40 protein-coding genes and 1 pseudogene are annotated in these 53,482 nt (G+C 34.9%); 18 read left to right on the top strand and 23 right to left on the bottom strand.

What is annotated here, in order from left to right:
* Positions 1-65 precede the first annotated feature (65 nt).
* Positions 66-1,262: an aspartate aminotransferase family protein gene (locus tag VK161_RS01670; protein WP_324213013.1), complete on the bottom strand. Its 1,197-nt coding sequence runs from the start codon at positions 1,260-1,262 to the stop codon at positions 66-68.
* Between the two features lie 26 nt (positions 1,263-1,288).
* Positions 1,289-2,926 carry an OstA-like protein gene (locus VK161_RS01665; RefSeq protein WP_324213012.1) on the bottom strand — a complete coding sequence of 546 codons (1,638 nt, stop codon included), beginning with the start codon at positions 2,924-2,926 and terminating at the stop codon, positions 1,289-1,291.
* Positions 2,927-3,087: 161 nt separating this feature from the next.
* Here VK161_RS01665 and VK161_RS01660 point away from each other — a divergent pair, with 161 nt between their 5' ends.
* Positions 3,088-4,959, top strand: a complete 1,872-nt coding sequence (locus tag VK161_RS01660; RefSeq protein ID WP_324213011.1) for an alpha-amylase family glycosyl hydrolase — start codon at positions 3,088-3,090, stop codon at positions 4,957-4,959.
* A gap of 55 nt (positions 4,960-5,014) precedes the next feature.
* On the opposite strand, the gene VK161_RS01655 is transcribed toward VK161_RS01660, so the two are convergent.
* From VK161_RS01655 to VK161_RS01605, 11 genes are all read right to left on the bottom strand, one after another.
* Positions 5,015-6,286: an adenylosuccinate synthase gene (locus tag VK161_RS01655; protein WP_324213010.1), complete on the bottom strand. Its 1,272-nt coding sequence runs from the start codon at positions 6,284-6,286 to the stop codon at positions 5,015-5,017.
* Positions 6,287-6,481: 195 nt separating this feature from the next.
* Positions 6,482-6,946, bottom strand: a complete 465-nt coding sequence (locus VK161_RS01650) for a transcriptional repressor (protein ID WP_324213009.1) — start codon at positions 6,944-6,946, stop codon at positions 6,482-6,484.
* A gap of 122 nt (positions 6,947-7,068) precedes the next feature.
* On the bottom strand, positions 7,069-9,288 hold the full coding sequence (locus VK161_RS01645; protein ID WP_324213008.1) for a RelA/SpoT family protein: 2,220 nt from the start codon (positions 9,286-9,288) through the stop codon (positions 7,069-7,071).
* A gap of 143 nt (positions 9,289-9,431) precedes the next feature.
* Positions 9,432-10,982, bottom strand: a complete 1,551-nt coding sequence (locus VK161_RS01640) for a serine hydrolase (RefSeq protein ID WP_324213007.1) — start codon at positions 10,980-10,982, stop codon at positions 9,432-9,434.
* Positions 10,983-10,992: 10 nt separating this feature from the next.
* Positions 10,993-11,793 carry an RNA methyltransferase gene (locus VK161_RS01635; protein WP_324213006.1) on the bottom strand — a complete coding sequence of 267 codons (801 nt, stop codon included), beginning with the start codon at positions 11,791-11,793 and terminating at the stop codon, positions 10,993-10,995.
* Positions 11,794-11,894: 101 nt separating this feature from the next.
* Positions 11,895-12,821: a DUF2167 domain-containing protein gene (locus VK161_RS01630; protein ID WP_324213005.1), complete on the bottom strand. Its 927-nt coding sequence runs from the start codon at positions 12,819-12,821 to the stop codon at positions 11,895-11,897.
* Positions 12,822-12,836: 15 nt separating this feature from the next.
* Positions 12,837-14,168, bottom strand: a complete 1,332-nt coding sequence (locus VK161_RS01625; protein WP_324213004.1) for a DUF58 domain-containing protein — start codon at positions 14,166-14,168, stop codon at positions 12,837-12,839.
* Between the two features lie 6 nt (positions 14,169-14,174).
* Positions 14,175-15,194: a MoxR family ATPase gene (locus VK161_RS01620; protein WP_324213003.1), complete on the bottom strand. Its 1,020-nt coding sequence runs from the start codon at positions 15,192-15,194 to the stop codon at positions 14,175-14,177.
* 17 nt (positions 15,195-15,211) lie between these two features.
* Positions 15,212-16,414, bottom strand: coding sequence for a DUF4350 domain-containing protein (locus VK161_RS01615; RefSeq protein ID WP_324213002.1), 1,203 nt, complete (start codon positions 16,412-16,414; stop codon positions 15,212-15,214).
* A 2-nt stretch (positions 16,415-16,416) separates the two neighbouring features.
* The gene (locus tag VK161_RS01610; RefSeq protein WP_324213001.1) at positions 16,417-17,103 is read right to left on the bottom strand and encodes a DUF4129 domain-containing protein; all 687 of its coding nucleotides are present in this window, start codon (positions 17,101-17,103) and stop codon (positions 16,417-16,419) included.
* Positions 17,104-17,190: 87 nt separating this feature from the next.
* A complete protein-coding gene (locus VK161_RS01605) occupies positions 17,191-18,168 on the bottom strand; it encodes a stage II sporulation protein M (RefSeq protein WP_324213000.1) in 978 nt (325 codons plus the stop codon).
* Between the two features lie 21 nt (positions 18,169-18,189).
* On the opposite strand from VK161_RS01605, the gene VK161_RS01600 reads away from it, so the two are divergent.
* Positions 18,190-18,933 carry an RDD family protein gene (locus tag VK161_RS01600; protein ID WP_324212999.1) on the top strand — a complete coding sequence of 248 codons (744 nt, stop codon included), beginning with the start codon at positions 18,190-18,192 and terminating at the stop codon, positions 18,931-18,933.
* Positions 18,934-18,946: 13 nt separating this feature from the next.
* Here VK161_RS01600 and VK161_RS01595 read toward each other — a convergent pair whose 3' ends face one another.
* Complete coding sequence (locus VK161_RS01595; protein WP_324212998.1) at positions 18,947-21,301, bottom strand: gliding motility-associated C-terminal domain-containing protein; 2,355 nt, start codon at positions 21,299-21,301, stop codon at positions 18,947-18,949.
* Between the two features lie 220 nt (positions 21,302-21,521).
* On the opposite strand from VK161_RS01595, the gene VK161_RS01590 reads away from it, so the two are divergent.
* Genes VK161_RS01590 through VK161_RS01575 form a run of 4 tightly spaced genes read left to right on the top strand, consistent with a single transcriptional unit; the run spans position 21,522 to position 25,976 of the window.
* Positions 21,522-22,385: a GNAT family N-acetyltransferase gene (locus VK161_RS01590; RefSeq protein ID WP_324212997.1), complete on the top strand. Its 864-nt coding sequence runs from the start codon at positions 21,522-21,524 to the stop codon at positions 22,383-22,385.
* A 2-nt stretch (positions 22,386-22,387) separates the two neighbouring features.
* Positions 22,388-23,470: a DegT/DnrJ/EryC1/StrS family aminotransferase gene (locus VK161_RS01585; RefSeq protein ID WP_324212996.1), complete on the top strand. Its 1,083-nt coding sequence runs from the start codon at positions 22,388-22,390 to the stop codon at positions 23,468-23,470.
* On the top strand, positions 23,461-24,474 hold the full coding sequence (locus VK161_RS01580) for a glycosyltransferase (protein ID WP_324212995.1): 1,014 nt from the start codon (positions 23,461-23,463) through the stop codon (positions 24,472-24,474). The genes VK161_RS01585 and VK161_RS01580 overlap by 10 nt, the downstream gene beginning before the upstream one ends.
* Before the next feature lie 2 nt (positions 24,475-24,476).
* Entirely contained in the window at positions 24,477-25,976 is a 1,500-nt protein-coding gene (locus VK161_RS01575; protein WP_324212994.1) for an oligosaccharide flippase family protein, read from the top strand.
* Here VK161_RS01575 and VK161_RS01570 read toward each other — a convergent pair.
* Positions 25,966-27,114, bottom strand: a complete 1,149-nt coding sequence (locus tag VK161_RS01570) for a glycosyltransferase family protein (protein ID WP_324212993.1) — start codon at positions 27,112-27,114, stop codon at positions 25,966-25,968. The genes VK161_RS01575 and VK161_RS01570 overlap by 11 nt on opposite strands.
* Before the next feature lie 37 nt (positions 27,115-27,151).
* Here VK161_RS01570 and VK161_RS01565 point away from each other — a divergent pair, with 37 nt between their 5' ends.
* Both VK161_RS01565 and VK161_RS01560 read left to right on the top strand, forming a co-directional pair.
* Positions 27,152-28,246, top strand: a complete 1,095-nt coding sequence (locus VK161_RS01565; protein WP_324212992.1) for a glycosyltransferase — start codon at positions 27,152-27,154, stop codon at positions 28,244-28,246.
* Positions 28,247-28,249: 3 nt separating this feature from the next.
* Positions 28,250-28,651, top strand: a complete 402-nt coding sequence (locus VK161_RS01560) for an FdtA/QdtA family cupin domain-containing protein (RefSeq protein WP_324212991.1) — start codon at positions 28,250-28,252, stop codon at positions 28,649-28,651.
* Here VK161_RS01560 and VK161_RS01555 read toward each other — a convergent pair.
* From VK161_RS01555 to VK161_RS01545, 3 genes are read right to left on the bottom strand one after another with little or no spacing between them, the layout of a single operon-like run.
* Positions 28,635-29,591, bottom strand: a complete 957-nt coding sequence (locus tag VK161_RS01555) for a glycosyltransferase family A protein (RefSeq protein ID WP_324212990.1) — start codon at positions 29,589-29,591, stop codon at positions 28,635-28,637. The genes VK161_RS01560 and VK161_RS01555 overlap by 17 nt on opposite strands.
* A complete protein-coding gene (locus VK161_RS01550; protein WP_324212989.1) occupies positions 29,584-30,675 on the bottom strand; it encodes a glycosyltransferase in 1,092 nt (363 codons plus the stop codon). Before VK161_RS01550 ends, VK161_RS01555 begins: the two co-directional genes overlap by 8 nt.
* A 45-nt stretch (positions 30,676-30,720) precedes the next feature.
* Complete coding sequence (locus VK161_RS01545) at positions 30,721-31,437, bottom strand: glycosyltransferase family 2 protein (RefSeq protein ID WP_324212988.1); 717 nt, start codon at positions 31,435-31,437, stop codon at positions 30,721-30,723.
* Positions 31,438-31,708: 271 nt separating this feature from the next.
* Between VK161_RS01545 and VK161_RS01540 the strand changes: the two genes are divergently transcribed.
* Positions 31,709-32,767, top strand: a complete 1,059-nt coding sequence (locus tag VK161_RS01540) for a hypothetical protein (protein WP_324212987.1) — start codon at positions 31,709-31,711, stop codon at positions 32,765-32,767.
* Here VK161_RS01540 and VK161_RS01535 read toward each other — a convergent pair.
* Positions 32,736-33,419, bottom strand: coding sequence for a cell division ATP-binding protein FtsE (locus VK161_RS01535; RefSeq protein ID WP_324212986.1), 684 nt, complete (start codon positions 33,417-33,419; stop codon positions 32,736-32,738). The two genes, VK161_RS01540 and VK161_RS01535, sit on opposite strands and share 32 nt — an antisense overlap.
* Before the next feature lie 194 nt (positions 33,420-33,613).
* On the opposite strand from VK161_RS01535, the gene VK161_RS01530 reads away from it, so the two are divergent.
* From VK161_RS01530 to VK161_RS01495, 8 genes are all read left to right on the top strand, one after another.
* Positions 33,614-36,628, top strand: coding sequence for a tetratricopeptide repeat protein (locus VK161_RS01530; RefSeq protein ID WP_324212985.1), 3,015 nt, complete (start codon positions 33,614-33,616; stop codon positions 36,626-36,628).
* 35 nt (positions 36,629-36,663) lie between these two features.
* A complete protein-coding gene (locus tag VK161_RS01525; protein ID WP_324212984.1) occupies positions 36,664-38,427 on the top strand; it encodes a TonB-dependent receptor in 1,764 nt (587 codons plus the stop codon).
* Positions 38,428-38,538: 111 nt separating this feature from the next.
* Positions 38,539-38,988, top strand: a complete 450-nt coding sequence (locus VK161_RS01520; protein WP_324212983.1) for a hypothetical protein — start codon at positions 38,539-38,541, stop codon at positions 38,986-38,988.
* A 184-nt stretch (positions 38,989-39,172) separates the two neighbouring features.
* Positions 39,173-40,789 (top strand): asparagine synthase B, encoded by a 1,617-nt coding sequence (gene asnB / locus VK161_RS01515; protein WP_324212982.1) that lies wholly within the window; start codon positions 39,173-39,175, stop codon positions 40,787-40,789.
* A gap of 337 nt (positions 40,790-41,126) precedes the next feature.
* Entirely contained in the window at positions 41,127-43,067 is a 1,941-nt protein-coding gene (gene gyrB, locus VK161_RS01510) for a DNA topoisomerase (ATP-hydrolyzing) subunit B (protein WP_324212981.1), read from the top strand.
* Between the two features lie 110 nt (positions 43,068-43,177).
* A complete protein-coding gene (gene mdh / locus VK161_RS01505; protein ID WP_324212980.1) occupies positions 43,178-44,110 on the top strand; it encodes a malate dehydrogenase in 933 nt (310 codons plus the stop codon).
* Between the two features lie 217 nt (positions 44,111-44,327).
* Complete coding sequence (gene secDF, locus VK161_RS01500) at positions 44,328-47,324, top strand: protein translocase subunit SecDF (protein ID WP_324212979.1); 2,997 nt, start codon at positions 44,328-44,330, stop codon at positions 47,322-47,324.
* A 153-nt stretch (positions 47,325-47,477) separates the two neighbouring features.
* Positions 47,478-48,017, top strand: coding sequence for a hypothetical protein (locus tag VK161_RS01495; RefSeq protein WP_324212978.1), 540 nt, complete (start codon positions 47,478-47,480; stop codon positions 48,015-48,017).
* Positions 48,018-48,095: 78 nt separating this feature from the next.
* Here the strand turns inward: VK161_RS01495 and lgt are convergent, their stop codons facing one another.
* The 4 genes from lgt to folE form a co-directional block, all read right to left on the bottom strand.
* Positions 48,096-49,043: a prolipoprotein diacylglyceryl transferase gene (gene lgt / locus VK161_RS01490; RefSeq protein WP_324212977.1), complete on the bottom strand. Its 948-nt coding sequence runs from the start codon at positions 49,041-49,043 to the stop codon at positions 48,096-48,098.
* Positions 49,044-49,101: 58 nt separating this feature from the next.
* Positions 49,102-49,356, bottom strand: a complete 255-nt coding sequence (gene yidD, locus VK161_RS01485) for a membrane protein insertion efficiency factor YidD (RefSeq protein WP_324212976.1) — start codon at positions 49,354-49,356, stop codon at positions 49,102-49,104.
* A 22-nt stretch (positions 49,357-49,378) separates the two neighbouring features.
* The gene (gene cysS, locus VK161_RS01480) at positions 49,379-50,860 is read right to left on the bottom strand and encodes a cysteine--tRNA ligase (protein ID WP_324212975.1); all 1,482 of its coding nucleotides are present in this window, start codon (positions 50,858-50,860) and stop codon (positions 49,379-49,381) included.
* A gap of 174 nt (positions 50,861-51,034) precedes the next feature.
* Positions 51,035-51,706: a GTP cyclohydrolase I FolE gene (folE, locus tag VK161_RS01475; protein WP_324212974.1), complete on the bottom strand. Its 672-nt coding sequence runs from the start codon at positions 51,704-51,706 to the stop codon at positions 51,035-51,037.
* Positions 51,707-51,943: 237 nt separating this feature from the next.
* Here folE and VK161_RS01470 point away from each other — a divergent pair.
* Positions 51,944-53,482 (top strand): annotated as a pseudogene (locus VK161_RS01470) (hypothetical protein); the annotation flags it as partial.

Genomic DNA, 53,482 nt, shown 5'->3' with positions numbered 1-53,482 from the left:
CATTATCCATTATCCATTATCCATTATCCATTATCCATTATCCATTATCCATTATCCATTATCCATTATCCATTATCCATTATCCATTGGATTTCATCCATAACTTCCAAAATAATCCTACATCCTTCTTTTATTTCTTGTTCAGAAATTGTTAATGGTGGAGTTATTCGGATGGCTTTTCCTTCAAATAATAACCAAAACAATATCAATCCTTTGTCTTGACAACGCAAAATGACCTGATTTGTTATTTCTTCATCCGAAGTCATGGCCGCCAACATTAATCCTTTTCCTCTAACTTCTTGTATCAAAGGATGTACCAAAAGTGATCGGAAGAGTTTTTCTTTTTCCAAAGACTGATTAGCGTAGTCTTTTTCGAGTACTTCTTGCAAAGTGGCCAAACAAGCTGCCGCTATGACAGGATGTCCGCCAAAAGTAGTTATGTGTCCAAGTTTCGGATCGTGACTCAATAAATCCATGTGCTTTTCATTGGCAATGAATCCACCAACAGGCATTCCGCCTGCCATTCCTTTTCCTATTATCACGACATCAGGAACTACATTGTAATTTTCAAAACCGAACAATTTTCCAGTTCTACCAAAACCAGGTTGAATTTCATCTACTATCATCAAAGCGCCTACTTCTTCACAGCGTTTTTTAACTTTGGCTAAGAAATCATTTTGAGGCTGAATGAATCCCGCGCCACCTTGAATACTTTCTAAAATAATTCCGGCTGTTTTGGTAGTGATTTTTTCCAAATCAGCTTCATTGTTGAAAGTGATGAAATCGACATCGGGAATCAACGGGCGAAAAACTTGCTTGCGTTCTTCAAAACCCATCACACTCATCGAACCCATAGTATTTCCGTGATAGGCGTTATGGCAGGAAATAAGCTGACTTCTACCGGTCACTCTGCGAACCAATTTTAATGCGCCTTCGCAAGCTTCGGTTCCCGAATTGACTAAATAGACTTTATTCAATTGTGGAGGTAAATGTTCAACCAATAATTTGCAATACTGAACGGCTGGACTTTGAGAATATTCGCCGTACACCATTACATGTGAATATTTATCCAATTGGTCTTTTATCGCTTGATTGACTCTTGGGTGTTGATGACCTAATGAACAAGCCGAAACACCCGCAACAAAATCAAGGTATCTTTTGTTATTTGTATCGTAAATGTAAGAACCAATAGCGTGAGAAACTTCCATTCCTAATGGGTAAGGCGAAGTTTGAGCTTGGTATTTTAAAAAATCGTTATTCATTTTTTTAACCGCACGAATTAATCTTTTTACTGAATTTTCTTGGCTGGCGGATTTTTCTTATCGTAATCTAAAGTTTCTTTTCGTACTTCCATTGGAGCATCGGGTAACGCATCTTCTGCCGCTTTTTCCTTCTGTGCTTCATAGTCGTAAGCGTTTTCTTCGGGAGGAAAAATATCTTCTTTCGTTCGTATTCGTTCGTCGCCACGCCAATTGAATCCGCGGAGTTTCCTCGCGTTTTCGGGCAACTCTTTTTCAGGGTAAATATCACCATCTACATCTTTAAAAAAGGTTATAGTGTTGATTTTTGACTCTTCAAATTGGATGTTGATTTTACTACTCACATTTTTATTAATTCCGATGAGTTCGTTTTTGTCGTCACGCATGTAATACACCACTTCGGTATTTTTAATCACGTCAACTTCACTCAGTTTGTTATCTACAAATTTGCCGTACAAATTCTGACCTTTCACTTGATTGTAACCCGTTCCAATAGTGTCTTTAGAAGCAATAAACGCATTTTCTAACACCTTGAGCGAATCCAATTTTTCGGTTTCGTTGTTGCCAATAAGATGCATCAAATCGCCTGTTAATTGGTTTTCGTAATTCCACAAAATTGGTCTGCCAATGAGTTGTGTTAAGGCTTTTTTCTGACTTGAATGCAGCGAATCGCATTTACCGCTCATGTCAGTTTTAAAAAAGCGAACGTTGTTGTACCCGCGAACTACTCGTTCATTTGGTTTTCCGGTAACCACTAAGCGTTTGGCGTGAACAAACATCGAATCCTTTTCAATCAAATAACGAACAGAAGCTCTTTTGGTAATGTAAAGCGAATCTTTATTTCTGTAAACTTCGCCATAATGACCTTTGATGATGGCTTTGTTGATGGAATCGGTAATTTTTACATTGCGTGTTGCTGAAGCAAATTCCTTGTTTCGATCATAATACAAACTATCACCTTTGATGAGTCGATCGTTGTATTTAATGTAGGAGTTCTTTACAAAATGTGCCTTATTGGTTTTAGTGTTGTAAAATCCTTTTTCGGTGTAAATGTAATTTTCTTTACTCGTAATTGTCGATGGTCCGTAAAGATAGGAATGTCCAGAGTTGGTGTAATAATCCAAATGGTTGGACTTGATGACGTACTTCGGATTGGTTATGGTCACAGCCGATAAAAACTGGTATTTCTTTTGGGCAACAAAGTATTTTCCAGTATTACTTGTTAATGTATTTTCATTGCTAACTATAGTTCCTGGCGTGTCGTAATAAGCTACTTGACTATTTCTGTCGAAGTTGATTTTGTCTGTTACCAATGACATTTCTGGGGAACGTAACGAAACATTTCCAGTAGTGTAGGCCTGACGTAAATTGCCATTATACTCTGCATAATCACCGTGTAAATATAAAGTATCGCCTTGCACAATATTAACGTTTCCAAATGCTTTGAGGTAATTCTCTTTCATGTAATAATAAGCTTTATTACAACTTAGAATGGCTCCATCGTGATTGGCTCTAACGTTTCCAGTGAGTATCATTGCGTCGGGAAACTCAAATTGATTAATGTCTTGGAAATCGGCATTTTCAATCACAATTGGTGTACCTTTTTGTTCTTGAGCAGTAGCCAGAAAAGGAAGTGCGAAAAGTATAAAATAAAATAGCTTTTTCAATGAGTTGAATTTTGAGCAAATTTAAGTAAATTCTATAAAGAGCGGTTTGTATTAAGAAATATTTATCAAGAGTATAGAAAATTGATGATAGAAAATAGATGGGTATAGTTGAACTTCTGTTCCTTTTTTTATATTTGTTGACCGATGTAAAATTTCATGTCATGAGAAAGTTATTGTTATTAGTGTTGATTTTGGGAGCGATGAGTTCGCCTGCTCAGAATAAGAAGAAAAAAAGTTCAAAATCGAATAAAAAAGTTACTGTAGTGGAGAAGAAAAAAGTAGTGTATCAGGTTTTTACAAGACTATTTGGAAATACAAATACAACCAATAAACCGTGGGGAACGATTGAAGAAAATGGAGTAGGGAAGTTCAATGATTTTACGGATAAAGCCTTACAAGAAATAAAAAAATTAGGTGTCACTCACATTTGGTATACTGGTGTTCCGCATCATGCTTTGGTTCGCGATTACACAAACATCGGAATTTCCAATGACGATCCAGAAGTAGTAAAAGGCCGCGCAGGTTCGCCTTATGCTGTAAAAGATTATTATAATGTAAATCCGGATTTAGCTGTGAATCCAGCAAATCGCTTGCAAGAATTTGAAGAGTTGATTTCACGAACGCACAAAAACGGATTGCAGTTACTGATTGACATTGTTCCGAATCACATTGCACGTAAATACGAAGGAAAAAATAACCCGAAAGGTGTTCGCGATTTTGGAGCTGATGATAATACAAATGTCGAATACGACCGAAATAATAACTTCTATTACATTCCGGGACAAGCTTTTCAAGTGCCAACTTCCGACACATACAAACCATTGAACGGTGAATCCAATCCGTTAATTGACGGAAAATTTTCTGAAAATCCTGCAAAATGGACCGGAAATGGTTCGCGTTTGGCCAAACCCGATATTAATGATTGGTACGAAACGGTAAAAGTGAATTATGGTGTTCGCCCTGATGGAACTAAGGATTTTCCTGAATTACCCCAAGGTTTTGACAAAAAATCATACGAAGAGCATTATGAATTTTGGAAAGGAAAAGACGTTCCGAATTCGTGGAAAAAGTTCAAAGACATCGCGTTGTATTGGATTGAAAAAGGAGTTGATGGTTTCAGATATGATATGGCCGAAATGGTTCCGTATGAATTTTGGAGTTACATGAACTCGGCGATTAAGATGAAAAATCCGTATGCGTTTTTGTTGGCAGAAGTTTACAATCCGAACGAATACCGCAATTACATTCATTTAGGAAAAATGGATTATTTGTATGATAAAGTGGAAACCTACGATTATTTAAAGGATGTGGTGCGCGGACATAAAAATCCGGATGGTTTATCGGACATCAATAATCGTTTGAAAGACATTGAACGTCATATGTTGCACTTTTTGGACAATCACGATGAACAACGTTTGGCAAGTCCAGAGTTTGCTGGAAGTGGAGCCAGAGGAAAATCGCTGATGGTAGTTTCGGCTACGATGAGTACGTCGCCAACGATGATTTATTTTGGACAAGAAGTGGGTGAAGCTGGAAATGAAAATGGCGGATTTGGAACGCGTTCTCGAACATCTATTTTTGATTATGTGGGAGTTCCAAGTCACCAACGTTGGATGAATCGAAAACAGTTTGATGGCGGGCAATTGACGCAAAAAGAAAAAGATTTACGTGATTTTTACCAACGATTGTTGAATTTTACGATTAACAGTGATGCTTTGATGGGCGAATTTCAGGAAATACAAACCGTAAACCGTAATGAAACCGACACTTACGGACAAAATGTGTATTCGTATGTGCGTTGGTCGAAGAATGAAAAATTGATAATTGTAGCTAATTTATCACCAACTGATGAAAGTGCTTTCCGTTTGAAAGTGCCAGCCGATGTGATTTCGAAATGGGATTTAGCGAATGGAACTTATACCTTAATAGATCAATTGTATGGTTACGAAAGTTCAATGACTGTTGCTGATGGAGTAGGAAGCATCAAAATGAATGTTGGTGCGAGTGAGAGTTTTATTTTTAGTGTGAAATAGTATATCTAAATTCAATAAAAAACCCTTTCAAAACGAAAGGGTTTTTTATTTGTAATTATCTCATAATCGTTTGTTTTCTGTCGGGTCCAACTGAAACAATTTTGATTGGAACTTCCACTTCTTTTTCGATGAATTCGATGTAGTCTTTGAGTTCTTTAGGTAAACTGTCGTAGGTAGTTAAACCAGTTAAATCGGCTTTCCAACCTTTGTATTCAGTGTAAATTGGCGTTACGTTTTCTTCTTCGATATTGTAAGGTAAATGCTGAATGATTTCACCTTTATAATTGTATGCAGTACATACTTTTAAAGTTTCAAAACCCGAAAGTACGTCACCTTTCATCATCATTAGTTGCGTGACACCATTCACTTGAATTGCATATTTTAAAGCTACTAAATCCAGCCAACCACAACGGCGTTTTCTTCCGGTAACCGAACCAAATTCGTTACCTACTTTGGCCATAACATCGCCAGCTTCGCCAAAATCTTCGGTTGGAAATGGTCCTGAACCTACGCGAGTTGTGTACGCTTTGAAAATTCCGAATACTTCTTTGATTTTGTTAGGAGCAATTCCCAAGCCAGTACACGCTCCGGCTGCTGTTGTATTGGATGAAGTTACAAAAGGATACGTTCCGAAATCAACATCGAGTAACGAGCCTTGCGCGCCTTCGCATAAAATCGATTTTCCTGCTTTTTGAGCTTGCGCTAAATATTCTTCGCTGTCAATGAAAGTTAGTTTTTTCAAATCTTCGATGGCTTCAAAGAATTCGGCTTCCATTTCGGCCAAATTGTATTGAATATTCACGTCATAGAATTTGATCATCGCTTCGTGTTTGTCGGCAAGTGAACGGTAACGCTCTTTGAAATCTTCTAGTTCAATATCGCCTACGCGGATTCCGTTACGACCCGTTTTGTCCATATACGTTGGTCCGATTCCTTTTAAAGTCGAGCCTATTTTGGCTTTCCCTTTAGAAGCTTCAGAAGCTGCGTCGAGTAAACGATGTGTAGGTAAAATTAAATGTGCTTTGCGCGAAATGATTAATTTGGATTTAATGTCGAGGTTGAATTTGGCCAATCCGTCAATTTCGCTTTTGAAAACTACTGGATCAATTACGACTCCGTTTCCTATGATGTTGATGTTGTTGTCGTGGAAAATTCCAGATGGAATCGTACGAAGAACGTGTTTGATTCCGTCGAACTCCAAAGTATGTCCAGCGTTTGGTCCGCCTTGAAAACGAGCAATAATATCGTATTTGGAAGTAAGAACGTCGACGATTTTTCCTTTTCCTTCATCGCCCCATTGTAATCCTAGTAGTAAATCTACGGTCATTTTAATTGATAATTGATAATTGATAATTAACAATGAAAAAATCTTTGTAAAGCATCAATTGAGTTGTGTTTATATTTTAATTTAATTCTAATTATTCTGCCGCGTTAGGGATTGCTTCGCCAGTTCGCTTCGCTCGTGTGAGGCAAGCACCGTGTGCAGCCGAAAGCCCGGGCCGAAGGCAACGCCCCAATCAATTTAGTCATTATCAATTGATTTTTTGTTGGCATAGAAATACAACGAATGATTGTGAATTTCGATACCAAAAATTTCTTCTATTGTTTTTTTGATGGTTTGAATGCGTGGATCACAAAACTCAATTACTTCTCCGGAGTCGGTCATGATGATGTGATCGTGTTGTTTATCAAAATAGGATTTTTCGTAATGCGCCTGATTTTGTCCGAATTGATGCTTACGAACCAAACCACAATCCAATAATAATTCGATGGTGTTGTACAAAGTGGCACGCGAAACACGGTAATTTTTGTTCTTCATTTTAAGATACAAATTCTCGATGTCAAAATGCTCTTCGCTGTTGTAAATTTCCTGAAGAATAGCGTAGCGTTCGGGCGTTTTGCGATGTCCTTTGTTTTCAAGATAAGCGGTAAAAACGTTTTTTACAGTTTCTTGATTTTTAGCGTTATCGGTAGCAATTAGTGTCATATTCTGCAAAGATAAATTTTAGTTGAGAAGTATGAAAATTTTACAGGTTTAAATTATAAACTTGTTGTTAATAAGAAGCAATTGACGATTGACAATTGATAATGGATAATTGACAAAGAAAGCTAGTTTTTGTAAACACGCGTTATTTTATCAACTCCATCAATTTTCTTGATGTTTTCAATCAGTTTTTTTAAGATGTTATTGTTTTGAACGACAACCGTTACTTGACCTTTGAAAATTCCGGCTTCACCACTCAACGAAATGCTCTGAATGTTCACGTGCATTTGATTCGAAATTACTTTGGTCAATTCGTTGGTTAAACCCAAAGTGTCCATTCCGGTAATGTTGAGAATGGCTTTGAATTCTTGTTGTGTCGAATCGATCCACTTCGCTGGCATGATGCGGTATGCGTAATTCGATTGCATACTGATGGCGTTGGGACAATCGCGTTTGTGAACTTTTATTCCTTCATTGATGGTCACAAAACCAAATACTTCGTCGCCTGGAATTGGGTTGCAACACGACGAAAGTTTGTAATCCAAACGATCTTGTTCTTTACCAAAAACCAATAGATTATAGTTACTGCTTAATTCTTGTTTGTGAATGTCATCTGGGTTTGCTGTTGGCGAACGTTTGATTTTATTTTTAAAGAAATTAATCAGTGTATTGCTTTTTTGAGCAGCAAAATCTTTCAGCTGTTGGTTTTCGATAGAGCCAATTCCGACACGGTAAAACAAATCCAAACTGGTTTTGAGTTTGAAGAAATTCACCAATTCATTCACCACACCTTCGTTCAACGTGATTTTTAAATGTTTGAGTTTTCGAGTCAGCAATTCTTTGCCTTCTTCGGCTATTTTCTTGGTATTTTCGTTGAGAACATTACGGATTTTATTTTTCGCTCTCGATGTAGTTACATAATCAAACCAATTGATGGTTGGCTTTTGATTGGGCGATGTAATGACTTCAATTTGATCACCACTTTTGAGTTCGTAATTCAGAGGAACTAACTTTCCGTTGACTCTAGTTCCGCGCGTTTTTACTCCGATTTCTGAGTGAATGCTGAACGCAAAATCAAGTGAAGTGGCGCCTTTGGGTAGCGATTTGATTTCTCCTTTGGGCGTGAACACGAAGATTTCTTTGGCGTAGAGATTCATTTTAAAATCTTCCACAAAATCAACTGCATTGGTTTCAGAGTTTTCCAAAGCTTCTTTGAGTAAGTTCAACCACACATCCAAACCGCTTTCTTCAGTTGCACCTTGTTTGTATTTGTAATGTGCTGCATATCCTTTTTCGGCAATTTCATCCATACGTTCGCTACGAACCTGAATTTCTACCCAACGACCTTTTGGTCCCATGACGGTAATGTGTAAGGCTTCGTAACCGGTTGATTTAGGCGACGAAATCCAATCGCGCAAACGACTCGGGCTCGGGCGATAATGATCCGTTACAATCGAATAAATTTTCCAAGCCACAAACTTTTCATCGTGTAGATTGGATTTGTAAATGATTCGTAAGGCAAATTTGTCGAACACTTCGTCGAAAGTGACATTTTGAGCTGCCATTTTTCTGCGAATCGAATACACTGATTTGGGTCGGCCTTTGATGATGTAATCCACACCTTCTTCGTCGAGTGATTTTTTTAGTACATCGGAAACCAATTTGATATAGGCATCTTGTTCTTCTTTGGTCTCTTTTATTTTACTGATGATGTCGTTGTAAACTTCGGGTTCGGTGTATTTTAATCCTAAATCTTCAAGTTTGGTTTTGATGTTGTACAATCCCAATCGATGGGCCAGTGGAGCATAGATGTACAACGTTTCGGATGCAATTTTTACTTGTTTGTAATCGGGCATTGAATCCATGGTTTGCATGTTGTGCAAACGGTCGGCAATTTTAATGAGAATTACCCGAACATCATCGTTTAAGGTCAAAAGCATTTTTCTGAAATTTTCCGCTTGCATGGAAATATTCATGTCTTTTTTAACCTGAGCGATTTTGGTTAATCCTTCAACTAAATGGGCTATTTTTGGGTTGAATTGTTTTTCTAAATCTTCAACAGTTATCGGAGTGTCTTCCACTACATCGTGAAGTAAGGCTGCAGCAATTCCGGTGGCACCCAAACCGATTTCTGAAGCCACAATTTTGGCTACACCGATTGGATGGAAAATATAGGCTTCACCCGATTTTCTTCGTTGGTCTTTGTGAGCGTCAACAGCTACATCAAAAGCTTTCCGAATTAATTTCTTATCTTCGGGTGTAAGTGTCTGATAACTAATTCGGAGTAACTCTTTGTATTCTCTAGCTAATGCTTTTTTTTCTTCTTCTAAATCAATCTCTGTCATGTGATGTTCTTCAATACTCTAAAATTAGAAATAATTATTCAATTTCCAATAGAAACGTTGAAGAAATTCTAAATGAAAAAAAACAAATTTTAAATAAGCTTCAAATTCAAAATTATGAATTCAAAAAAAGTAGGTTGTGTCTTTTAGACTCTGCTTTTTTGAGCTGCTTTTTTAAAGTTTAAGTCGTGAAAATCGTAGCTAAAATCGGTGAGCGGAGAAATGGCTTTCATAGTAAAACCGGAAGCTTTTCCTTTAGCATCAATTTTAAAGAAAATATGTGCATCGGCGTGGAAACTTCGGATGTCCCATTTGACAACAAAATTTTCACCTTTATACAGAAAAATTTCGCCTTTAAGGCGTGGAGAACGCTTAGAGGCAAAATACAACTTGCCATTCTTTTCAGTAATGAAAACTTCCCCAAACCAATTATCGGTATAAGTTCCGATGTATTTTTTTAGATTAACCTTTGTAGTAGTGTTTTTGACTGTTTCCCAAACTTCTTCGGTAATTTTATCGGCTTCGTCTTCTTTTCCTTGTCGGTCTTTACTTAAGTATTGTAAATGGTCAAAATAAGGTAATCCCAAATAACTGTCTTTTATAGTATTTGAAATGGCAGTAAACGCAGCACCTGATTGTTGGTTGGTTAATACAATTATTCCCAATTGAATTTCTGGAAACATTATGGTTTGAGTTACAATTCCGTCCAAACCTCCAGTATGTGAAACCTGTAAAAACCCGTTTATGTCGGTAAGTTGCCAACCTAGACCATAACTTCTAAAATTGGTTTTATAAGGATATGGATTGCGTTCGGGTAAAATAGTTTGCGACGTCCACATTTCTTTGTGTTGTTTTTCGCTAAAAATTTGCTGACCGTATTCATTTTTACCTTGGTTCATTTGCGTAATCAACCATTTACTCAAGTCGTTTGTGCTGGAATACAATCCGGCTGCTGCATCAAAAATAGAGTTTTTGTAGCGTGGAATTACTTCTAATTTGCCATCGGTTGGAACGTGAGGAACAATAGTGTTGGTTGTGTCTTTCAAACGCGACCAAGATGCGGCGCTATTGTTCATTCCGATGGGTTTCATAATGCGTTCTTCTACAAAATCGCACCATGATTTGCCTGATACCTTTTCTACTACTTCGCCCGCAATCACATACAATAAATTATCGTAATCGTATTTGGTTCTAAAGGGCGAAACAGGTTTTAAATATTGAATGTTTTTTACAATATCATCGGGAGTAAAATTATGTCCGTCAGGCCAAATCATTAAGTCACCAGCGCCCAAACCAAGTCCGCTTTTGTGTGTCAGTAAATCGCGAATGGTAAATTCATCGGTAACGTACTTATTGTACATTTTAAATTGAGGCAAGTGTTTTTTTACTTTGTCGTCCCAATTGATTTTTCCTTCATCCACTAAAATAGCTAAGGCAGTAGCTGTGAATGCTTTGCTGTTAGAAGCAATTCCAAATAATGTGTTTCCGTCTACTTTTTGTTTGGTATTGATATTGGTAACTCCGTAACCCTTTGAGATGACTATTTTTCCATCTTTTATGATGGCTACTGCAATTCCAGGTACATTAAAAGTGGCTTGAGTTTTTTCAACTAATTGATCCAGTTGAGATTCAGTAATTTGAGAAAAAGAAAGTGAAGAACAAATCAGGCAAGTAATACAAAAAAAATAATGTCTCATTATGATTAAATTAGGTTGAAATTTTAAATCCTCTTTGTCTCTTTGCTTCGAATAATAAAATCGCTGAAGCTACTGAAACATTCATAGAATCGATTTCACCTTGCATTGGTATGATGATGTTTTGGATAGCATTTGTGCGCCAAGCTTCTGACAAACCTGTTGCTTCTGTGCCTACAACTAATGCAGTTGGAGTAGTATAGTCTTGTTGATGATAGAACTGGGAATTCTGTAACGTTGCACCAAAGATAGTAATATTTTTCTGATTCAAAAATTTAATTACCTCTTCTGAAGAACCTGTTGCGATTTGATTGGTAAACAAACAACCAACGCTGGATCGAACAATATTAGGATTGTATAAATCGGTTTTTGGATTAGCTATAATAACAGCATCTACTTTGGCTGCATCACAAGTGCGCAACATGGCTCCAATATTTCCAGGTTTTTCGATGGCTTCCATAACTAAAATTAATGGATTTTCAGGAAGATGTAAATCGGATAATTGTAACGATTTAGTTTTAGCTACAGCGAGTATTCCTTCTGTTGTATCGCGATAGGCTAGTTTTTGATAGACTTCTTTGGAGATTTCTATTATATTGTAGGAGTGTAAGATTGTAAGATTGTAAGATTTATCTATTAATTCAGGACAAATCAAAACAGTTTCCAGTTCGTATTTTCCTTTCAGAGCCAATTCAATTTCGCGCATTCCTTCAATTAAAAACGTTCCCGATTGTTTTCGGGCTTTGGCTTTTTCCTGAAGTAAAACCAACGATTTGATGAACGGATTTTGTGAGGAAGTGATTTGTTTATTCATTTTTCGATCAATAGAAATAAAAGTCAAAAATACCTAAATAAATATAAAGCCTACAAATTCTGTAGGCTTTATTTATTGATATTAAGTAATAGGTTTTGGTATTACGGCTCCTGATTTTCATTATTTTGTTCTTCGGCAATATCTTCTTTTGGTCTAGAAACTTCTTGATCTTTTTTATTGAAGATGAACTTTTTAACTGCTGCAAAAGCAGCTATAAGTCCGAAGAAAATTATTTTTCCAAACTTAGCAATAATAGCAAAGAATCCCACTTTTGCGAGCACTTTTCCTGCTACCAAACCACCAATAGTCCATGCTGCAACAGTATCTGTTGACGAGTCAAAGTCGATGTATTTATCTCCTTCTTTGAATTGAATGCTGTTGATGATACCCGGAATGCTTGATTTTACATCTTTTATTTCTGACATATTGGCTACAGCAGAAACATTGTACATTCCTCTTCTTCCTAAAACCCTTAAATCGTAATTTAAAGTATTGCCTACCGAACTGCCAAATTTTATTTCTTTTGCCCAATGAAGTACTTTGAGTTTATCATCGTAAAAAGGCTTAGACGCCCAACCAATAAGCTCTGCGGTATCATAACCCATTTTTTTTCTTTCCTCATTTGAAACTTTTGTGTCTTCTTTCATTTGCTCCAACAACTCGTCATAATCAATGTCGTTTGCATCATCATCTTTAACGTATCCATCTGCTTGATAGCTTATGACAAATAACCAACTGTTGGCATATGTTACGCCAATGTTTTCAGGTACCAAAGAACCCAACACAGTTGTATCCTCGGGATTTCCCCACAAATCATGTAAAACGTATTGAGTTTGCTTACCGTCAAGAAATTTGAATCCCTTTGGTACTGACAAAGTTCCGTTGCCTTCTGTCAATTCAATAGTGCCTGTTTGGTATTTTAACGACTGTTCTATTTTTTGATAATAGACTTCCAAAGTGTCCTCTTGAGCATTTACAACTAAATAGCTAGTAATGATCAAAAATAAGCTGAGTAATTTTTTTTTCATTTTCTTTGTTTTTGGTTATAGTATTCCGCGCGCTTTTATTTCTAAATATTTATTAATGGTGTCCAACGTCAAACTTTCAGGTTGTGTTAAAACCGAATGGATTCCGTATTTTTTGAGTTCGTTGACGATGAGTTTTTTCTCGAAAATGAATTTTTCAGCGATTACTTTATCATAAATTTCTTGAACATTTTCTGCTTTTTTCTCGGTAATGTGATTGAGTTCTGTGTTTTGGAAAAAGACCACAACGAGTAAATGGTTTTTTGCAATACCTTTCAAATAAGGTAATTGGCGGTACAATCCATCTAAAGTTTCGAAATTAGTATATAGAACAATTAAACTTCGTTGGTTGATATTTTTCTTTACGTCGGCATACAAACGAGAATAATCACTTTCAAAAAAATCAGTTTTGACATTGTATAAGCTTTCCAGAATTTTTTGCATTTGCGACGTTCGTTTCTCAGCCACCACGCGATTGTCTATTTTTTTCGAAAACGAAAACATTCCAGCTTTGTCGTGTTTTTTTAGAATTACATTCGATAGTACCAAAGTTGCGTTGATGGCATAATCGAGCAAACTCAATCCATTAAAAGGCATTTTCATGGTTCGTCCTTTGTCGATTACCATGTATACATGTTGCGATTTTTCGTCTTGAAACTGATTCACCATTAAGGCATTTTTCTTTGCTGTAGCTTTCCAGTTCAAGGTTCTGATATCGTCGCCTTGTATGTATTCTTTTATTTGTTCAAATTCCATTGTGTGTCCTATACGCCGTATTTTTTTGAGTCCGTATTGACGTAAATTATTCGAAAAAGCAATTAAATCATATTTACGTAATTGAATGTACGACGGATACGTTGGAACCTTATTATCCTTATCAAATGTGAATCGTTTTGAAATTAATCGAAGCGGAGAACTGACATAAATGTTGAGGTTTCCAAAATGGTATTCGCCCCGTTCGGTTGGTCGTAAATAGTATTGAAAATCATCAGATGAATTGTTCTTTATTGTGCGTTTGATTTCAAAATCTCTCACTTGAAATTGATACGGAATTTCATCAATTACTTTGGCAAAAATGGTAAAATAATAATGATTTCGTATGGATACTGCGATCGCATTTTCATCTCCATTGGATAATTTTTCAGGAGTAATTCGTTGACCTTCGATTTCTTTTTTTGAATTGAAAAGAAGTAAAACATCCATTGCAAAGAAACCAAACAAAACCAATAATAAATACTTAGTTGCATTAAAGATAAAAGGAAAAAAGAAAGCACAGCAAAACATCACTACAATACCACCTAGTAAGTAGAAAAATAAATTGTTGATGTAAAGTTGCTTAAAAAGTTTCATGTTGATTTACCGCGGAATTTCGATGTTTTCTATGATTTGTTTAATAATTTCAACGCTCGATAAACCTTCCATTTCTCGTTCAGGAGTAACAATCACTCTGTGTTGTAACACTGGGATTGATGCGTCTTTGATGTCTTCTGGAGTCACAAAATCACGTCCTCGAATTGCCGCAAAACCTTTAGCAGCATTTAAAATTGCAATCGATGCTCTTGGCGATGCTCCCAAATATAGAAAAGCATTTTCTCGCGTATTTACCACCAGTTTGGCGATGTATTCTAATAGATTGGGTTCAACAATAATTTGTTTTACCAAGTCTTGATATTGCTTAATTTCGTCACCAGAAAGTATCGATTGAATATGGTCTAATTTTCCGTGATTTTGTAACGAATGTTCCCTTTGAATAATATTGATTTCTTCTTCCAAAATAGGATAATCAACGTTAATTTTAAACAAGAAACGATCCAATTGAGCTTCGGGTAAACGATACGTTCCTTCTTGTTCAATTGGGTTTTGAGTTGCCAATACAATAAATGGTTTATCCAAAACATAAGTGGTTCCGTCAATGGTAATTTGGCGTTCTTCCATTACTTCAAACAAAGCAGCTTGTGTTTTGGCTGGAGCTCGATTGATTTCGTCGATTAAAACTAAATTGGAAAAAACAGGACCTTTTTTGAATTCAAATTCAGATTTCTTGAGGTCGAAAACCGAAGTTCCTAAAATATCCGAAGGCATCAAATCGGGCGTGAATTGAATTCGACTGAAATCAACAGAAATTGTTTTAGCCAAAATTTTAGCTGTAATGGTTTTAGCAACTCCAGGAACACCTTCAATTAAAATATGACCGTTGGATAGAATAGCAACCAACAATTGATCAATCATTTTGTGTTGACCTACAATTACGGTTTCAATTTCTTTTTTGATTTTTTCAACACCATTCAAGAGTGGCGCTAAATCCAAACGAGATTTAAAATTTATACCTGAATTTTCAGGAAGAGATGGTTCAAAATTAGTTTCGTTATTTTCCATGATATGTACTTTTCTTTTTAATTTAAAATCTTTTCAATAGCATTATTTAATTCAATCAAATCGTCTTCGATACTTTGATTATAGGTTGATCTTTGGTAATTAATTAATCGTACTACATTATTAATATCGTCGATATTTTTACCCGACTTTAGGTGGAATTTCTTAATAAAATTTTCATCTAAAATGCTAGTTTCAATTAAATAATCATGCCTTATTTTTTCTAAAAAATAAATAATTTTTTTATCAATTATGTTTTGATGATTGCCTTCTTGATAGTATAAGTTTCCGATCGTTTTAGCAAAATCAACAGTAGTATTTTGCAAAGGTTGAATAATTGGAACCACTCTTTGTTTGCGTTTGGCGTTGAAAATCATAAAAATCGCCAATCCAAATAACAGTAAAAACCATGAATATTTTAATGCGGGCTGACTCACCCAATAGTGTATTGGCGAACCCGCTTCTAATTTGCCTTTTTGTCCTTTTAATAACCAAATTACATTTCCTTTTGGAATGTAGGAAATGATTTTCTCAGTATAATGGCGTTGATTGTTTTTCAGTAAATTATAGTTTGTAAATACTACAGGTTGTGTGTGTAAATAAAAATAACCGGTTTTATAGGCTATTTTTATAAAGTTTACTTTTTCTTTTTTATTTGAATTTTGATGACCTAATAACGTAGTGTTTAGTGTATCAATTTTACTAAAATAACCGGCACTAACACCACGGTCAAAAGTGTATTTTGCACTACCTAAATTGGGATTAGCTAGTGAAAAAGCCATTTGGTTTTGGGAAGGATAATCAACTTCAATAGTGAATTTTAAGGTGTCGTGTAGTATTTTGGGAAAGCTTTTAGCGCTGATGAAAATCGAATTTCCGTGTTGTGCATAATACAATAGTTCTTGTGCTGATTCTTCGTCAATAGTACAGTATTCTGATAGGTATAAAACTGTTCCTTTGGTTTTGTATGAATTCACTAAGGTATCGTAATCAAAATCGTTTACCAAATATTCGTAGGCTGTTACTGTTGTTTTTTTGAGTTCGTTTTTCTTCAGAATTTTAGAATATTCTTTCTCAAAAACATACAACCCAAAAGGAGATTTTTGATTCACATCATAATTAGGCGACCAATCAATAGGCTTTTGTTTTGTAGCATCAATGTAAAGAATCAACACCAAAAGCATCACTAATAAACCAATGTATATTTTAATTTTAGTATTCATTGTTACAGTGATTGTAGTGTTTTTTCCATTGTATGTTTTGCACTTTCAAAAGAGGCTTGGTCCATTTCAAATTCTCCATACCAAATGTAATTGTACAAATAAGAGATGTACGAAAAATCAGTTTTTAGCGTATTGGATTTGATTTCGTATAAATAATCAGAATTGGTTTTTTCAGGATTCCAATCGATGATGCCTTTTTCGGCCATTTGTTTCAAAATCCACAGATAATAATAGCGAATGGCTAATCGGTTATCACCCGATTTTAAAGTGTTTTTAATTAATTCATCAAAATCGACGTCTTTCAAATTACGTTCAATATCGTCGTAATTGATGATTCTTTTTGATGATGATTTGGCAAAAATCCACTGTCCTTCTTTGTTGACCATTGATTTTACAATGTAATAAATAACCAATGCGACTACTATAATGGCTATTGCATAGAAAATCCAAACGACGATAATACCAGCAACTGGTCCAGTCACACCAAATGATTTTCGAATCAAATTCCGTAGCCATTCTTTAAAATGATCCCAAGCGCTTTTTTCAGGAATTTTTTCTACGTAGTTGAAATCTTCCGACGAATAATCTTCTTTGATGCTATTTTCAAAATGAGTTGGAGTGATTTTTTGTGAGTCAATTAATAAATCCTTTTCAGTAAAATGCTGAGGTTTCTTTTGTTCTGTAGCCAAAGAATCTATTGCTTTACAATGGAAGCTAAAAAAGAAGAGTAGTAAAAGAAATAGCTTATTCACGTGATTACTAGTGCTTATAAAGGATTACAAAGTGGGTTGGTTTTTATTCTGCTTCCGATGTACTAAAAAAGGATATACTAAATAGTAGAATGAAATTAACGATAAAGTTGATAGTATTATTGAGATTCCTAACCATTTTGGCATTTCAAGTGCATAACGAGTGACAAATCCTTCTAGAAAACCAGCGGCAATGGTAAAAGGTAATGTGCTTAAAAATATTTTGAAGCTATTTTTAAACCCAATTTTCAGCGAATTGATGCGAGAAAATGTTCTCGGAAAAAGAATAGAAGCACCTAATATTAGTCCGCAACCAGCTTCAATTATCATGGCGAAAATTTCCATCGAGCCGTGAATCCATATTCCTCTGACACTTTCCCAAAAAACATTTTGTTCATAGAAAAAATATTGAAAACTGCCCAACATGATGCAATTGTAAAACAAATAGAAGAAAGTGCCAAAACCCAAAAAAATGCCATAAATGTAACTTTTTACACCTACTTCGATGTTATGTAAAGTAATTCCGATAAAGCTTTGAAGACTTCCACTTGATTTATAAATCGCAACTGGATTACCGTCTTTTATGTTTTCTAGAGTTTCATTTACATAACCGTCACCCAAAATAGAACGAACAAATTGAGAGTCGTATTTAGCCGAAACGACACCAATAGTTAAAAAACAAAAAAACAGCAAAAAGGCATACAAAACGTATCTTCTGTATTGATAAACAATTAAAGGAACTTCGGTGATAAAAAAAGCTAAAAATCGATTTTTTTCTACTCTTTTGGTTTTGTAAATTTTTTGATACAATTGAGAAGCTAAATAATTTAAGTAGGTAACTATCTTACTTTTAGGGTAATAAGTTTGTGCATACGATAAATCATTGATCAAATGAACATACAAACTAGCCATTTCATCAGGATTTTTTTTAGATTTACCAAAAATTGCTTGCTCAAAATCAAGCCATTTTTCTTTATTTTGTTTTATAAAAGCAACTTCTCTCATTGAACGCTAAAATATAAAAATATGTCTGAATTAACCATAAATACCACTCAAAATGTAAATATTAATTTTGAGGCAGCAACAGTTGGTGAGCGAGTATTGGCTTACTTAGTTGATTTTTTGGTTAAAGCATCTTATGTTTTTCTGTTGTTTTTGATTTTTATCATAGTATTAAATCTAGGTTCGTTTTTTAATTCAATTGATTTTTGGACAGGCATGGCGATTTACTCAGTTTTGTCGCTACCCATTGTTTTTTATTCTCTTTTGTTTGAAAGTTTAATGGAAGGACAAACGATTGGAAAGCGTGTAATGAAGATAAAAGTGGTTAAAATTGATGGTTATCAGGCTTCGTTTGGTGATTACCTTATTCGATGGGTTGTTCGTATTGTTGATATTGGTATTACAAGCGGAATAATCGGATTAATTGCAATGATTGTCAACGACAAAACACAGCGTTTAGGTGATGTTGCTGCTGGTACTGCTGTTATCACTCTCAAGAACAAAGTCACCATCAACAGTTCGATTTTAGAAGATATTGGTGAAATGTATGTTCCAACTTATCCGTTGGTAATTAAATTAACCGATAACGATGTTCGAATTATAAAAGAAACATTACACACCGCGCTTTCTAGAAATGATTTGGACGTAATTGTTAAGTTGAAAGAAAAAATTGAATCAGTAACCGGAATAAAAAATCAATCAGGAAAGAGCGAAGATTTTATCAGAATAGTGATTAAAGATTATAATTACTATACTCAGAATATGTAGTTTTTTAGACTTATTATTTTGTAAAATAAAGATAACCTTGTAAAGGCTCAGGATAATTTTCGTCGTTGAGGTACAAAATATAGTAAAATGTGCTCTTTGGCGAACTTGCATCATTCAACAAAATCCCTTTAGTAGCAAATCCATCCCAGTCGGGCGAATTGTTGTCTCCTGTCCAAACTAATTTTCCCCAACGATTAAAAATCAGTAATTCGAAATTCAGAAAAACATTGCGTAATCCTTCAATAAAAAAAGTCTCGTTGTATCCGTCGTTATTAGCGGAAACGTAATTGTAAACTATTGGTGGGCAATTTTCAGTAGTCAATAGAAATGAAGTGGTAGTAAAACAATTTTCATTTTCAATACGCACAAAAATCTCTTTCGGAGTAGTTTCGGCAACAAATGATGAAATGTTTACAATCTCGTTGGTTTCGTTTTGCGCATCTTCAAACGTAGTGAAAAAAGAAGCATTGTCGTCTGGATTTGTTTTTACATCGTTCTCATAATTTGAAAAATCAAATGTTCCCTGAGTATAGCCTTCGTTACACACCAATAGATTTTCAAGCGGATTGAATTGGGGTAATTCGTAATAATCCAAAAAGAACGAAGTTACACTTTTGCAAAAGCCATTATCAATCCGTATAAAAATTTCTTTTGGAGTTGTAGCAGGAATGTAAGCAGTAGTATTTGTTATCGGATTGTTATTGTTTGCTGCATCTTGAGCTGTTTCATGAAAAGTTACTGCATCAGTTGAATTTACATTTGCCAAATCGGCATAACTGGAAAAATCAAAAGATGAATTCGCATCTACTCGGCACGTAAATAAATCGTCCAACTCATTGAAATCAGGAAATAAAATCAAATTAATATCAAACGAAGTAATGCTGAAGCAATTCTCATTGTCAATTCGGATGAAAATAGTTGTTGTGTTCGCGTTAACAATAAAATTACTCGGATTCAAAATCGGATTTATATTGTCAAATGCGTCATTATAACTGTTGAAGAATTGTACTGTATCGGTTGGATTTACCAATACACTTGTAGCGTAATTCGAGAAATCAAAAGGCACATTTCCAATCACATTAACACATTCAAATAAGTCTTGCAATGGATTGAATAAAGGCGAAACCCAAAGCGAAATCAATTCAGAATCACTGTTGTTATTTTCATTGGTTTCTAACACTATTCCGGTTCCATTTCCGGTATCATCGACCACAAATTGTAAGGTAAAATTATTGGGAACTGAACTCGGAATTGTTAACGAAATCTGACCACTCTCAGAACCACCAATGGCAATTGGAGCTAATGTTTCAGTATATTGAATAAAAGTTCCATTGGCATAAATAGCTATCGGAACGCCACCCGGCAACACATCAGTAGAATTTACATTATAAACGGTATAATCAACAACAATGTTTCTCGAATTGCATTCTTGTTCTACTTCATCAATGGTTATTGTTGCATCAGGTAATTGACTGTTGAGTTTGGTGACTACGCAATTCATTAACACCACATCTTGCCCAGACGTCATTTCAATCAAAGCAGTTGTACTTCCTACAGTAATGTTATTCTGTATGTTGTATACATCCAAATCCATATTAAATAGATTGTTGGCATTTGTGAAACTATTGGTTCCGTTAAAGGCATTATTGGCAGGATTTAATGGCGGATTGCTTAATGTAATTCCGTTTAATCGTAGCGTTTCATTAACAGCCAAAATACCGTCGCCTTCCCAAGCAATAAAACCAATTTCGGCTCCAGCTGTATTAATGACATTTAAGCTTGTCAATGTTATGGATAATGTATTGGGAATACTTTGTAAACCATCGTAAATGTTAATTTGATTCAACGGCAAGGTCAAATCTTCGTAGATGACTACCAACGACCAACCTGCAAAATTGGTTCTGTTGTTGCAATAGCCCGGAATCGAATTCAAGGTTTGTGAAATGTCCAATTCCGATAAGGTATACGTGCCATTTCCTGTTGTAGAAACCAGATTAGTGACATTGGCAAAAGCACTAAAATAATTCAATCCAGAAGTTACACTAACGTTGGTAAATGTTCGTTCTGCGGTAATTGAAGTTCCATTTAACTTCACATCAAAATCGCCTAATCCCGAACCTGCCCAATAGAGGTAAACACCGCTAATTGTTTGTCCTGCACTCAAGTTTAAATTCGCAGATGACGAAGTCAATAGTAAATCACTGCAACCCGCCGTAATATTGTTTTCACCTAAGTTCATAGTGTTACCAACAAAAACAAAATCGTATTTCCCATTAAACTGACTGTACAATGAAACATTTTGCCCATAAACAGAGCAAAATCCGAAGATGACTATACTAAAAAGGAAAATACGGAGTTTTATTTTCACAGCAAATGGTTGATAATAAGTCTAAAAATACAAAATTATTTTTGATGAGCAATTTTTTTCTATCTAATGATTAGGTTAAAATAATTATGTAATTTTCCGAAGTTAAAACGCGATGGTGAAACAGTATCAGATTAGACTTTATCAAAATGAAGATTTTGCGCTTTGGAATGACTTTATTTCGAAGGCAAAAAACGCAACTTTTTTGTTTCAACGTAATTTTATGGAATACCACAAAAATCGTTTTGACGACTATTCGTTGCTGGTTTTTAATGATAAAAAAGTCGTTGCGGTTTTACCCGCTAATAGAGTAGGAGATACGGTGTATTCGCATCAAGGATTGAGCTATGGTGCATTGGTAATTAACGAAGATGTTAGAATAAAAGAATACATTACTATTTTTAAGGAGTTGATGATTTTTTTAAAAGAAAATAATGTTCAGACTTTCGAACTTAAACTTTTGCCTAAATTGTACAATACCACAATTGCCGACGAGATTGATTATCTGTCTTTTTTGATGCAAGCCAATTGTTTTAGAACCGATGTTTATTTGGCAATTGATAGGAATCAAGAGTATCATCCCAATAGAAATAGAAAAAGGGCATTGAAAATTGCCAGCGAATTGAATATTGAAATCAAACAAGATCAAAATTACGAAGGCTTTTGGAGTGAAATCTTATCGCCTAATTTGAAAGAACGATTTCAAGTCGCACCTGTGCATACATTGGATGAAATAAAAAAATTAGCTGATTTTTTCCCCAATGAAATTCAACTTTTTAATGCCTATCAAGAGGGCAATATAAAAGCGGGAGTTGTTATGTTTCTAACCGATACTGTCGCTCATTTTCAATACAGCTCGGGAGGAAATGATAGAGACGAAACAGCTGCTTTGGATGTTTTGTTTGATTTTATTATTCAGAAGTTTTCAGATAAACGCTACGTTAGTTTCGGAAGTTCATCTGAAAATAACGGCTTGCAATTGAATGAAGGTTTGGCGTATTGGAAGGAAAGTTTTGGTGCAAAGACTTCGGTTCAAAGTTTTCTTCGATTTACAACCTCCAATTACACTAAATTAGAATCGATTTGATTATGGTAAAGTTTCTCGATTTACAAAAGATAAACGCTCAATATCAACAACAATTTCAAGACAAATTGAAATTGGTCTTAGATAAAGGTTGGTTTATTTTGGGAGATGAAGTCAAAAGTTTTGAAACCAACTTTGCAAACTACACCAAAAGTAAGTATTGTATCGGAGTTGGAAATGGTTTGGATGCTTTGGTTTTAATTTTTAAAGCATATATTCAATTAGGAAAACTGCAAAAAGGCGATGAAATTATTGTTCCTGCAAATACCTATATTGCTTCAATTTTAGCCATTTTACAAACCGATTTGGTTCCGGTTTTGGTTGAACCCGATGAGCAAACCTACAACATCAATCCAAAATTAATCGAAGAAAAAATAACGTCAAAAACGAAAGGAATTTTAGTAGTTCATTTGTACGGTCAATTGGCTGATATGGACGCACTAATGGAAATCAGTTCTAAACATAATTTACTCCTAGTGGAAGATGCAGCTCAAGCTCACGGACTAGAATTTAAAGGAAATAACACTCGAGCTTTTAGCTTTTATCCCGGTAAAAATTTAGGCGCTTTGGGCGATGGTGGTGCTATTACAACTAACGACGACAATTTGGCAAAATTACTTTTTTCATTACGCAATTACGGTTCTGAGAAAAAATACCATAACGATTATATAGGTTATAATTCGCGTTTAGATGAATTACAAGCTGCTTTTTTAAACGTAAAATTGCCTCATCTTGATTCAGAAAACAACATAAGAAAAAAGATAGCAACTCAGTATTTGACCAAGATAAAAAACGATAAAATTGTATTGCCTTATTGGGATTTCTCCTCGAATCACGTGTTTCATTTGTTTGTCATTCGAACTAAAAACAGGAATGAGTTACACGATTATCTGCTGAAAAACAACATTGAAACATTAATTCATTATCCAATTGCTCCACACAAACAAAAGGCATTGGAAAATTGGAATTCATTATCTTTTCCAATCACAGAAATGATTCACGATGAGGTATTGAGTTTGCCAATGAGTCAAGTAATGACCAATGATGAGGTACATTTTGTAATTGATACAATAAACCAATGGATATAGTAGTGAAATCGTTCAATCGACCTTATTATTTGGATAGATGTTTGTATTCCATTTATAAGCAGGTTGCTGATTTTAATGGAAAAATCATCATTTTAGATGATGGAACTCCACAGAGCTATTTGGATAAAATCACCCAAAAATATCCGGATGTTATTGTAAAAAAATCACCTTTTTACAATGAAAAAGTGGCCAGTATTGATCAAGGAATTCAACCTAAAGAATATGTTGTTCCAATTGATTTGTGGGCAAATGTTGTCAATGAAGTTTCCGATTATTTTTTGCTCATCGAAGACGACACTTGGTTTGTTGATACGGTCGAATTGGAAAAAATTAGAAATGAAATGATCCAAAACCAAACGGTTATTACTAAACTTTACTGGTTGGGAAATGATAAATTAAAGCAAAATAAAGAGGTTAAAAAAACGGCGCATTTAGAACTATTAACTCCCAACTTATTTACAGAAAACCCTACACTGTATAATTTTATCTTCAGGAAAGATTATTTAAAATGGCACAGAAGAATCTTAGCCAAATTGAGAATCTATACTTTTGAGCGACACATGGCGTATTACACAATTTACGCTGTTGCTGGCACGGTTTTACGCAAAGATTATTACGCACAATTGTGGAATAATCATTCCAATAAAGTTCAGGAAACACTCCAAATACTTAATGCTCTTAAGTTTTATAAACAAAATAAAGGCAAAATAACGTTTGCTAGTTCTACAAAAGAACTACTCAGAACAGGATTTCAGTCGGCTGCAACCAATCAGCACAAAGAGCATTATGAAGGTAAAATTGATATGTTTCAATTTAATAAAGTTATAAATGATGCATGGCTGAATAATCAATTAGACGTTTATCGTGATTTACCATTGGATATATCAGCGAATGAGATCGCCAAAATTTTAGATGAAAACTCAGAGATTGATTCTAATCAATGGGTTTCTTGGGTAACAAGTTTTAAAAATCAATACACATCCATAGGTTGCATAATCGATTAATTATGGAAGATAATTCTAAAGATATAAGTTCACATCAATCGATACTAAAAGCGACTGGAGTTTTTGGCTTTTTGCAGGTTTTGAAACTAATTATTAGTGTCATTACTTCGAAGTTTGTTGCTGTTTTTCTTGGTCCGTTTGGGATTGGATTGGTTGCGCTTTTAACCAATGCAGCTTCGTTAATATCTTCCATCACTAGTTTTGAATTTCTTAAAGTTGGTACCAGAGAAATTGCATTACATTCTGCTGGTGAACATTCATACGAGCTTTCAAAATCAATAAAAAACTTGCAGAGAATTGCCCTTTTTGTTGGAGTGTTTGGAGCTATAGTTTCTGTAATATTCAGTGAAACTTTAAGTAACTTTATTTTTGGAAATTCCAGTAAAAAACAATGGTTCTATGTTTTAGGATTTTACTTTATAATGACAGGTTTTTCAAATGCTAGAATGGCCATACTGCAAGGTGTTAATCAAATCAAAACATTGGCTTGGTGCAACATAATTATCGCTTTTTTCTCCGCAATAGGGTCAATACTAATTTATTATTATCTTAAAATTGATGGTATAATTTGGGTGGTTCTTTACACGAGTGCAGTTACTTTTTTAGTCACTATTTATTTTACCAAACAGTATACTTTTCAATTTGACTTTGCTAATGCAAATGAGTTCATCAAACAATCGAGTCCAATGATGAAATTGGGTTTTGTATTGTCTGTAAATTTAATTTTAGGACAAGTTTGTTTTTTTATCATCAGATTGTTTTTAAATGAAGGTGGTTCCACTTCGAGTGTTTTGGGTTTTTATCAGGTTAATACCATTATCATTGTAAACTACTTGGGGTTGATTTTTAATGCTATGTCGTATGATTTTTATCCTAAATTAACAGCGATAAATTCAGATACAAAAAAAGTAAATGAGTTGGTAAACAGTCAGATTGAAATTGCCATTTTGTTGGTCACTCCTGCCATTATTTTTCTGTTTATTTTCGGACCTTTTTTAATCCAAATCCTATTTACTAAGGAGTTTTTGGCAGCATTTTCGATATTAAAATTAGCCTTGATTTCGGTTGTTTTAAAATCAATATTAATGCCTTTGGCTTATCTCATTTTGGCTAAAGGTGATCGATGGCAATATTTTAAACAAGAACTTTTAGCAGATGTTTTAAACGTTACTTTGACACTATTTTTATACCAACGTTTAGGTCTCGAAGGCATCGGATTAGCCTATATAATCAATTACATAATTTATGGTATTTACGTTTATTATGTAGTGAAAAATAAATACGACTTTACTTTTTATAAAGAATGCAAAAAACTGATTGTAGTGAGTGTTTTATTGAGCATTTTCTCGGTTTTTATCGTTTTGTTCACTGATGGCGTTTGGAACTACCTAATGCTTTCAGTATTGGTGTTGCTCTCGATTACGTTTTCCTATACCGAACTCAACAAAAGGGTTTCTGTAAGTAATTATATCAAATCAAAACTTAGTAGATTTACGAAATAGGATTCCAGGTGTCACAGTACATTTTTGCAGTTTTTATATAATGATGTTCTCTTTCAATAAAAGCTCTAGCTCGTAATCCAATAGCCATTATTCTCTCGGGTTGCTCAATCAAACTTGACAGCTCGTTAACAATTGAATCAACATCGGGCAAAGCATTAATTGCGACTTCATTTTCCTGTAAACCATAGTGGTCAAGAAACTCCCTTTCAGCGCCTGTAAAAACGACTTTTCCTCTTGACATCGCTTCCAAAGCATTATAACCTTGGTCAAAAGAATACACTTGATCCAACACTATATGTGCTCTTGAATAATGACGTAAATAGTCGCTGTACGGAATACTTCGAGTGACGATAATTTCAACTTTATCAGGATAAAGTGCTTGGATTTTTTCTAGGGCTTTTTCAAAATAATGAACCCCTTTTTTATACGAATTTCCATTGTTGATGCCTAAGAAGATGATGATTTTGTCTTCAATTTTTTGTTCTTCGAAAGCAATGGTGTCAGTGTTAATCGGATTCGGAATCAAACCTAAATACTTTGGGTTTTCCTTCAACGGAGTCACATAATCCAAATCGCTTGCAATCACACCTTGTATGTTTTTATACAAATAATCGTGTACTTTTTTATGTGCTTTGGTTACAAAATCAAACATCGAATGGTATTGAATTTTGGCTTCAGGAATGCCTTCAAAATACGGATCCATAATTGAATACCGCAACTTTTTATCGAGCATGTACTTCATTATAACATAATCCACACCACAACATAATAGAAAGGTTTTTTTATTCTGATGAAGTAGTTTTTTGAGTAAATACAATTCAAACGAAGGCAAGGTTTGAATCGGCGCTTCATTAATCAATTGTACAACATCAAAATCTTTTAGTTCTTTCAATTTGAAATAAAACCGAATGCCAAATTCCAATTGAGCCAAATCAAACTTAAACATTCGATACCAAATTTGTCGTGGAATATTGCCTAATTTTGATTTGAAGAATTTTGCCTTGTAGCTAATGTCAGCAGGATAATCTTTAAAACCATCGCCATTGTTTACCAAAACCACTTCGTGTCCTAATTGAACCAATCCTTCTTTGAGCGAATTGTGTAATCGGCTAAACTCACCTACAAGTAATATGCGCATTTAAAAGTTTTATTTACATTTGCTAAAATACAAAAAATTGAATCAAAATCAGGCGCGCTACAAAATCTGCTTAATTACCGTTACACTTTCTGATGGTGGCGCCGAACGTTCTGCAGCCACTTTGTCTCACTTTTTTGGACATCACAATTGCGAAGTTCATAACGTAGTTTTTGCAGGTGAAATTGTCTACGATTATTCGGGTGAATTGCTGCATTTGGGTAAATTAAAAGATAAAAACAACAGTCTTTTCACTAGATATCAACGTTTTAAAACACTTAAATCGTATCTGAAAAAACATCAGTTTGATTACATTATTGATTTTAGAGTTAAACGTTTTTACCTACAAGAATTCATACTTAATAATTGGATTTACGGTTCTTTTATTCAAACCATTCACAGTAGAAAATTGGATTCGTACCTTCCTAAAAATAAACTTCTAGCTCAATTATTATATCGAAATTGCGATAAAATGATTGTGGTTTCTAAAAGTATTGAAGCTGAAATTCAACGCAACTATTCGTTTAAAAACACCCTTCAAATCTACAATCCAATTGATGTTGCTCAGGTAAATGTTTTGGCTGAAGAAAAAGAAGCCATTGATTTTAATTACATCCTCGCCGCAGGAAGTATGCACAAAAACGTCAAGCAATTCGATCATTTGATTGAATCTTATTCAAACTCAATTTTGCCCAACAACAACATCAAATTGATTATTTTAGGCGATGGTAAAATGAAAGAAAGTTGGATGCAATTGTCCAAAGATTTAAATCAAGAACATAATGTGCAATTTTTAGGCTCGGTTTCCAATCCGTTTCCATACTATAAAAAGGCATTGTTTACTGTTTTAACTAGTAAATACGAAGGAATGCCAATGGTTTTACTTGAATCATTGTCGTGCGGCACTCCAGTTGTAGCTTACGATTGCGATTCGGGTCCGAGTGAAATCATTATTGACAAACACAACGGACTTCTCATTGACAATCAAAATAAAAAAGCCATGACTCAAGGCTTGAATGCCATGATTGAAAATAAAGATTTATATTTACAATGTAAAAGTAATGCTCAAAGCAGTATTGCTTCATTTGACGTTGAAACCATAGGAAATCAGTGGTTGCAACTTTTAAAAAAATAAAAGATGAACATCAAATTAATAGAAATTCCGAAAATAGCCAATGTAAAAGGCAGTATTGGTGTAGTTGAAAACGATACGATTCCTTTTGATATTAAAAGAGTATACTATTTGTATGATATTCCTAGTACAGCAAAACGTGGTGGTCATGCACACAAAAAGTTGCAACAAGTTTTGATTGCACTTTCGGGTAGTTTTGATGTTGTATTGAAGGACGGAAAAACGAAGGAAGTCGTAACACTAAAAACTCCTGATAAAGGATTGCTCATCAACTCCAATATTTGGCGAGAAATTGAAAATTTTTCCTCTGGCGCTGTGTGTTTGGTTTTGGCTTCTGAAGCCTATGATGAAGACGATTACATTCGCAGTTACAAAGCCTATTTGAATTACCTTACTTCGAATAAGTAGAAATCTTTATTCCGTATTTAATCAAAACCGATTTTATTGTATCAACCAAAAGCAAGAGTGATTGTGGGCATTTCAACAACAATTTTTGCTTCCAATTCAAATTTTTAACATCAATTGATTGTACAATTTTCTTCCAATCCGAAGTATCACCATCTTTTTTCAATTTTTTGGCTAAAACGTATCTGAAGAAATCCAAATGTTTTTTTAAATCGGGGTTGTCTTTTGCCCAATCTTCATAAATATCATAATTAGGAATTTTCTTGTGCAAAATCGAATTGCGTGTAATTTGATGTTGTACTTCCATCAAATAGCTCATCTGAACCGTATTACTGTAGGCTAATTTAAAATGATAATTGGCGCGAATATTAAAATCAATGTCGTTTGAAAATTTGATTTCCGGATTGTAATTACCCACTTTTTCATACACTTCTTTATGAAAACAAACACTTCCGTGATTGTAAATTCCTTGTCGAACATTGATTTTAAAAAAGTTGATATAACCCGTAAAACCAGTTGCTAATGTACTGGATCCATTGTGTGGTTGATAGGTTTTGGATTTGTATACTTCTTCGTAATTAGTGCCAAAAATTCGGGCTTCAGGATAGTTGATGATTAATTGATGGATGGTTTCCAAAAAAGTAGGTTTCCACACATCATCGCCATCCAAGAAAGTAATATAATTAGTAGTTGCATGTGCTATTCCGGTATTGCGCGCTACTGAAAGTCCGCCGTTTTTTTCATGCTGAATTAACCTCACTTTTTCCGACAGAAACGTAGTCACTTTTTCAACGCTTTTATCCGTAGAACAATCGTTGATAATCAAAATTTCGTAGTCCGTAAACGTTTGGTTGAGAATGCTTTTAATCGCACTTTCAATGTAGTTTTCTTTGTTGTAAAGCGGAATAATTACGGAGAAAAAGGCCATATTTTGATTATTCATTAATTATAAAATCAAACAACGGTTTCCAGCCTACAAAATCGGGTTGTTTAGAATTGTTTGGTTGGGAATACAGTAGTTTTCCTTGTGCAAATAACTGAATTTTTTGGGCTAAATCGTTGGGATCATTCAAATCAATAAAACACACTTTGTCATAATGGCCAACCGTTTCGTGAGCATACGGTAAATCCGATACAAAAATAGGTTTGTTGTATTCCTTGGTTTCAGTCAAAGGCAAGCCCCAAGTTTCTAATTTGGAAGGAAATACCAAAGCATCCATTTCGTTATAATAACCCGAAACGGTTGCTCTGTCTAAAGCACCAATAAATTGAAATTGAGGATGTTTTTGGTATTTAGAAACTATTTTTTTTGCGTATGAATTTTCATTTCCAGAAATGGTTATGTAAAGCTTGATTTTTTCTCTAATATCAGTTGGTAAAAGTAAAATAGCCTCACACAGGTATTCCATATTTTTAAACATTCGTGGAAAACTCGGGTAGAAGAGGTTGATTTTTTCTTGATTCAAAGTCACAGTTGAACGTTCTACAATTACCTGAGTTTCAGGATGCATTACTTTGATGTTCGAAATGCGGTACCAATTCTCAAACTGATTTTTAATCCATTGTTGTTGTACAAAAACTGCTGTATTCGACTGAATATTAAAGCGATAAGCATATTTGTAAAACCATGCAAAAAAACAAATCCTAAATCCGTACAACCAATCGTGAAGCGTAGGTTTATAAAAAGGCGAAGGATTATGACAATACACAAATCTCTTTTTGGAAACTACATAAGGTGATAAGTCCTGAATGGAAAACCAAAAGTCGGCATCTAATTCTTGAGATAGTTTTTTGAAGTAAAAGTATTCATAATACATCCGGTTGAACCAACTCTTTTTTGATTTTGGAAATTCGATGTATTCAATATTTGGGATGGAAAAAAGCGATTTTGAATGTACTAACGCTATAATTCGGATGTCTTTGTCTTTAGAATAGTCTACCAATTCAGTCAAACAATCCGTCATGATAGAAAGTATTCCACTGTTGGTTACGTTGATTCCCGAAATAACAATAGTAGTTTTTTTCAAAAAGGCTTGGGTTGAATTAGTAAACAAAAGTAACAAATAACGTAACTAAAAACGCAACATGCCGTATTTTAGTATGCAATAGATGGCATGAATTCCGTCTTTCCAATTGATTTTTTTGCCTTCTTCGTACGTTCTACCGTAATATGAAATGCCAACTTCATAGATTCTGATTTTTTTTATTCGAGCCATTTTTGCAGTAACTTCTGGTTCAAAACCGAACCGATTTTCTTTTAATTTAATCGATTGAAGTAGTCGAGTGTTGAACAATTTGTAACAGGTTTCCATGTCGGTTAAGTTCAGATTGGTAAACATATTCGACATAAAAGTCAAAAACCGATTGCCTATGGTATGCCAAAAAAACAAAACCCGATGCGCATTTCCACCCATAAATCTTGAACCGTACACCACATCGGCAAAACCATCTAAAACGGGTTGAAGTAAAATGGAATATTCTTCTGGATTGTATTCTAAATCAGCATCTTGTATGATGGTAAATTCGCCAGTCGCTTTTGTAATTCCGGTGTGCAAAGCGGCGCCTTTTCCTTTGTTTTTAGTGTGAGTAAAAAGTTGAATGTTACTTTCTTTGTTTTGTGAAATGTAATTTTCGATTTTCAATTTTGTATCATCAGTCGAGCAATCATCAACTATGATAATTTCTTTGTTGATGTTTTGAGGTAATTGGACATTTTTTATTTTATCCAAAATTAGATGAACGGTTGAACTTTCATTGTATACCGGAATGATAATTGATAATTGCTTCATTTTTTTGGATTGAAAACACAAAACTAAGGTTCTAATTTGAAAAGACAATAATTTATCTACTTTTGTTAAAATGAAATATGTGAAATTGTTGATTGATAGGTATAAGTTCGAATTCGGGATTGTCTCGATGGGATTGATATGGATTGGATTGTTGGATTTTCTATTGCAATTGAGCTTCCAAACACGAATAAGTCCCGACTCAGAAACGTATTATAATTCGGCTTTTGAATTGTATTTTAACAATCAAGTACATCCATTACGTCCCATAGGATTGGCATTAATTCAGGGTTTTCCTTTTCTTTTTGGTTGTGGTAAAAATGAATTATTCATAATTAATATTTTTATAAATCTTTTTTTTTGGATAGCAACATCGGTCTTCATTTTTAAAATACTAAATGTTTATTTAAATAAAAAAAAAGCATTTTTAATCTCATCAATGAATTTGGTTCTTATCGGAAGTGCTATTTGTGTTTTTGACTTACTTGCCGAAAATATTTATATTTTTTTTATTGTGTTGGCTATTTTTTTTCTGCAAAAGCATTACACAACATACCAATTTAAGTATTTAGCATTCTGTCTTTCTATACTAGTTTTTTCGATGCTAATTAAACCAGGCTCAAAATTATTAGCACTTTGTTTTGTGATTTTTTACTTCCGCCAATTGATAAGAAATTACAAACAAAAATCAATGTCTTTTTTCTATGCGAGCTGGATGTTAGTAATGTTTCAATGTTATTCTGTTAAACAGCACTATGGGGATTTCACTATCAGTTATATTGATTCAATTACGTATTATAATTACTTAGGAAGTAAAGCATCTTGTTTGAAAGAAGGTAAAGAGCTAGATCAATCTCAAAATCCCCGTGGAGAATACTTTTTCTCATTAAAATATGATGAAATGGGCAAAGTTGCATTCAATGATGTATTGAATCAAATAGAAAACAATACATTCAATTTGGTTTATGCTTATATGTCAGATGTATATGATAATTCTACTGCTGGAAATACTGCTTTGTATTATTCAGTTAATTTAAAAAGCAATAGTTATTTCGAAAGTTTTAAAGCATTCTTTTTTAAAGTTTCTAAATGGCAAAATAGGATAATTACTTTTATCGGTTTTTTTCTTGCGGTTTTTTTAATTTACAAGTTTTTTAGAAGTGATAAAGTAATTGTTGCGTGTAGTTTTTTTGTGTTGTATACAATTTTTCTTTCAGGAATATCATGCTCTCAAGGCGACCGCTTTCATTTTGTGTTTTATCCTTTTGTGTTGATTTTAGTTGGGAAATTGATTTCGGTACTTACACCGTCTTCTGAACCACTTCAAAAATAGAACCGTCTTCGCATTTTAAAGTTTTTGAAGGGAATTTCATCAACAAAGCATAATCGTGAGTAGCCATAATGATGGTTTTACCGTTGGCATTGATTTTTCGCAATACGTCCAATACTTCTACACTGGTTTGTGGATCCAAGTTTCCAGTTGGTTCATCGGCTAAAATAAATTCAGGATCGTTTAATAATGCACGTGCAATAGCAACACGTTGTTGTTCTCCACCCGAAAGTTGGTGCGGCATTTTGTTGGCAAATCCTTTCATTCCAACCTTATCCAACACTTCGTCAATTTTGTTCTGCATTTCGGTGGCATCGGTCCAGCCGGTTGCTTTTAAAACGAACAACATGTTGGCAGAAACCGTTCTATCAGGTAATAATTGAAAATCCTGAAAAACAATACCAATTTTTCGTCGTAAATACGGAATGTCTTTTTCTTTCAAATGCACCAAATCGTATTCTACAATGTGTCCTTCGCCTGTTGTTAGAGGTAAATCAGCGTAAAGCGTTTTGATGAAACTACTTTTTCCAGTTCCAGTTTTACCAATAATGTAGATGAATTCGCCGTGTTTGACTTCTAAATTAATATTCGATAAAATGACTTTATTCGATTGATAAATACTAACGTTTTTCAGAGATAAAACTGATTCAGACATAATTGGATGGGTTTAGTGGGTAAAAGTACTAAGTTAACGTAGCTTTTCAAAATAAATTTTAGATTTATTGAAGGTTGTTTGCTCGCGTTAAACATTTGTGAAATTGTTAAGAAAAATGTTTATAATAAATACCAATTGCGGTGCGTTATTAGGTGTAGGCTAACCTATTTTTGATATTCATTAAATCCATTACAATGCGAAAACTCCTTATCTTATTTTTTCTATTATTTTTAGCTGAAAACAATTCGGTTCAAGCCCAACAATCGGCTGTAAATACGCATTCGTTATCCGAGTACGATAAAGCGATTTCACTCTACAACGACAAGCAGTTTTTGGCCGCTCAGATTTTGTTCGAAAAAGTAAAACAACGCGCCACGAGCCAAGAAGTGTTGTCGGATTGTTCGTTTTACATTGCCAATTGTGCCATTCGCCTTGAGCAATCCAATGCCGATCAATTGATGGAAGACTTCGTGACCGAATATCCAACCAGTACTAAACAAAACCAAGCGTATATTGGTGTCGCCCATTTTTATTTTGAAGAAGGACGCTATCCTCAAGCTTTGGAATATTTTGATAAAGTAGACGAAAGCGCGTTGACCTACGATGAATTAGAAAAATACAATTTCCAAAAAGGCTATTCGTATTTCAATGCAGGGAAAAAGAAGGAGGCAACAACTTACTTTAATAAAGTAGCCAATTCCAAAGAATACGGTTCGCAAGCCAAATATTATTTGGGTTTTATGTCGTATGAAAATGACGATTACAAAGAAGCAACCAAATATTTCGACCAAGTTTCAGGTGAAGAAAAGTACAAGGAAAAACTGTCGTATTTTCAGGCGGATATGAATTTTAAATTAGGAAATTTCCAAAAAGCTATTGATTTAGGTGTTGCTGCCATGCCAAAATCGACTGCTGCTGAAAAATCAGAGTTGAATAAAATTATTGGAGAAAGTTATTTTAATCTTAAACAGTACGATAAAGCTTTACCTTATCTTAAAGAATACAAAGGCAAAAAAGGAAAGTGGAACAACACCGATTTTTATCAATTGGGTTATACGTACTACAAACAAAATGATTTTGAAAACGCCATTTCACAGTTCAATAAAATCATCGATGGAAATGATTTTGTAGCACAAAATGCTTACTATCATTTGGGTGAAAGTTATCTGAAAACGGATAAAAAACAACAGGCCTTGAATGCGTTCAAAAGTGCTTCTGAAATGGAATTCGATACCAAAATCCAAGAAGATGCCAATCTGAATTACGCCAAATTGAGTTATGAATTAGGAAATTCGTACCAAAGTGTACCTGACGTACTTTCAGCGTTTTTAGCCAAATACCCAACTTCACCCAACAAAGAAGAAATTGAAGGTTTGTTAATCAACTCGTACATTACCTCTAAAAATTACAAACAAGCGTTGGCTTTGTTGGAGAAAAATAAGAGTCCACAATACAAAGCAGCTTATCAAAAAGTGACTTTTTACAGAGGATTAGAATTGCACACCGACGGCGATTACCAAGAAGCATTGAAAATGTTTAAAAAATCGTTAGCCGAGCAAAAAGATCCAAAATTTACGGCTCGTGCCATGTTTTGGAAAGGTGAAACCGAATACGTTTTGGACAGTTTCAATGAAGCATTATTGAGTTTCAAACAGTTTGAAGGTTACGCTGAGGCGAAAAACACACCCGAATTCAAAAACATCAATTACAACATTGCTTATGCGTATTTCAAACAAAAAGAATACGATCAGGCAGGAAATTATTTTCAGAGTTTTGTTGATGGAACTAAAGACGATAAAATTCGATTGAACGATGCGTACTTGCGTTTGGGCGATAGCCGATTTGTAACTTCCAAATACTGGCCAGCAATGGATGCGTATAATAAAGCCATCGAATTAAAAAGTGTTGATGCTGATTACGCTGCGTTTCAAAAAGCCATAAGTTATGGTTTTGTTCAGAAAAACGATAAGAAAATAGAGGATTTCAATAAGTTTCTTCAAAACTTCAAAACATCGCAGTACCGTGATGATGCGTTGTTCGAATTAGGAAATACGTATGTAACCGAAAATAAAACCGATTTGGCTTTGTCTACTTACGATCAACTGCTAAGAGAATTTGGTTCGGGTTCGTATGCATCGAAAGCGATTTTACGTCAAGGTTTGGTGTATTATAATGGGAACAAAGATGATGCAGCCATTACTAAATTCAAAAAAGTAGCTGCTGATTTTCCAAAATCACCCGAAGCACTAGAAGCAGTTGCCACCGCACGTTTGATTTATATGGATAATGGCAAAGTAGATGAATACGCTGCTTGGGTTCGAACACTTGATTTTGTTGAGGTTTCTGACGCCGAATTGGATAACGATACCTACGAAGCAGCCGAAAAACAATATTTGCAAAACAATGTGAAACAAGCGATTTCGTCATTAAGCGGTTATGTTTCAAAATTTCCAAACGGAATTCATGCTTTGAAAGCGAATTTCTATTTAGGACAATTGTATTTCGCTGACAATTTAGCGGCAACGGCAGTTCCAAATTATGAATATGTGGTTTCTAAACCGCGTAATGAATTTACCGAGCAGTCATTGGCCCGTTTGTGTGAAATTCATCTGAAAAAAGACGATTTTACAAAAGCAATTCCAGTTTTAAAACGTTTGGAAACCGAAGCCGATTTCCCGCAAAACATCACTTTCGCGCAAGCCAATTTGATGCGTGCATATTACGAACAAAAAGATTATGCTAATGCGGTTGTTTATGCAGATAAAGTACTGGCCAATCCGAAAACAGACAACAAAGTTAAAAGTGATGCGCAAATCATCGTAGCACGTTCGGCCATAAAAGTAAATGACGAAGCTAAGGCGCGAACTGCTTATGCCAATTTATTGAAAATTGCTAAAGGAGAATTGGCTGCTGAAGCATTGTATTACGATGCTTACTTTAAAAATAAAGACGGTAAATACGAAGACTCTAACAAAACCGTTCAGAAGCTTTCTAAAGATTATTCGGGATACAAATATTTTGGAGCTAAAGGTTTAGTAATAATGGCGAAAAACTTCTACGGATTGAAAGACAGTTTCAATGCTACCTACATTTTGGATAGTGTAATTGAAAATTTCAAAGAATTTCCTGATGTTGTTCAAGAAGCACAAACCGAATTGGATGTAATCAAAACTGAAGAAGCCAAAACCAATTCATCCATCACTAAATAATCCAAATCATCAATCTCTTTTCAGAAATACATACTATGAAAGTAACAAAATATATAGTCGCCAGTTTTTTAGTGTTCAGCTTACAATTGAGTTTTGGACAAAAGAAAGACGAGAACATCGGAAGTGAAGTGGTAAATGTGGTAAAACCCTACACACCAACTATTTCTGATGCGTTTAAAGTGAAAGAAACACCCTCGTTTGAAGACGAAGAAACCAACAAAAAAGAAGAAATTAAGTACAATATTTTTTCATTTCCCGTGGCTTCAACCTTTACACCATCTAAAGGAAAAGCAGCTGGAGTTGATAAATCAGCCAAAGAGAAATTATTCAGTAATTATTTAACCTTGGCAGCTGGAAATTATGGTAATATCAATGCCGAATTATTCGTAACTCAAACATTAGAAAATAACGATTACGTAGGAGCGATGTTACGTCACAGTTCGTCTCAAGGCGGAATTGAAGAAGTGGTTTTAGACGATAAATTTTATGATACGGCTTTGGATTTTACCTACGGAAGCAAAAACCGCGATTTGTCGTGGAATGCCGATTTAGGCTACCAAAATCAAGTCTACAATTGGTACGGTGTCAACCCGATTTTTCAAACGTCGTTGCCGCAACCGTTTTATGATGAATTTATTGAAGCTATAGATGAAAAACAAACCTATCATACCATTAATGTTGGTGGTAGATTGAGTTTAAAAGAAAGTATTTTCAAAGAAGGAGAAGTAAAATTTACTCGTTTTTGGGATGCTTTTTCATCAAGTGAAAATCGGTTTTATGCCAAGCCAAGTCTAGAGTTTGAAGTAATGGATGAAAAAATCAAAGCCAATTTCATTTTTGACTACATCAACGGAAGTTTTGATAAAAGTTATGAAGGTGGCGAAGCGTTTAAATACGGAAATACAAATGTTGGTTTTCATCCTAGTTTCCAAATCAACAGAGATGATGTTTCAATTAATTTAGGCGCCGCATTTTTCTACAGTGTGGCAACAGAAGGTAGCGATAATAAATTCTTCATCTATCCGCAAATTAATGCTTCGTACAAAGTCGTGGGCGATTTGATGATTGCCTATGCTGGAGCAGAAGGAACACTGAAGCAGAATTCCTATCGTGATTTTGTGCAACAAAATTTCTTCGTTTCTCCTACTTTGGCGATTGGTCCAACCGACCAGAAATACGATATTTATGTTGGTTTGAGAGGAAAATTAGCCAATACAATTGGATACAACATTCGCGGTTCGTTGATGAACGAAGATTATAAAGCGATGTTCAGAAGTAATTTGTACGATTCGTATAACACCAACAAAGAAGGTTATACACACGCTAATTCATTTGATGTAGTGTATGATAATGTGAAAACAGTTAGTTTTTATGGTGAATTAAAAGCCGATTTCAGTAAAAATGTATCGTTCGGAATCAACGGAACATTCAGTACTTATACGACTGATGTTGAAGAAGAATCGTGGAATTTACCTGGCTTGCAGTTGGCTGCCAATTTAGATTTTAACATTACAGAAAAATGGTACGCAGGAACCAAAGTGTTTTTTGTTGGTGAGCGAAAAGACTTGACATTTGTACCAACAGCTTTAGCTATTTTTCCACCGCAATACGCTCCAGAAACCATTACTTTAGATAGTTATTTCGACTTAAATGCACATCTTGGTTACAAACACAATGAGCGCATGACATTTTTCTTAAAAGGAAACAACTTGGCTGGACAAGACTATCAAAAATGGGTAAATTATCCTGTACAAGGTATTCAGGTGTTGTTGGGTGCGAATTATAAATTTGATTTCTAGAATTTTTAACCGCAAAGACACAAAGAACTCGCTAAGCACGCAAAGATTTATTTTATAACTTTGCGTGCTTTTGCGTAAAACATTGCGAACCTTGCGGTTAAATTTATTATAATGAGCTTAAAAAACAAAATCCTCCAACACCACCAACAACTTCTTCAAGATAAAATTGATGTGTTTCGCGATATGATTTCGGGTTTGACAGATGATGCTCAAAACGATGCCAAAGGTTCGGCTGGCGATAAACACGAAACCGCTTTATCCATGATGCATTTGGAGCAAGAAAAACTCAATCACAAGCTTAAAGAAATTCTGCAACAAAAAGCCATTTTAGACAAAATTGATCCCAATGCTATTCACCAAAAAATAGCTTTAGGAAGTGTAGTTCAAACCAATGGAATGTTACTTTTTATAAGTGCTGCTTTACCCAAAATTACCATCAAGAATCAAACCATAATAGCCGTTTCTCCACAATCACCATTGGGAAGCAAATTGATGGGAAAAGAAATTGGTTTTGAGTTTGAAATTGGGTCAACTAAGTACATTGTCGAAAGCATCTCTTAAAATTTATTCCCTACTTATTTATAATTTTTAACTGTGGTGTTGAAATTCTACTGTTTCTCTTTATAAAAATCATTTTATTTATGTTTTTAGTTTTAAATTGTAACTAATAATCGATTTTTGGTTTTAATTGATGAATCAATACTCCAATTTTGCTTCATCAAATAAATAATTAAAGAATACGATTATGTGCGGAATATTAGCCATTATAGGAAAAGGTAAAGACGAGCAATTAGTAAAACAACTTTCAAAAAGAATGTCACATCGCGGACCAGACGAAAGCGATATACACATAACCGAAAACGGTCACATTTTAAGTCATGAGCGTTTGTCCATCATCGATTTACATTCGGGTAGACAACCTATTCAAGGATGTTCAACCGCATGGATGGTTCACAATGGAGAAATCTACAACCACCAAGAATTGAGAGATACAATATTAAAAGATCATACATTCCGCTCAAAATCAGATTCAGAAGTAATTGTTCATTTGTATGAAAAATACGGATACGATTTTGTTCATTTATTAGACGGAGATTTTGCTTTTGTAGTAATTGATGGTGATGATTACATTGCTGGTCGTGATCCACTTGGAGTAAAACCATTGTATTATGGTATGGATGAACGAGGCAGAATGTACTTTGCTTCCGAAATGAAACCTATTGCCGATCAATGCAAAACATTTTCTACTTTTCCTCCGGGTCATTATTATACTCCAGAAACTGGATTCGTAAAATACTATAAACCAGAATACGAAGATTACACTAAAGCTACGGCCGAATTGGATTTAGAAGCCATCAGAGAATCATTGACCGAAGCTACTCGTAAACGTTTAATGAGCGATGTGCCAATTGGAGTTTTACTTTCTGGCGGATTGGATTCGTCGTTGACTTCTTCAATCGCTGCTCGTTTATTGAAAGAAAAAGGAAAAGAATTGCATTCCTTCTCAATTGGTTTGGATGCTGATGCACCTGATGCCAAAGCCGCACGAAAAGTAGCTGAGTTTTTAGGGACAAAGCACCATGAAATTCATTTTACCATCGAGCAAGGAATTGAAATTTTAGATAAATTAATTTGGCATTTGGAAACCTATGATGTGACTTCGGTTAGAGCGAGTACTCCTATGTATTTCTTATCAAAAGCAATTACTGATTTAGGTATCAAAGTAGTGTTGTCGGGTGAAGGTGCAGATGAGGTATTTGGAGGTTATTTGTATTTTAGAAACGCTCCAACAACCGAAGATTTTACCAAAGAAACCATCGAAAGAGTTCAGAAACTATTTACGGCCGATTTGTTACGTGCTGACAAATCAACTATGGCGCACGGATTGGAAGCTCGTGTTCCATTCTTGGATAAGGCGTTTTTGGATGTTGCCATGAAAATTAAAGGCGAAGAAAAACAACCTAAAACATATGATGGAGTTGAAAAATACATTCTACGAAAAGCCTTTGATACTCCAGATCAACCGTATTTGCCGCAAGAAGTTTTGTGGCGACAAAAAGAACAATTTTCAGATGGAGTTGGATACAGTTGGATTGACACACTAATCGAATTTTGTGCATCTCAAGTAACTGATGAACAAATGGAAAAAGCGGCTGAATTGTATCCTTACAACACGCCAGCAACCAAAGAAGCCTATTATTACAGAACAATATTCCATAAGTATTATCCACAAGTAAGCGCAGCTCAAACCGTACGAAAATGGATTCCGAAATGGCAAGAAAATCAAGACCCAAGTGGAAGAGCAAACGCGGCCCACGTAAAAGCCGATACCGAAATTGCAAAATCTACGGTCACAGTATAATCGAAAGATTATTTATTGAAGTTTAGTTTGTTTGTTAGAAACACTCATCGCCCGATGAGTGTTTTTTTATTTAAAAATAGAAGCCCTAAATGATGTAATTTGTTAGCGAATTTCAATCATGAAAACGATCAATTGTGGGCTGTTTTAAATTGACTTTCCGATTTAGGTTAAAAAAACCTCATTTTTAAGTCTTTATTTTAAAAATAAAACGCTAAATAATTATTAAACACAAATGTTAATAACTTGCGTTATAAAATGCTTAAAATCGCTTTAAAATCACCTCTGAATTTATATATTTGCGTGTTAGTCAAAATTCATACTTACGATACAATTTAATATGAGCGAAGAAAATAAAAAAAATAGCTATTCAGCCGACAGTATTCAGGCGTTAGAAGGAATGGAGCACGTAAGAATGCGTCCTTCCATGTACATTGGAGATACGGGCGTTAGAGGTTTGCACCATTTAGTTTATGAAGTAGTAGATAACTCAATTGATGAGGCGTTAGCAGGTCACTGTGATACAATCAGCGTATTTATTAATGAGGATAATTCAGTAACAGTTGAAGATAACGGTCGTGGTATTCCAGTCGACATGCACAAAAAGGAAGGTGTTTCTGCTCTTGAAGTAGTTATGACCAAAATTGGTGCGGGTGGAAAATTCGACAAAGATTCATATAAAGTATCAGGTGGACTTCACGGTGTTGGGGTTTCCTGTGTGAATGCACTTTCCGATCATTTGAAAGCTACTGTTTTTAGAGACGGAAAAATTTACGAACAAGAGTACGAACGCGGTAAAGCAATGTACCCTGTGAAGCAAGTAGGAGAAACTACCAAAAGAGGAACTACAGTAACTTTTCAGCCTGACAAATCAATATTTACTCAAACCATTGAATATTCTTATGACACCTTGGCTGCTCGTATGCGTGAGTTGTCGTTTTTGAATAAAGGAATTACTATTACGCTTACAGACAAAAGAGAAACCAATGACAAAGGCGAATTTGTAGGCGAAGTTTTTCATTCACAAGAAGGGTTGAAAGAGTTCGTTAAATTCTTAGACGGAAATCGTGTGCCAATTATCGGTCACGTAATCTCAATGGAAAATGACAAAGGAGAAGTTCCTGTTGAAGTAGCTTTGATTTATAACGAAAGTTATTCTGAGAATATCTTCTCTTATGTAAATAACATCAATACCCACGAAGGAGGAACGCATTTGCAAGGTTTCCGTATGGGATTGACTCGTACTTTAAAGAAATACGCCGATGCATCGGGGTTGTTAGAAAAATTAAAATTTGAAATTTCAGGTGATGACTTTCGTGAAGGATTAACGGCTATTATTTCGGTAAAAGTTCAGGAACCACAGTTTGAAGGTCAAACGAAAACCAAATTAGGAAATAGAGAAGTAGTTTCTCCGGTTTCGCAAGCCGTAGCCGAGATGTTGGAAAACTACTTGGAAGAAAATCCAAACGACGCAAAAATTATTGTTCAAAAAGTAATTTTGGCTGCTCAAGCACGTCATGCCGCTAAGAAAGCTCGTGAAATGGTACAACGCAAAACCGTTTTAGGTGGTGGAGGTTTACCAGGAAAATTATCCGATTGTTCGGAACAAGATCCGGCAAAATGCGAAGTGTATTTGGTTGAGGGTGATTCGGCGGGTGGAACTGCTAAACAAGGACGTGATAGAAACTTTCAAGCGATTTTGCCTTTGAGAGGTAAGATTTTGAATGTTGAAAAAGCAATGCACCACAAGGTGTTTGAAAACGAAGAAATCCGAAATATTTTTACAGCTTTGGGTGTAACTATTGGAACTGAAGAAGATTCCAAAGCCTTGAACTTAGAAAAATTACGTTACCACAAAGTAATTATCATGTGTGATGCCGATGTCGATGGTAGTCACATTGCTACTTTGATTCTGACGTTTTTCTTTAGATTTATGCGTGAATTGATCGAAGGAGGACACGTTTACATCGCTGCGCCACCTTTGTATTTAGTAAAAAAAGGAAACAAAAAAGAATACGCTTGGAACGACGACCAACGTGATTTGGCTAATGAGCGAATGGGAGGAAGTGCAGCTATTCAACGTTATAAAGGTTTGGGAGAGATGAATGCGGAGCAACTGTGGGAAACTACCATGGATCCGAATTTCAGAACGTTGCGTCAAGTAACCATCGATAGTTTAACAGAAGCAGATCGTATTTTCTCAATGTTGATGGGTGATGAGGTTCCACCTCGTAGAGAGTTTATCGAGAAAAATGCAGTGTATGCTAACATCGATGCGTAATTAGAATTGCAAAAGCCCTAGCCCCGATTGAAGAGGATTCCGATTTGTCGGAAGGAACGGAAAGCGGGATTAGCTTTAAATAAAAATAAAAACATTAACAACTAGAAAAAATGAAAGTTACAGTAGTAGGAGCAGGAAACGTGGGTGCCACTTGTGCTGACGCGATTGCTTACAGAAGAATTGCGAGTGAAATTGTATTATTAGACATCAGAGAAGGTTTTGCTGAAGGAAAAGCGTTAGATATTACGCAAACACAAACTACTTTAGGATTCAATACTAAAGTAAGTGGAAGTACTAATGACTATTCTAAGACAGCAGGAAGTGATGTAGTAGTAATTACATCAGGAATTCCAAGAAAGCCAGGAATGACTCGTGAAGAGTTAATCGGAATCAATGCTGGAATCGTAAAAACAGTGGCTGAAAGTTTATTACAACATTCTCCTAATGCGATTGTAGTTGTGGTTTCCAACCCGATGGATACTATGACCTACTTAACTTTGAAAGCTACTGGTTTACCAAAAAACAGAATCATTGGAATGGGCGGAACGTTAGACAGCTCTCGTTTCAAAACCTATTTATCATTAGCCTTAGACAAACCAGCCAATGATATTTCTGGAATGGTAATTGGTGGTCACGGTGATACGACTATGATTCCTTTAACTCGTTTGGCATCGTACAATGGTGTTCCGGTTTCTCAATTTTTATCAGAAGAAGAATTAGCAAAAGTAGCTGCCGATACTATGGTAGGTGGAGCCACTTTAACTGCTTTATTAGGAACTTCAGCTTGGTACGCGCCAGGTGCATCAGTTGCTTATTTAGTAGATGCTATTTTGAATGACCAAAAGAAAATGATTCCATGTTCAGTGTATCTTGAAGGTGAATACGGACAAAGCGATATTTGTATAGGTGTTCCATGTATTATTGGTAAAAACGGAGTTGAAAAAATAGTTGATATCAATTTAAATGAAACCGAAAAAGCCTTGTTTGCAAAAAGTGCTGATGCAGTACGTGCAATGAACGGCGATTTGAAATCGGTTTTGTAATTTTAAAATAATAACAAACAAAAAAGACTGCAATTTTTTGCAGTCTTTTTTTTGAGATTAATAGCTAAATAATTTGTTAATCTAAGGCAGAATCATATATTTGCACGTTTCAAAAAAAGTGAAATAGCGTTGATTGTTCGGTTGTTGCTGAATATCAATAATTTATCACCTTTTTTTAACAATCAACCTAACAAAAATTAATTAATTTTTAGTAATAATGCAGAATAAAGGACTTATTAAATTTTTCGCAATTTTATTTGCACTGGTAAGTATTTACCAACTTATTTTCACTTTTGTTGCAACTGGCGTACAAAGCGATGCTAAAGCTTTTGCAAAAGGAGATCAAAAGAAAGAAGTACAGTATTTAAACGACCAAAAAAACAAAAAAGTATACAGCTTTTTGGGTCTTATAGACTATACTTACGAAGATGTTAGTGGAAAACAAATCAAAAAAGGTCTTGACTTAGAAGGTGGTATCAACGTTACCCTTCAAATTTCTGTTAGAGATGTATTGGTTGATTTGTCAAACCAATCTAAAAATCCTGTTTTCAATAAAGCCTTGGATGATGCCAAGAAAAATCAATTAGGTAATCAATCGTATTTGGATGCCTTCTTCGATGCTTTTGAGGCTGCTTCAAATGGTTCTACAAAATTAGCTTCACCTGATATTTTTGCCAATAGAAATCTTGCTGATGAAATCAATTTCAATATGACTGATGACCAAGTTAAAAAGGTAATCAGAAGAAAAGTTGACGAATCAGTTGAAAGTGCTTTCGGAGTATTAAGAACACGTATCGATAAATTTGGTGTAACTCAGCCTAATATTGCTAAGTTAGGTCAAACAGGAAGAATTCTTATCGAATTACCGGGAGCAAAAGACGAAGACAGAATTAAAAAATTAGTTTCTGGAAAAGCGGAATTAGAATTCTGGGAAACTTATAAAATTGAAGATTTAGGTCAGTTTTTAATGGCTGCAAATGAAGCTTTAAAAGCAACTGAAAAATCAGCGGTTACTACAAAAGAAGTTAAAACTACTGCTGAAGATTCTCTTTCTAAATTATTAGCTGACGATAAAAAAGACGCAAAAGAACCTAAAAAAGGAGACAATCCTTTATTCGAAAAATTTGTTTCTCAAGGTGGTGGTCCAATTTTAGGAGTTGTTGCTGCTAAAGATAAAGATGCTGTTGATGCTTATTTGAAAAGAGCTGATATCGTTTCGTTACTTCCAGCTGATAAAAAATACGCTAAATTCGTTTGGGGTAAACCTGTAAAAGTTACTGATGAGAAAACTAAATTGGTTACTGAAACTTTCGAATTGTATGCATTAAAAGGAAATAGAGACGATAAAGCACCTTTAAGTGGTGGTGTTATTGTTGATGCGCGTGACTCGTTCGATCAAATGGGTAAGCCTTCTGTTTCAATGCAGATGAATGGTCAAGGTGCTAAAGTTTGGGAAGAATTAACAGGAAAAGCATATTCTGATAAAGGATATATTGCTATTGCATTGGATGATGTAGTGTATTCTGCACCAGGTGTATCAAGCGGTCCTATTGCTGGAGGAAGATCTGAAATTTCTGGAAACTTTGTGGTTGAAGAAACTAAAGATTTAGCCAACGTATTGAGAGCAGGTAAATTACCAGCTTCTGCCGAAATCATTCAATCAGAAGTAGTTGGGCCATCTTTAGGGCAAGCTGCTATTGACGCAGGTATGACTTCTTCTATTGTTGGTTTCTTATTAGTGTGTTTGTGGATGGTGTTTTACTATGGTAGAGCAGGTTGGTATGCTAATGTAGCTTTATTATTGAACTTATTGTTCTTGTTTGGAGTTATGGCAAGTTTCGGATTTGTACTAACATTGCCAGGTATTGCGGGTATCGTTTTAACTTTAGGTACTGCGGTAGATGCGAACATTATTATATATGAAAGGGCGAAAGAAGAACTCCGTGAAGGTAAAACCCTTGCTGAAGCTGTTAAATCAGCATACGGTTGGAAAGGAGCAATGCGTTCAATTATTGATGCCAACGTAACTCACGTTTTAACTGGAGCAATTTTATTCATTTTTGGAACTGGACCAATTCAAGGTTTCGCATTGACATTGTTAATCGGTATTTTTACTTCGTTGTTTACATCCATCTTTATTGCTAGAATCTTTATCGATTTAGATATTCAACACAATAGATCTCTTGCATTCTGCGCTCCATGGTCGAAAAATTGGTTCACTAACTTCCATATGGATGTTATCGGAATGAAAAAATGGACGTACATTATTTCTAGTACAGTTATCATCGTAAGTTTTGTTTCTTTCTTTGTGAATGGTTTAGATGAAGGTGTTGATTTTGTTGGAGGAAGAACCTATCAAATTAAATTTGAGAAACCGGTTGAATCAACAACGGTTGCTGACGAACTTTCAGTAGCATTCGGAACACCAGTTGAAGCTAAAGTTTTCGGTAGTGATGATCAGTTAAAAATCACAACCAAATACAGAATCAAAGACGAAGGAACTGAAGTGGATACCGAAGTGAATAAAAAGTTATTCGACGGATTGAAAAAGTACTTCCCAAATATGACCTACGAGCAATTCATCAATGCTAGTGATGGAAAAACTATGGGAGTTTTACAAGCCTCTAAAGTAGGTGCGGCAATTTCGGCTGATATCAAAACCAATTCGTTTTGGGCCGTACTTGGAGCAATGTTAGTGGTTGGTTTGTATCTTGTGATTTCATTCCGTAAATGGCAATTCTCATTAGGTGCAATTGCAGCTGTTGTACACGACGTAATTTTTGTTTTAGGTGTGTATTCACTTTGCTACAAATTCATGCCTTTCCACATGGAAATGGATCAACACTTTATAGCTGCGATTTTAACAGTTATTGGTTATTCTATGAACGATACCGTAATTGTATTTGATAGAATTAGAGAATTCCTTGCTGGAAACAGAAAAGGTAGCTTTAAAGAAATTGTAAATGCATCAATTAATACGACATTATCAAGAACCTTGAATACTTCATTAACAATGATCATGGTATTATTAATCATGTTTATTTTCGGTGGTGAATCCATTAGAGGATTTATCTTTGCCATGTTAGTGGGAATCATTGTTGGAACTTATTCCTCGTTATTCATTGCAACTCCAGTTTTAGTGGATACAATGAAACAAAAAGATATTAATGAAATAGAGAAACGTCATGCTGCTGCAAATGCAGTTAAAGAATAAACTAGTAAGACAGTAAATAAGTTCTTATACTATTTACATACAATGAGCTCGATATTTATCGAGCTCATTTTTTTTAATAAATAAAGACTACTTAAATGTAACAAAATGCTGTTACAGTTTACTTATCAGGACGTTTCTATTTTTTTGCGCATCATGGATAAAAAAGTTTTTTTGAAAATAAGCTATTATTTTGTGCTTGCAATTCTCCTCTATAGTCTGAGTATTCAGTTGTGGGATTATTTTCATGAAGGTGTTCCAAGTCACCACTTTTTAGCCAACAAAAATCTTCCAAAAGTATCCAATTGGTGGGGAATAATTTCACTTCCTTTAGCAGTTGCTTTCTTGTTGTATCGAATTCAATTAAGAGAGTTTGCCCATTCGAATAGTATTGAAAAGAATAAAATTAAACGTTTGATTCTCCATTTCGGATTGGCTTTCCTGTATGCTATGATTATAGCGGTCTCTTTTTCAACCGATAATTCGCCTATCTCTAGCTTTTTTTTCTTCGGAATTTTTGCATTTGCATTGTTCTTTCCGCTCTATAAATCCGAATTTTGTTTAGGCTTTATATTGGGATTGAGTTACACCTTTGGCGGTGTTTTACCACTAGTTATTTGTCTTTTTTTAGCAATAATTTGCTTTGTCTTACTAACTGTTTCACGATTGGTTTGGGTTAAACTTGTGAAACGATGAAAAATTGAATCTAACCAATGTTTCAAAAAAAAAGCATCGAAATAACTTCGATGCTTTTTGCTTTGGTAAGTTCAATTTTTAAAATAATTTATTCGGATTATCATCATTTTTATAAATGTCATCGGGTAGCGGTTTTTGAGCTAGGAAGATGAACACAATTCCAACTACAATAAACGGAATACTCAACCATTGTCCAGTTGAAAATAAACCCAATGATTCTTCGATTCCACCCTGACTTTCTTTTACTTTTTCTACAAAGAAACGCACCGTCCATAATAAAACTAAAAAGAATCCAAAAAGCAAACCGTGTTTTTCTTTATAATCTGTTTTTACATACAAGAAAACCAAAATCAAAAACACAAAAATATAGAAAAAAGCCTCATACAATTGAGCAGGATGTTTTAATGGAACTTGCGCCAGAATATTAGCAAAATTTGGGTCGGTGGCGATGGCGTGATACGCTTCGTCTGCATTTCCTAATTTAGTAAGATTTATAGCGTCTTCTGCCGAAAATTGATCCCGTAAAAATCGAACTCCGAATTGCGATGTGGTTTCTTTTCCAATAATTTCCGAGTTAAAAAAATTCCCAATTCGTACAAAGACTGCTCCGCATGAAACCGGAATCACAACACGATCTAAAACCCACAACAATGGACGTTTTATTATTTTAGTACTGTAGAAATACATCGTTATGATAATGGCAATTGCTGCGCCATGACTCGCTAAGCCCGCAAATCCAGTAAATTGAAATTCAGGTTGGAATTTAAAAGGCAATAGAATTTCTGCAGGATGATTTCTGAAATATTCCCAATCATAAAAAAATACATGGCCTAATCGAGCGCCAATTAGTGTTGCAATGACGGTCCAAATAAAAAGTGTGTCTAATTTTTCAATCGATTCTTTTTCTTTTTCGAATATTTTCTTCATGATGTACCATCCTAAACCAAAGGCTATGACAAACATCAAACTGTAAAAACGAATGGTAATTGGGCCAAGATGAATACCTTCTGAAGGATTCCAAATCATAAGATAAGTGATTAAGTTATTTTCCAAAAATAGTAAAAAAGGATTAGACTTTCCTTAATTATTTGTTAGAGTATTTTTTTTCTGGGACAGGATCGTAACCCGATTTGCCCCAAGGATGACAACTTAAAATACGTTTGATGCCTAGGTAATTTCCTCGGAAAAATCCATGCACCTTTAAAGCTTCAAAATAATAACTGGAGCAAGTAGGCTCAAATCGACACGTGTGTGGTGTAAACGGAGATATACAAATCTGATAAAATCGGATGAAAAACAGTATCGGTGTATTTAGTATTTTTTTTAATAAAGCAATCATAATTACAACTCGTTTCTAGTCATTAGAATGTAAAGGTTGTTCCGTCTTTTCCGTCTTTCAACTGAATTCCAAGTGCCAACAACTGATCTCTAATTTGATCTGATAAAGCAAAGTTTTTGTTTGCTCTGGCTTCATTTCTCATGGTAATTAAAAGTTGAACAGTGCCTTCTAATTTTTCAGTAGTATTACTGGTTTCATTTTCATTCTTGATACCTAAAACATCAAAAATAAAAGTATGTAAAGTGGCTGTTAATAGCTCCAAATCTTCTTTAGTAATTGATTCTTTACCATCATTAATCAAATTAATGTACTTGATGCCTTCAAACAATTGAGCAATTAAAATCGGTGTGTTAAAATCATCGTTCATCGCGTCATAGCAACTCTGTTTCCAGGCTTCAACATCAATAGTAGAAGTATCTTTAGTTGTTAAACTAGCAGCTAATTTGATTCCTTCCATCAATCGAACAAAACCTTTTTCGCTGGCAATCATGGCATCATTAGAAATGTCCAAAACACTGCGGTAATGCGCTTGCAAAAAGCAAAAACGAACAATACTCGGGTGAAAAGCTTTTTCAAAGAAATCATTATCACCATTGATTAATTCCATCGGTAAAATGTAATTTCCTGTCGATTTACTCATTCGCAATCCATTCATGGTAAGCATATTGGCATGCATCCAATATTTTACCGGAGAAACGCCATTGTGTGCTTTTCCTTGAGCAATCTCACATTCGTGATGTGGAAATTTCAAATCCATTCCGCCACCATGTATATCAAAAGTTTCTCCTAAATATTTGGTGCTCATGGCAGTACATTCCAAATGCCAACCCGGAAAACCTTCACCCCAAGGCGAATTCCAACGCATAATATGGGCAGGAGAAGCGCTTTTCCATAAGGCAAAATCTTGCGGATTCTTCTTCTCATTCTGACCGTCCAAATCGCGCGTATTAGTCAATAATTCTTCAATATTTCGGTTGTTCAATTCACCATAATTCAACCCACGTTTGTTGTATTCCAATACATCAAAATAAACCGAGCCTTGGCTTTCGTATGCAAATCCTGCGTCAATCAATTTCTGTGTCAATTCAATTTGCTCCAAAATGTGTCCAGTTGCTGTTGGTTCGATATTCGGAGGAAGAAAATTAAATAAATCCAATACTTTGTGAAAGTAAACTGTATATTTCTGAACCACTTCCATTGGCTCTAATTTCTCCAAACGCGATTGCTTTACAAAACGATCGTTGTCCACATTTCCGTCGTCGGTCAAATGCCCAGCGTCGGTGATGTTGCGAACGTATCTAATGTTGTAACCCAAATGCAAAAAATACCTGTAAATCACATCAAATGACATAAAAGTCCGCACATTGCCCAAGTGAACGTTGCTGTAAACGGTTGGTCCACAAACATACATTCCAATGGCTCCTTCATGAATCGGTTCAAAAGTCTCTTTTTCTCCCGAAAGAGAATTGTAAATTTTCAAAGTGTAATTAGTATACAGTTGCATTTTATGTTTTTTTTGAAGCTATTTCCTGCTATCCATTTCAACTCCTCGTTACATTGGCTGCTTTTGTAAGCGTTTGAAAAGCTTCCTTTGGTCGCTTTACAAACACAACAAAATCAAGCCAATTTCACTGCGGGGTTTTCATTGCTATCTGGGCTAGTTCGTTGAGTGGTAGTATTAAAATTTAGTGTCCAATTGGATGTAATCCAAAAATTCACGTTTTACTTTTTCGTCTTTAAATTTACCTCCAAATTCAGAAGTAACCGTGCTGCTTTCAATGTCTCTTATTCCTCTCGAATTCACACACAAATGTTTGGCATCGATAATGCAGGCAACATCTTCTGTTTTCAGAACGTTTTGCAATTCTTTTACAATCTGCATGGTCAATCGTTCTTGTACTTGAGGTCTCTTGGCAAAATAATCTACTATTCGATTCATTTTTGAGAGTCCAACAACAGTTCCATTCGAGATGTAAGCCACGTGCGCTCTCCCAACTATCGGTAATAAATGATGTTCGCAAGTAGAGTAAAGCGTAATGTTTTTTTCTACCAACATTTCTCCGTACTTGTAATTGTTTTCAAAAGTAGAAGAACTCGGTTTTTTATTAGGGTTCAGTCCGCCAAAAATTTCTTTCACAAACATTTTGGCTACTCTGTTGGGAGTTCCCTTTAGACTATCATCTGTTAAATCGATGCCTAATGTGTGTAAAATATTCTCTACATCTTTTTTTATAAGTTCAATTTTTTTTTCGTCAGAAAGATCAAACGCATCCGATCGCAACGGATTATTAACATTTGTAAAGATGTGGTTGTGACCGATTTCGTCGTTAAACTCTTCGTTATTTGTCATTATAAACAGATTATTTTAAGAGCAGCAAAGATAATATTATTATTTTTATGAATTTGAAACTAAAAAAAATAAAATTTAAGACAATTTAATATTAAAAATATGTAAATTTCGCTCCTCAAAATAAATAAATTTAGGGAGATTTGACTTTCGGTTGTCTTATACTTAACATAGGTTACAACTACTTGTTTTAATCATTTTCAGCCTTTTTGCTGTTGAAATATAATTACATTACCTCTTATGAAAAAGAACTACTTTATCAAGTTTGTATTATTTTTAAATTTACTTTTTTCTTCTTTTATTGGTTATTCTCAGAGTGCTGTTTGTAATGGTGCTGAACCAGTTTGTGGAGGTGGTGGGTTTTCATACACCAACTCAACAGGTCAAGCCAGTATAGGTAGCCCAGATTGTTTGGGTTCTGCTCCAAACCCAGCTTGGTTTTACTTTCAAGTGTCACAATCAGGTCCAATTAACATTATGTTAAACCAAGGGAATAACGCTCCCAATTACAACAACCAAGACGTTGACTTTATCTGTTGGGGACCATTTACTTCCACAAATGCTACTGTCAACTGTAACAATTTATATGATTTTCCTGATGGTAATACTTCCATACCAGATAACGTAGTTGCTTGTAGCTATTCAGCTGCTGCAGTTGAAAATTTTTCAATTCCTAATGCTTTAGCTGGCCAAGTATATGTTTTATTAATCACCAACTTTTCCAATCAACCAGGTCAAATTGAGTTTACCCAAACCAATATAAATAATGCCAATGCTGGATTAACTGACTGTGAATTACTTTTAACTTTAGGACCAAACATTACTATTTGTCAAGGTCAACAGGCAATTTTAACTACTTTGGTTAATGGTGCTAGTGATGCCAATGCATATGCAGGAGCAACTTTTACATGGACATCTACTGCTCCAGGATTTGTTCCTCCAACTACAAATACGGGTATAATAACAGTAACAGAGGCAGGAACTTATACTGTAACCGTTACTAAGCCAGGATTTCCTGCAAATACTTCTACCAGTGTTGTAGTATCGTATCCAACTCCACCGCCTTTTGCAGCACCCAATAATATTCAACAATGTAGTAATCAGCCCAATTTTAACTTAACTCCGAATCTTGCAGCTATTTTTAATGGAACTGGTTTAAACCCTGCTGATTTTGCGATTACTTTTCATACTAGTTTAACAGATGCTGAAGGCCTAAGTAACCCTATTGGAAACCCAACGAATTATCCTATAAGTGGTAGCTCTCAAACCATATACATGGGTATTGAAGATAACTCAGCAAATGGAGGAGCATGTATTTATACAGCTTCGTTTACTATCGAAGTAGTAATGTGTCAATTAGACCCAGGTACGCCTCCAAATTTAATATTGTGTGATGATGTTTCAAACGATGGTTTTGCTACTTTTGATTTGACTCCTCAAACATTACCTGCTTTGAACGGGGCAAATCCTTCTCTATATACAATTTCTTACCACATAAGTCAAGCCGATGCAGACAGTGGAGCTAACCCTATTTCGCCAATTAATAGTTATACGAATACCTCAAATCCACAAACGATTTATGTACGAATGGAAGAGAATGCCAATCCTCTTACTTACGGTACAGATTCTTTCCAACTCATAGTCAATCAGTATCCAATTGCAGGTTTAGACGGAGCGATAACTGTTTGTGAAACGAGTACCACTGCGATAGATCTATTCAGTTTAATAACAGGAGAGCAGTCGGGCGGAGTTTGGACACAGAATTCTGGTTCAGGAGGA

The sequence above is a fragment of the Flavobacterium sp. genome (assembly GCF_035299245.1).
Lineage (GTDB): Bacteria > Bacteroidota > Bacteroidia > Flavobacteriales > Flavobacteriaceae > Flavobacterium.
The sequence above is the reverse complement of the archived record's forward strand: the minus strand, read 5'-3'. Positions and strand labels throughout refer to the sequence as shown.

Coding starts and splice junctions, on each gene's coding strand:
- VK161_RS01670 (WP_324213013.1), bottom strand. CDS start 1,262: ATGAATAACGATTTTTTAAAATACCAAGCTCAAACTTCGCCTTACCCA.
- VK161_RS01660 (WP_324213011.1), top strand. CDS start 3,088: ATGAGAAAGTTATTGTTATTAGTGTTGATTTTGGGAGCGATGAGTTCG.
- VK161_RS01655 (WP_324213010.1), bottom strand. CDS start 6,286: ATGACCGTAGATTTACTACTAGGATTACAATGGGGCGATGAAGGAAAA.
- VK161_RS01650 (WP_324213009.1), bottom strand. CDS start 6,946: ATGACACTAATTGCTACCGATAACGCTAAAAATCAAGAAACTGTAAAA.
- VK161_RS01645 (WP_324213008.1), bottom strand. CDS start 9,288: ATGACAGAGATTGATTTAGAAGAAGAAAAAAAAGCATTAGCTAGAGAA.
- VK161_RS01640 (WP_324213007.1), bottom strand. CDS start 10,982: ATGAGACATTATTTTTTTTGTATTACTTGCCTGATTTGTTCTTCACTT.
- VK161_RS01635 (WP_324213006.1), bottom strand. CDS start 11,793: ATGAATAAACAAATCACTTCCTCACAAAATCCGTTCATCAAATCGTTG.
- VK161_RS01630 (WP_324213005.1), bottom strand. CDS start 12,821: ATGAAAAAAAAATTACTCAGCTTATTTTTGATCATTACTAGCTATTTA.
- VK161_RS01625 (WP_324213004.1), bottom strand. CDS start 14,168: ATGAAACTTTTTAAGCAACTTTACATCAACAATTTATTTTTCTACTTA.
- VK161_RS01620 (WP_324213003.1), bottom strand. CDS start 15,194: ATGGAAAATAACGAAACTAATTTTGAACCATCTCTTCCTGAAAATTCA.
- VK161_RS01615 (WP_324213002.1), bottom strand. CDS start 16,414: ATGAATACTAAAATTAAAATATACATTGGTTTATTAGTGATGCTTTTG.
- VK161_RS01605 (WP_324213000.1), bottom strand. CDS start 18,168: ATGAGAGAAGTTGCTTTTATAAAACAAAATAAAGAAAAATGGCTTGAT.
- VK161_RS01600 (WP_324212999.1), top strand. CDS start 18,190: ATGTCTGAATTAACCATAAATACCACTCAAAATGTAAATATTAATTTT.
- VK161_RS01590 (WP_324212997.1), top strand. CDS start 21,522: ATGGAATACCACAAAAATCGTTTTGACGACTATTCGTTGCTGGTTTTT.
- VK161_RS01585 (WP_324212996.1), top strand. CDS start 22,388: ATGGTAAAGTTTCTCGATTTACAAAAGATAAACGCTCAATATCAACAA.
- VK161_RS01580 (WP_324212995.1), top strand. CDS start 23,461: ATGGATATAGTAGTGAAATCGTTCAATCGACCTTATTATTTGGATAGA.
- VK161_RS01575 (WP_324212994.1), top strand. CDS start 24,477: ATGGAAGATAATTCTAAAGATATAAGTTCACATCAATCGATACTAAAA.
- VK161_RS01570 (WP_324212993.1), bottom strand. CDS start 27,114: ATGCGCATATTACTTGTAGGTGAGTTTAGCCGATTACACAATTCGCTC.
- VK161_RS01560 (WP_324212991.1), top strand. CDS start 28,250: ATGAACATCAAATTAATAGAAATTCCGAAAATAGCCAATGTAAAAGGC.
- VK161_RS01555 (WP_324212990.1), bottom strand. CDS start 29,591: ATGAATAATCAAAATATGGCCTTTTTCTCCGTAATTATTCCGCTTTAC.
- VK161_RS01545 (WP_324212988.1), bottom strand. CDS start 31,437: ATGAAGCAATTATCAATTATCATTCCGGTATACAATGAAAGTTCAACC.
- VK161_RS01535 (WP_324212986.1), bottom strand. CDS start 33,419: ATGTCTGAATCAGTTTTATCTCTGAAAAACGTTAGTATTTATCAATCG.
- VK161_RS01530 (WP_324212985.1), top strand. CDS start 33,614: ATGCGAAAACTCCTTATCTTATTTTTTCTATTATTTTTAGCTGAAAAC.
- VK161_RS01525 (WP_324212984.1), top strand. CDS start 36,664: ATGAAAGTAACAAAATATATAGTCGCCAGTTTTTTAGTGTTCAGCTTA.
- VK161_RS01520 (WP_324212983.1), top strand. CDS start 38,539: ATGAGCTTAAAAAACAAAATCCTCCAACACCACCAACAACTTCTTCAA.
- asnB (WP_324212982.1), top strand. CDS start 39,173: ATGTGCGGAATATTAGCCATTATAGGAAAAGGTAAAGACGAGCAATTA.
- gyrB (WP_324212981.1), top strand. CDS start 41,127: ATGAGCGAAGAAAATAAAAAAAATAGCTATTCAGCCGACAGTATTCAG.
- mdh (WP_324212980.1), top strand. CDS start 43,178: ATGAAAGTTACAGTAGTAGGAGCAGGAAACGTGGGTGCCACTTGTGCT.
- secDF (WP_324212979.1), top strand. CDS start 44,328: ATGCAGAATAAAGGACTTATTAAATTTTTCGCAATTTTATTTGCACTG.
- VK161_RS01495 (WP_324212978.1), top strand. CDS start 47,478: ATGGATAAAAAAGTTTTTTTGAAAATAAGCTATTATTTTGTGCTTGCA.
- lgt (WP_324212977.1), bottom strand. CDS start 49,043: ATGATTTGGAATCCTTCAGAAGGTATTCATCTTGGCCCAATTACCATT.
- yidD (WP_324212976.1), bottom strand. CDS start 49,356: ATGATTGCTTTATTAAAAAAAATACTAAATACACCGATACTGTTTTTC.
- cysS (WP_324212975.1), bottom strand. CDS start 50,860: ATGCAACTGTATACTAATTACACTTTGAAAATTTACAATTCTCTTTCG.
- folE (WP_324212974.1), bottom strand. CDS start 51,706: ATGACAAATAACGAAGAGTTTAACGACGAAATCGGTCACAACCACATC.